Source organism: Martinezella sp. CNPSo 3732, assembly GCF_057784515.1.
Map to the genome: position 1 here is coordinate 1 of NZ_JBXSOO010000025.1, position 56922 is coordinate 56922.

Sequence of the window (56922 nt, forward strand, 5' to 3'; positions counted from 1 at the left end):
AAAGACCGGGCTTCTTTGTTAGAAGGCGAATGCCTTTGATGTCAGTGGCGCCGAAGTGGCATCCGGGCCAAAATCGGCCTCACCGGAAATATCCAGCAATTCCTGCAGCCGCTGGCGCGCGCGGTTGACGCGGCTCTTGATGGTGCCGACTGCGCAGCCGCAAATCTCGGCTGCCTCCTCATAGGAAAATCCGGATGCGCCCACCAGAATGATGGCTTCGCGCTGATCGGGCGGCAGCTGGTCCAATGCCTTGCGGAAGTCCTGCAGGTCGACGGCGCCATATTGCGAGGGATGCGTCGCCATCGATTCGGTGAACACGCCGTCGCTGTCCTGCACTTCACGGCCGCTCTTGCGCATCTGGCTATAGAGCTCGTTGCGCAGGATGGTGAAAAGCCAAGCCTTCATATTGGTGCCCATCTCGAAATGGTCCTGCTTCGCCCAGGCCTTCATGATCGTATCCTGGACAAGATCGTCCGCCCGGTCATGACGACCGGTCAGCGAAATGGCAAAAGCTCGGAGGCTCGGCAGTGCGGCGAGAAGTTCGCGCTTGAAGCTCGTTTGCGTTTCCATGGCGCGCACCTCCTATTCGGAGACCTTTGCCGAGGCCAGACTCTCAGCCCGATCGAGCTTCTCTAAAAGGTCGAGAAAGCGATCGGGAATGGCCTCGTCCTGCACGGCGGCATAGAACGAGCGCAATCGGTTGCCGATCTGATTGTTGGGGTCGAGGATATCCATCGCGCGCAGATCAGAAGTCTTCTTGTCTGCATCCTCGTGATTCTGGATAGTCATTTGGCCTGCTCGCTTCTCAATTGTCTCGCGTTCATGGATAAGGGGCGCCCTTGCCTCCCGTCCGGGAGAGCGGTTGACCTCATTCAAAACAATTGCCTAACGAATCGTAAAGGTTGAAGTCGACCTATTGTAAGCATTGTAATGCGACTGCCTAAAAAAAGTTCCGACAAAGAGGAACTTTTTTACTCAACTGACGTTTGTTAGTCATTGCGGCCTCTGGGCTGTATTTAATTAGAATTTGATAAAGGCGGGAGCCATTGATGACACTTTCCACACGCATTGCGCCGCATCTTCCTTATTTGCGGCGTTATTCACGTGCTTTGACCGGAACGCAGACGTCGGGGGACGCCTATGTTGCTGCGGTTTTGGAAGCCATCATCGCCGACATATCCATCTTTCCGGACACGGACAGCGACCGCGTCGCCCTCTATAAACTGTTCACGAAGCTGTTCGGTTCCGTGACACTTCAGATTCCTGAACCGGCCTCTCCTTTCGCCTGGGAACAGCGCGCATCCGTAAACCTTTCCAAGGTCTCGCCGCTTGCACGACAGGCTTTCCTGCTCGCATCTGTCGAAAGTTTCCGCCTCGGCGAGATCGCCGATATCCTCGATGTCTCCGAAAGCGATGCCATGCACCTGCTCGATACCGCCTCCCAGGAAATCTCGCGCCAGGTGGCAACGGATATCATGATCATCGAGGACGAGCCGCTGATCGCCATGGATATCGAGCAGATGGTGGAAAGCCTCGGCCATCGCGTCACCGGCATCGCGCGCACGCATTCCGAGGCGGTCGCGCTTTACAATGCGACAAAGCCGAGCATGGTGCTTGCCGACATTCAGCTTGCCGACGGCAGCTCGGGCATCGACGCCGTCAACGACATCCTCAAGACCGCCAGCATCCCGGTGATCTTCATCACCGCCTTCCCCGAGCGGCTTCTGACCGGTGAGCGGCCGGAGCCGACCTTCCTCGTGACCAAGCCTTTCAATCCAGACATGGTGAAGGCTCTCATCAGCCAGGCACTTTTCTTTAACGAAACCACAAAGGTGGCCGCCTGATTCAAGTGAAAACCCCGTGGCGGAACAAAGACTTTAACCGGGCGTTTGGGTTCGAAACGGCCGGTTTACCGACTGTTATCCGGGGCGATTCTATAGGTCGGTTCAAGTTGTTACGAGTGAGAATGCCCTATCGGCGGGGTTCTCGAAATGCGTGTGAAAGGCAAGCCGGTGAATACGTCTGAACCATTACCCGGCGCGCCTTTGAGTTTGGAAGGCAAAGCCGCTCTGATGGAGCGGGCGCTTGCGAGCGCCAGTGTGTCCATCCTGTTCCAGGATGTAAATCTTTCGATCCGCTATGCTGACAATCTGCCGGACCACCTGCAGTCGTCTGTCGTCATAGGCGGCAATGACTCGCATCTCTTTGGAGAAAAGGATGGCGAGCATCTTTTGCGTTTGAAGCGGGGCGTGCTCGAAAGCGGCAAGCCGGCAACCGCCGAGGTTGAGATCGCCAGTGGCGACGGCGCACGCGTCTACGAGCTGAAAATGGAGCGCATCGGCGGGCGCAAGCCGCAGGGCGTGTTGTCCGTTATCTCCGAAATCACCGAGAGCCGCCACCGCGAAAAAGTGCTGAAGTCGCTGCTGCGCGAGCTGTCGCATCGCTCCAAGAACTTGCTCGCCATCATTCAGGGCATCGCCACGCAGACTGCCCGCCACACGCTTTCCGTCGATAATTTCCTCATCAAATTCCGCGGCCGCCTGCAATCCCTGTCGAATTCGCAGGATCTCATCACTGATTCCAGCTGGCGCGGTGCATATTTGTTCGAACTGGCGGAAAAGCAGTTCGCCCCCTATTGGCCCGATGCAGGCGTGCCCATGCCGATCTATGGCATCAATGCGCATCTGACACCCAATGCTGCCGTGCATTTGGGGCTTGCTCTGCATGAGCTCATCGTCAACTCCGCCTCGCATGGCGCCATCTCGACCGGCGCCACCAGCATCACGCTGAACTGCAAGGAAGCGGAGCTCGACGGCAAGAAGGCGATTGAAGTCGCCTGGTCTGAACGTTTCTACGCGCCTGCTGACCATGAATTCGAGGACAATAGTTTCAGCCGCACGGTGCTCGAACGCGTCGTGCCGACGTCCATGAATGGCCGCGCAGACTTTGCCATTGACGACGGCAGCATCGGCTATCGGCTCACCATTCCCGAAACTGAATATGAAATCCTGAGACGCCGCTGAAGCGGGCGGCGAGAACAAAATAAAACAGCCAGTGCGAGGGCGGCGCACTGGCTGCTTTGCACTCATCGGGAGGGGACCGTGAGTAGAGTCCTGAGACGTATTGGGCGTGCATCAGGAGATGCGATCATCATCATCAGGACATCGACATAACGATGCTGCAAAGCCTTGGTTCCACCCAGATCCAAAAAAATTCATCGGCTTTTTACATTTCAGCGCAACCTCTGACATGGCGGCCCTCCGATCGCAGCCGGGCGCTCGCAGTCATTGTGAGGTTTTAAGCCCTTGCGAGCCTTCTACAGAGAAGAAGAAAAACTATTTAAATCATAGCTTTAAAACAAAAACTCCAGCGACGAAAATGTTCTCGTTCCCCAACAGGAGGGCGTATCGAAGCACGCTTTGCGATAAAAATTTTACCGTTTGATAAATTTTTTAAGCTGAGTTACCGTTCCAGCACTAGCCGTTTACTATAAGAGGGAACTTCAATGGGACGACTGGAAACTGGGATTCATAAAGGCAGGCTCACGCCCGCCGAATATGATGCAAACTTTTCCGATCTTCACCCGCGCCTCAACAAACACGAGGCGCTGGTCGCATCCGACCGATGCTATTTCTGCTACGACGCGCCGTGCATGACGGCCTGTCCCACCTCCATCGACATTCCGATGTTCATCCGCCAGATCTCGACGGGCAATCCGATCGGCTCGGCCAAGACGATCTTCGATCAGAACATCCTCGGCGGCATGTGCGCCCGCGTCTGTCCCACCGAACAGCTCTGCGAGCAGGCTTGTGTGCGCAACACTGCCGAAGAGCGTCCGGTCGAGATCGGTCGGCTTCAGCGCTACGCAACCGACACGGCGATGGCTGAAAACAAGCAGTTCTATACGCGCGCCGCTTCCACGGGCAAGAAGATCGCCGTCATCGGCGCCGGTCCGGCCGGGCTTGCCTGTGCGCATCGTCTCGCCGTCAACGGTCATGACGTCACCATCTTCGATGCCCGCGAGAAGGCCGGTGGCCTGAACGAATACGGTATCGCCACCTATAAGGCAGTCGACGATTTCGCGCAGAAGGAAGTCGACTACGTGCTCGCCATCGGCGGCATCGAGGTGAGGAACGGCCACGCGCTCGGCCGCGACTTCAGCCTTTCCGATCTTTCTCAGCAATATGACGCCGTCTTCCTAGGCCTCGGGCTTGCCAGCGTCAACGCGCTGCGTGCCGAAGGTGAGGATCTCGATGGCGTCGCCGATGCTGTCGCCTACATCGCCGATCTGCGTCAGGCTGGCAGCAAGGCCGATATCGCCATCGGCCGCCGCGTCGTCGTTCTCGGCGGCGGCATGACCGCGATCGACGCAGCCGTGCAGGCAAAACTGCTTGGCGCCGAAGAGGTGACGATCTGCTACCGCCGCGGCAAGGAACACATGAACGCCTCGGAATTCGAGCAGGATTTGGCCGCCTCCAAGGGCGTCATCATCCGTCATTGGCTCGCCCCGAAGCGCATCCTCGACAAGGACGGCAAGGTCGCGGGTATCGAGGTCGAGTATACCGAGCTGCGTAACGGCAAGCTCGTTGGCACCGGCGATGTCGGCGTCATCGTCGCCGACCAGATCTTCAAGGCGATCGGCCAGACGTTCGAAGCATCGGGCCTCGGCGCGCTGCGTATGGAATCCGGCCGTATCGCCATCGATGGCGAAGGCCGAACCTCGATCGACGGCGTATGGGCCGGCGGCGACTGCGTGCTTGGTGGCGACGACCTGACGGTCTCGGCCGTGGCACAGGGCCGCGACGCGGCCGAATCCATCAACCGTGCGCTCGCTGCCGCCACGCCGGCCGTTGCAGTCGCCTGAAAGGAGAACCGACATGGCTGATCTCCGCAATAATTTCGTTGGCATCAAATCCCCGAACCCGTTCTGGCTGGCTTCCGCGCCGCCGACCGATAAGGCCTACAACGTCGAGCGCGCTTTCAAGGCAGGCTGGGGCGGCGTCGTCTGGAAGACACTCGGTGAAGAAGGCCCTCCTGTCGTCAACGTCAACGGCCCGCGTTACGGCGCGATCTGGGGCGCCGACCGCCGTTTGCTCGGCCTCAACAACATCGAGCTGATTACCGACCGCGACCTCTATACCAACCTGCGGGAAATGAAGCAGGTGAAGATGAACTGGCCGGATCGCGCCTTGATCGCCTCAATCATGGTGCCTTGTGAGGAACAGGCCTGGAAGGCAATCCTGCCGCTGGTCGAAGAGACAGGCGCCGACGGCATCGAACTCAACTTCGGCTGTCCGCATGGCATGTCCGAACGCGGCATGGGCTCCGCGGTCGGACAGGTGCCGGAATATATCGAAATGGTTGTGCGCTGGTGCAAGCAGTACACCCGCATGCCCGTCATCACTAAGTTGACGCCTAATATCACCGATATCCGCAAGCCCGCCCGTGCCGCCAAGGCCGGCGGCACGGATGCAGTGTCGCTGATCAACACGATCAACTCGATTGTCTCGGTCGATCTCGACAATTTCGCCCCGAACCCGACCGTCGGCGGCAAGGGCAGTCACGGCGGCTACTGCGGCCCGGCCGTCAAGCCGATCGCGCTGAACATGGTGGCCGAGATCGCCCGCGATGCGGAAACCTATGGCCTGCCGATATCAGGCATCGGCGGCGTCACGACCTGGCGCGATGCGGCGGAATTCCTGGTGCTAGGCGCCGGCAACGTGCAGGTCTGCACGGCGGCCATGACCTACGGCTTCAAGATCGTTGAGGAGATGATATCAGGCCTTTCTGATTGGATGGACGAAAAGGGCCACCGCAGCCTGGACGACATCACCGGCCGCGCCGTACCGAATGTCTCCGACTGGCAGTACCTTAACCTCAACTACATCGCTAAGGCCAAGATCGACCAGGACGCCTGCATCAAGTGCGGCCGTTGCTATATTGCCTGCGAGGATACCTCGCATCAGGCAATCACCAACATGGTCGACGGTGCAAGACATTTTGAGGTGATGGACGAGGAATGCGTCGGCTGCAATCTCTGCGTCAGCGTCTGTCCCGTCGAGAACTGCATCACCATGGAAGAATTGCCGGCAGGCAGCCTCGACAAGCGCACCGGCAAGATCGTCGACCCCAACTATGCCAACTGGACGACCCATCCGAACAATCCGATGGCACGTCAGGCGGCGGAATAACTGCGGCAATATCGGCAAGCATTCAAAAGGCGGTCGCAGCTTGCGGCCGCCTTCTTCGTAACCGAGATCCGTACGATCGAATTAGAGAACTTTAACTCGTTCACCTGCGATATGCAGCGCTATGCTTCCGAGATCGCGCCACCGCTCAGCTATGACGAATCCGAAGCCCGTCGACGAAAAGCTGCTCCAGGTAGCGGGCGGCGTCCTCGAAGCGTCCCTCGCCCGAATGCTCGTCGCCAAGCACGGCGCGCACCTGCACATCAAAGTCGGCGTAATGTTGCGTGGTAGACCAGATCGAAAAGATCAGGTGATAGGGATCGCATTTGGCGATCTTGCCGGCTTTTGCCCACGCGCGGATAACTTCCACCTTCTCATCGACGAGGGCCTTTAGAGGTCCGCGCAGCTCGTCCTCCACATGCGGCGCCCCCTGCAGCATTTCATTGGCAAAAAGCCGGCTTTCGCGGGGAAAATCCCGTGCCATTTCGAGCTTGCGGCGGATATAGGAACGGATCTCGCTTTCGGGGTTGCCGTTGGCATCGAAAGCGCGCAACGGCTCCAGCCAGGTAAACAGCACCCGGTCGATCAAAGCCCGATGCATCGCCTCTTTTGTGCGGAAATAGTAGAGCAGATTGGGCTTCGACATGCCAGCGACTTCGGCGATCTGATCGATAGTCGAGCCGCGGAAACCGCTGACGGAAAATACATCCAGCGCGGCTTCCAGTATGATTTCCTCTTTCTCTTCCTGGATTCGGGTGCGGCGCTGTGTCCTGGCGGCTCTGGGGATGGCCATGTCTGCTCTGTTTCTCCTTGAAATCCAAGCCTTTCGGCCGTTCCCTCATTCACCCTGTCGATGCATCCGATTTGGGCAATCGCCTGAAATTTTATCGGAATTTTTCGTGCTTTTCGTCTTGAGCCGCGCCACGGAAGTTGTAATGTTTACCAATCGGTCAAATTATCCGTCAGATGTCCGCTAAAGGCAACTGGCGATTTCCGGGCAAGAAAAACAAGACGACGCTCCGGAATTTGAAATAAGGCCAACGGGAACAATTTCGGGCATGCACCTTGCATGCTCTGGGACAAACAGGTGAGGATTGCATCATGGTGGCAGCGCCAGGAGAAAACATGCGTATCAATGGCGATCGCCTTTGGGATACGCTGATGGACATGGCGAAAATCGGCCCCGGCATTGCCGGCGGCAACAATCGCCAAACGCTGACCGATGCCGATGCCGAAGGGCGCAGCCTTTTCAAGAGTTGGTGTGACAAGGCCGGCCTGACCGTCGGCGTCGACAAGATGGGCACGATGTTCGCGACCCGCCCCGGCACCGACCCGGATGCGCTGCCCGTCTATGTCGGTTCGCATCTCGACACCCAGCCGACCGGCGGCAAATATGACGGCGTTCTCGGCGTGCTCGCGGCGCTCGAAGTCGTCCGCACGATGAACGATCTCGGCATCAAGACCAAGCACCCGATCGTCGTCACCAACTGGGCCAACGAAGAGGGTGCGCGCTTCGCACCCGCCATGCTCGCCTCCGGCGTCTTTGCCGGCGTGCACACACTGGACTACGCCTATGGCCGCAAGGATCCGGACGGCAAGACCTACGGTGACGAGTTGAAGCGCATCGGCTGGCTTGGCGACGAAGAGGTCGGCGCGCGCAGGATGCATGCCTATTTCGAATACCACATCGAGCAGGGCCCGATCCTCGAGGCCGAGAACAAGACTATTGGCGTCGTCACGCACTGTCAGGGCCTTTGGTGGCTGGAATTCACGCTGACCGGCAAGGAAGCGCATACCGGTTCGACGCCGATGGCCATGCGTGTCAATGCCGGCCTCGCCATGTCACGGATCATCGAGATGGTGCAGAGCGTCGCGATGGAAAACCAGCCGGGCGCCGTCGGCGGCGTCGGCCAGGTCTTCTTCTCGCCAAATTCGCGCAACGTGCTTCCCGGCAAGGTGGTTTTCACCGTCGACATCCGCACGCCCGACAAAGAAAAGCTCGATCGCATGCGTACCAAGATCGAAACCGAAGGCAAGAAGATCGCCGATGCCCTCGGCGTCGGCTGCTCGGTCGAAGCCATCGGCCATTTCGAACCGGTAACCTTCGATCCGAAGCTCGTCACCTCCGTGCGCAGCGCGGCCGAGAAACTCGGCTACAGCCACATGAACATCATCTCCGGCGCCGGTCACGATGCCTGCTGGGCCGCCAAGGTCGCCCCCGCCACCATGGTCATGTGCCCCTGCGTCGGCGGCCTCTCCCACAACGAGGCGGAAGAAATCTCCAAGGAATGGGCGACCGCCGGCGCGGATGTCCTGTTCCACGCAGTCGTCGAGACAGCGGAGATCGTGGCTTGATCACGGCTCGCGCCCAATCATCCCCCTCATCCGCCCTTCGGGCACCTTCTCCCCGAGGAGAGAAGGGGGAATTTGCTGCGATTGCCGACACGACATACGCGATCCTGGCTGAAAAGCTATCGTTTCACATGGAAGGTGCGGCAGGAATCCCCTTCTCCCCTCGGGGAAAAGGTGGCCCGAAGGGTCGGATGAGGGGGGCGGCACGGATGCCGGACAACGACGACATCACCAAACGCCGCCCCGGCAAAACCCAGCAAGCTCGCCGCCTTCGAAAAACCAACACTGAGGAAGAATATCGCCTCTGGAGCGATCTGCGTGACCACAGGCTGAATGGACACAAATTTGCAAGGCAGATCCCGCTCGGACCCTACGTGGTTGATTTCCTCTGTCGCGATAAATCGCTGATCGTCGAGATCGACGGCTTCCAGCATGCCAGATCCCCTTCTGACGCCATTCGTACGCGTTGGCTCAACATGCATGGCTATTCGGTGCTGAGATTTTGGAATCATGAGATCACCAGCGAGCGGCGAGCGGTTCTTGAGACGATTTTGGCTGCACTTGACGGGCGGATATTCGAAAGAGACGACATTCTGCGCTTCTATCCTGCGATCAGCCGACGGGGGAAATAAGCGAGTGACATATTCGAACCATGCCCCCTCATCCGCCCTTCGGGCACCTTCTCCCCAAGGGGAGAAGGCGGGAACAACGGTCTTCGCTGATCGGCTCTTGTTTGACATCGAAGGTACGACAGAAATCTCCTTCTCCCCTCGGGGAGAAGGTGGCCCGAAGGGTCGGATGAGGGGGCGCCGAGGATGTCAGAATCTAAAAAACAGGGAACAAACACCATGAGCACAGTCATCAAGGGTGGAACCATCGTCACGGCCGACCTGACCTATAAGGCGGATGTGAAGATTGAAGGCGGCAAGATCGTCGAAATCGGGCAGAATCTCTCGGGCAAAGAAGTGCTGGATGCTTCCGGCTGCTATGTCATGCCCGGCGGCATCGATCCGCATACGCATCTCGAAATGCCATTCATGGGTACCTACTCCTCCGACGATTTCGAGAGCGGCACCCGCGCGGCCCTTGCCGGCGGCACGACGATGGTTGTCGACTTCGCGCTCCCCTCGCCCGGCCAGTCGCTGCTCGAAGCCCTGACCATGTGGGACAACAAATCCACCCGCGCGACCTGCGACTACTCCTTCCACATGGCGATCACCTGGTGGGGCGAACAGGTCTTCAACGAGATGGAAGCCGTCGTCCGCGACAAGGGCATCAACACCTTCAAGCACTTCATGGCCTATAAAGGCGCGCTGATGGTCGATGACGACGAGATGTTCTCCTCCTTCCAGCGCTGCGCCGAGCTTGGTGCCCTGCCGCTCGTCCACGCCGAAAACGGCGATGTGGTCGCGCAGATGCAGGCAAAGCTGCTGGCCGAAGGCAACAACGGTCCGGAGGCGCATGCCTATTCCCGACCGGCCGAGGTCGAAGGCGAGGCGACGAACCGCGCCATCATGATCGCCGACATGGCCGGTTCGCCCGTCTATATCGTCCACACCTCCTGCGAACAGGCGCACGAAGCCATCCGCCGCGCCCGTCAGAAGGGCATGCGTGTCTATGGCGAGCCGCTAATCCAGCACCTGACGCTGGACGAAACCGAATATGCCAATGCGGATTGGGACCATGCCGCCCGCCGTGTCATGTCGCCGCCCTTCCGCAACAAGCAGCATCAGGACAGCCTCTGGGCCGGCCTGGCCTCCGGCTCGCTGCAGGTGGTCGCGACCGACCACTGCGCCTTTACGACCGAGCAGAAGCGCTTCGGCCTCAACGACTTCACCAAGATCCCGAACGGCACCGGCGGCCTTGAGGATCGCCTGCCGATGCTCTGGACCTATGGCGTCAACACCGGCCGCCTGACGATGAACGAATTCGTCGCCGTCACCTCGACCAACATCGCCAAAATCCTCAACGTCTATCCGAAGAAGGGCGCGATCCTCGTCGGCGCCGATGCCGATATCGTCGTCTGGGATCCGAAGCGTTCTAAGACCATCGCCGCCAAGACGCAGCAGTCGGCGATCGACTACAATGTCTTCGAGGGCAAGGAAGTCACCGGCCTGCCGCGCTATACGCTGACGCGTGGCGTCGTTGCCATCGAGGAAGGCACGGTCAAGACCAGGGAGGGCCACGGCGAGTTCGTCAAGCGCGAACCTTTCACCGCCGTCAACCGGGCGCTTTCCACCTGGAAAGAAGTCACCGCACCACGCAAGGTGCAGCGCAGCGGCATCCCCGCCAGCGGGGTATGACGCTTGGGCACGGCGCTTCGGCTCATCGGCCGCCTAGAGCAATTCCAGGAAAAGTGCGTAGCGGTTTTCCGTCCGGAATTGTATAAAAACAAAGAGATAGAGCATTTTTGCGATTCGAAGAAAAGCGAAACAGCTCTAGCGCGGCACATACCGCTCCAGATCGGGCAGCAGCACGACGCTTTCCTGCTCGTTCGGGTCGGTGCGGGCGATGACCGCCGTCGCCGGCCGGTCGCTGAGATTGGCGGGAAGATGCGGAACGCCGGCCGGAATATAGAACATCTCGCCCTCGTGCACGATGACATGCTCTTCCAGCTCGTCGCCGTACCAGCAATGCGTCTCGCCGGAAATGGCGTAGATCGCCGTCTCATGCGAGGCGTGAAGATGCGCCTTGGCGCGGGCGCCCGGCGGGATGGTCAAAAGATGCATGCAAATCCCCGTCGAGCCCACTGTCTCGGCGGCAATCCCTTCGAAATAGCTGAAGCCCTGTTTTCCGGCATAGGTGCCGCCGGGCCGCACGATACGGCAGGTGGGCTTCGATGAGACACTCATGGCATTGCTCCCCTCGGTCCAGCAGCCACAAGGCGCCCTCGCCTTTCCGGACTGCGGCAATGCCAAACAGGATAACACGCAATCCGCCCCAACCATGCGGCGAAAACAGGACTGGTAGGTGTTAATGACGTCATCCGCTTCCTCCGTCGTCTCCGCGCGGAATCTCTGTCTCACCTACAATACGAACGACGGGCCGGTGCATGCGCTGAGCAATGTCGATCTCGATGTTCGCAAGGGCGATTTCGTCTCCTTCATCGGCCCTTCCGGCTGCGGCAAGACCACGTTCCTGCGCGTCATCGCCGATCTCGAGCGCAAGACATCGGGCGATATCAGCGTCAATGGCATGTCGCCGGAAGATGCCCGCAAGGCTCGTGCCTACGGCTACGTCTTTCAGGCCGCAGCCCTCTATCCCTGGCGCACGATCGAGAAGAACATCGCCCTGCCGCTCGAGATCATGGGTTATGACAAGCAAGAGCAGGCCAAGCGCATCGCCCGGACGCTGGAACTCGTCAATCTTAACGGCTTCGAACATAAATTTCCCTGGCAGCTTTCCGGCGGCATGCAGCAGCGTGCCTCGATCGCCCGTGCGCTTGCCTTCGATGCCGATCTGCTGCTGATGGACGAGCCCTTCGGCGCGCTTGACGAAATCGTCCGCGACCACCTGAACGAACAGCTTCTGAAGCTGTGGAAACAGACGAACAAGACCATCTGTTTCGTCACCCACTCCATACCGGAAGCGGTCTACCTCTCCACCAAGATCGTGGTGATGTCGCCGCGACCGGGCCGCGTCACCGATGTCATCGAATCGACGCTTCCGGCGGAGCGACCGCTCGGCATTCGCGAAACACCGGAATTTCTCGAAATCGCCCACCGCGTCCGGGAAGGCTTGCGGGCCGGACACAGCTACGAGGAATAGGATTAAGCCATGAACCCGCAATTCCTCCTCTGGCTTTTCGGCGCGATGGCGATCTTCATCAGCGGTGCAACCGCCTCGCGCGCCTATATCGCCAACAACAACATGTTGGTGCTGGTCCTGTCGCTCGCGCTCTATTGCGTCGGCAATCTGATGATGGTGCGGCTGATGCGCGAAGGTGGGCTTGGCCTGGCGATCTCTGCCTCTTCGATCGCGCAGCTCGTCGTCGTCAATGTCATCGCCTTCATTGTGTTTGGCGAACGGCTGAGCCTGCAGCAGCTTGCCGGCGTGGGTCTCGGCATCATCGCCATGATCCTCATGCTGCTTCCCGCGCAAGGAAGGGCATGAGCATGGAAAAGGAACAGTTCTTCAGGCACAAATTCCTGCCGGTCACGGCGATCGTCCTGGCGATCATCGTGCTCTGGTACCTCTTCGCTATTATCCTCAACGCACCATTCCAGCGCGATCTCGACCGGCGCGGCAATGTCAACCCGACGACGTTGGAATTCATCGGCAAGACGCTGACGCAGCCGAAGCCGACCCTGCCGGCTCCGCATCAGGTTGCGCAGAATGTCTTCGAAAACACCTTCCTGCGAGTACCCACCAGCAATCGCAGCCTCGTCTATAATGCGTGGGTGACGCTGGCGCCGACGGCGGTCGGTTTTGCCTTCGGAACGATTCTCGGCGTCCTCTTTGCAGTCGGCATCGTTCATCTCGTGGCGCTCGACCGCAGTCTGATGCCCTGGATCATCGCGTCGCAGACGATTCCGATCCTCGCCATCGCGCCGACGATCATCGTCGTCTTCAGTGCGCTTGGCATAGACGGGCTGATCCCCAAGGCGCTGATTTCCACCTATCTGTCGTTCTTCCCCGTCACCGTCGGCATGACGAAGGGCCTGCGCTCGCCGGAGATCATGCATCTCGACCTGATGCGCACCTATAACGCCAGCAGCTGGCAGACCTTCTGGAAGCTGCGCGTGCCGGCTTCGATCCCTTTCCTCTTCACCTCCATGAAGGTCGCGATCGCCGCAAGTCTCGTCGGAACGATCGTCGGCGAGCTGCCGACGGGCGCGGTCGCCGGCATCGGCGCAAAGCTGCTCGCCGGCTCCTATTACAGCCAGACGATCGATATATGGGCCGCTCTCGTCGCAGGCTCTGTGCTCGCGGCCGTTCTCGTCGGTATCGTCGGCATTGCTGCCCGCATCGTCGAGCGCTCGATGGGAGGCAGAACGGCATGAGATCCTTTCATTTCTCCTGGCAGGGCGTGCTTGCCATTCTTCTCTGTCTGTTGGCGGTCCCCGCCTTGCCGCTGCTTGCGGCGGATGCCGCGGCACCCGTCAGCAGCGGAACGACCTTCGTCATCTTCATTCTGATTGCCGCAGCGGCCGCCCTCTCCTTCATGCGCCTATCTGCGGACCTGAGCGCGGCGACCCTCTTCTTCGGCGCGCATGCGGCGGCATGGCTGCTGCTTGCCGGCATTTCCGGCAATGAAGGCAAGGCGCAAGTGTCCTTCTTCATTCTGATTGCCGCTTCATGGTTGCTGGCTTGGCGCTGCGTTTCCGTCCTGTCGTCGATGCGTTCGCATTCGACCGCCGGCAACTATACGCTGCGGCTGCTGATCCCGGCGATCTTCGGCATATGGATATTGATCATCTGGGAAGCCGTCACTCGCGGCGCCGGCGTTTCTCTGGTTCTGCTGCCGCCGCCGAGTGCCATCGGCTCCAGGATCGCCAATTCGATTCCGACATTGTGGATCGATGTCCGCCAGACGATCCTCACCGCTGTCCTGATCGGCTACATCATCGGCTGCGCCAGCGGCTTCATCGTCGCCATTCTCGCGGACCGCTTCGCGTTCCTGCGCCGCGGTCTGCTGCCCATCGGCAATTTCGTTTCGGCCTTGCCGATCATTGGCGTCGCTCCGATCATGGTCATGTGGTTCGGCTTCGACTGGCAATCGAAAGCAGCCGTCGTCGTCATCATGACCTTCTTCCCGATGCTGGTGAACACGGTGACGGGCCTTGCCGCTGCCGGCAACATGGAGCGCGACCTGATGCGCACCTATGCATCGAGCTACTGGCAGACGCTGTTCAAGCTGCGGCTTCCGGCCGCCGCCCCGTTTATTTTCAACGCGCTGAAGATCAACTCGACCCTGGCGATGATTGGTGCCATCGTGGCGGAGTTCTTCGGTACGCCCATGTCGGGCATGGGTTTTCGTATTTCAACCGAAAATGGCCGGTTGAACCTCGATATGGTCTGGGCCGAGATCGCGGTTGCCGCGATCGCCGGCTCCGTCTTTTACGGTATCGTCGCCATCATCGAACGAATGGTGACGTTCTGGCATCCGTCTATCCGTGGTGGGCAGACGTAATCCAGGATCTCTTTCAAGGGATCAAGGCATAACTTCAGAGGGAAAGGGTGAAGACATGAAAAAAATAATGTTTGCATTGATGGCAAGTGCCATGACGCTTGCCGCTACCCAGGGCGCGATGGCGGCGGATAAGTTGACGCTGCAGCTGAAATGGGTGGCCCAGGCTCAGTTCGGCGGCTATTTCGTCGCCAAGGACAAGGGCTTCTACAAGGAAGAAGGCCTCGATGTCGATATCAAGGCGGGCGGGCCTGATATCGCTCCGGAGCAGGTGATCGCCGGCGGCGGCGCCGACGTGATCGTCGATTGGATGGGTGGAGCGCTGGTCGCCCGCGAAAAGGGCGTGCCGCTCATCAACATCGCGCAGCCCTTCGAAAAATCCGGTCTGGAGCTGATCTGCCCGAAGGACGGCCCGGTCAAGACGGAGAAGGATTTCAAGGGGCACACCCTCGGCGTCTGGTTCTACGGCAACGAATATCCCTTCTTCGCCTGGATGCACAAACTCGGCCTGAAGACCGACGGCGGCAAGGATGGCGTCAACGTGCTGAAACAGAGCTTCGACGTGCAGCCCCTCGTCCAGAAGCAGGCCGATTGCATCTCCGTAATGACCTATAACGAATACTGGCAGGCGATCGATGCCGGCTTCAAGGCCGAAGACCTGACCGTCTTCAACTACACCAAGCTCGGCAACGACCTTCTGGAAGACGGCCTTTACGTCAAGGAAGACAAGCTGAAGGATGCGAAGTTCAAGGCCGATATGGTGAAGTTCGTCCGCGCTTCGCTGAAGGGCTGGAAATATGCCGTCGAGCATCCAGATGAGGCCGCGGAAATCGTCATGGACAATGGCGGCCAGGATGAAAACCACCAGAAGCGCATGGCGGGCGAAGTCGCCAAGCTGATCGGCAACGGCAAGCTCGACATGAAGACCTATGACCGCACCGTCGAAGCCCTGCTCGATCAGAAGATCATCAACAAGAAGCCGTCCGGCGCCTATACGCATGAGATCACGGACGCTGCTCTGAAATAAGCTCGGAGCACTCACAGAGACGAAAACGCGCGAGGTTTCCGGCCTCGCGCGTTTTTTTCATTTTGTAACAGCGGCAACAAAAGGCTGGCTTTCTCGCAGCAATTGCCTGAAAAGCCCTCGGCTATCAATTATTCGAATGCTGACATCACAATGCCGTGATTGCTTCGCATGGTTGTAAACGATAGAAGTGCCCGCGAAATCATTTTCTCGTGATCTTGCGAGAATTGAAAACCGCTCCCATCTACTAGGGCAATTTTAGGATGAGGATCTGCAAGGCATGACAGACGGATATTGATCCGCCGGGGGAAGCCGGCTCGCATGCAGTGATTCCCCGTGTTCGCGACGGAAAACAGCGAAATCCCTTTGACAATACCGAACTGGAACTGGACGCATGGCCCTCACGCCGTTTAGACTTCTGAGCACGACTGCCATCCTGCTTTCCCTGCTGGCCGCACCGGCCGCCCTGGCAGAAGAGCCACCGGTTACCACGCCGAAGCAGAACCTGCCCGCAATCGTCATCACCACCGCCACGATGCGCCACCTGACCGACAAGGTCGTCGCAACCGGCACGGTGAAGGCCGTCGAGGAGGTCTACATCCAGCCGCAGGTGGACGGCCTCTCGATCCGCTCGCTCAATGCAGATGTCGGTGACAAGGTGACGGCGAACAGCACTCTTGCCACGCTGAACGATGATGCTCTGGTTCTGCAGAAGAGCCAGATGCAGGCGACGCGGGCCAAGGGCGAGGCAAGCCTTGCGCAATTGCACGCACAGCTCACGGAAGCCCGCGCCAATGCCGAAGAGGCCGAATTGCAGCGTGTTCGCGCCGTCACGATGGGCGCCAAGGGCACGATGTCGACCTCCTCGGTGGAACAGGCGAATGCCGCCGCCGCTGCCAACAAAGCGCGCGTCGTTTCCGCCGAGCAGGCGATCGCCGTTGCAGAAGCCGATCTGAAGGTTACCGACAGTCAGATCGCCGATACCGACCTGAAGCTTGCCAGAACTGGCATCAAGACCCCCGTCGCCGGCACTGTCGCCTCGCGCAATGCCCGCGTCGGCGCCATCGCCAACGGCAATGGCGATCCGCTCTTCACCATCATCCGCGACAGCCAGCTCGAACTGGTGGTCGATGTGTCCGAGAGCGATATCACCAAGATCACGAACGGACAGAAAGCCTTGATCGCGCTTTCCGGCCGCCGCGAGAAACTCGCCGGAACTGTCCGTCTCGTCGCCCCGATCGTCGATGCCGTCACCCGCCTCGGCGCGGTGCATATCACGATCGACGATGGCGAGAAGGCTCGTGCCGGCATGTATGGAAGCGCCGAGATCATCATTCGCCAGGAGGATGGCGTCGCGCTGCCGCTGACGGCAGTCAACAGCGAGGAAAACGGTTCTTCCGCCCGCAAGGTCGAAAACGGCGTGGTCAAGTTCGTGAGCGTTGAAACCGGTATCCAGGATGCAGGCTATGTCGAGATCCTCAAGGGCCTGAAAGCCGGTGATGATGTCGTCGCCAAGGCCGGCGCCTATGTTCGCGACGGCGACCACATCACGCCGGTTCGCGATACGTCGCAAGCCTCCAACTGAGCGAGAACGACAAGATGAACTTCTCCGCCTGGTCCATCCGAAATCCGGTCGCCCCGCTCCTCGGCTTCTTCCTGCTGATGGTGGTGGGCGCGCACGCCTTCTTCAATCTGCCCATCACCCGCTTCCCGAATATTGACGTGCCGATCGTCAATGTCACCGTGACGCAGAGCGGCGCCTCGCCGGCCGAGCTCGAAATGCAGGTGACGAAGGAGATCGAAGACGCCGTTGCCAGCATCAACGGCATCGACGAGATACAATCGACGATCACCGACGGCCAATCGCAGACTGTCGTCGTCTTCCGATTGGAGGTGCCGACTGAGCAGGCCGTTCAGGACACCAAGGACGCCATCGACCGCATCCGCGGCAACCTGCCATCGACCATCGATGAGCCGATCGTCTCCAAGGTCGATGTCGTCGGCCAGGCGATCCAGAGCTTCGCCGTGTCTTCGCCGAACATGACGCTCGAAGAACTGTCCTGGTATGTGGACGATACGGTCAAGCGCGCGCTGCAGGGCAAGGCGGGCATCGGCCGCGTCGACCGCTACGGCGGCGCTGACCGTGAAGTGCGCATCGAGCTCGATCCCAACAAGCTGAACGCCTATGGCATAACAGCGCTTTCGGTGAGCCAGCAGCTTCGCAGCACCAATATTGACCTCGGCTCCGGCCGCGGCCAGGTTGCAGGCAGCGAGCAGGCGATCCGCGTGCTCGGTGATGCCCGCAATGTCGCCCAGCTCGCCGATACAACGATCGCGCTCACCAACGGCCGTTTCGTCAAGCTCTCGGACCTTGGCGCCATCAAGGATACCTATCAAGAACCGAAGTCCTTTTCGCGGTTCAACAGTGCTCCCGTGGTCACCTTCGGCGTATTCCGCGCCAAGGGTGCCAGCGAGGTGAGCGTCGCCCAGACTGTTACCGACACGCTCGACAAGGTGCGTGCCGAAAACCCGAACGTGTCGATCGAGATGATCGACGACTCCGTCTACTACACCTATGGCAACTACGAATCGGCGATGCACACGCTGATCGAAGGCGCCATACTGGCCGTCATCGTCGTCTTCCTGTTCCTGCGGAACTGGCGCGCAACGCTGATATCGGCGGTTGCTCTGCCGCTCTCCGCGATCCCGACATTCTGGATCATGAACCAGATCGGCTTCTCGCTGAACCTCGTCAGCTTCCTGGCGCTGACGCTGGCGACCGGTATTCTCGTCGATGATGCCATCGTCGAAATCGAGAACATCGCCCGCCACATCAAGATGGGCAAGACGCCTTATCGCGCCGCCATCGACGCCGCGGACGAAATCGGTCTGGCCGTTATCGCGACGACTTTCACCATTATCGCGGTCTTCGTGCCCGTCTCCTTCATGCCGGGCATTCCGGGCCAGTATTTCATTCAGTTCGGCCTGACGGTCGCCTTCTCGGTGTTCTTCTCGCTGCTGGTAGCGCGTCTGATAACCCCGATGATGGCCGCCTATCTGATGCGCGCCGAAGATGGCGTCGATGACCATCATGACAATGACGGCCGTTTCATGCGCGGCTATAGCTGGCTGGTGCGGCTGACGACGAAGAAGTGGTACACGCGTTATCCGACGCTGCTTGCCGCCTTCGCCTTCTCGATCGCCTCGGTCTTCGCTCTCATCATGTTCGTCCCCGGCAGCTTCATCCCGCCGGAAGACTCTTCGCGCATCGTTCTGTCGGCGGAACTGCCGCCGAACGCCCGGCTCGATGATACGGAACAGGCGACCAACGAGATCTATCGGCGCGTGAAGGGTATCGATGGCGTTGAAAGCGTCTTCGTGCTCGGCGGTGCCTCGCCGAAGGGCGATCTGGAACTGCGCCGCGCCACCGTGACGCTGACACTCGGCAAGCTCGACCAGTCGCTGACAAAGAAGCTCGTGAACGACGTTCTCGGCTCGATCCCGGTCATCGGCCCCCATCTGCCGAAGGTTGCCGTCCATGGCCGCGTGCGCCCACAATGGGATATCGAAAAGGAAGTCTTTGCCAAGCTGCGCTCGATACCCGACGTCCGCATCACCAAGCTGAACGATCGTGGTGACCGCGACCTGACCTATAACTTCCTCTCGCGCAACGAAAAGGATCTCAATCAGGCAGTCGGCATTCTGGAAGCCAAGCTGCGCGCCGATCCGGCGCTTGCCAACGTCAGCGCCGACGGCGCGCTGCCGCGGCCCGAGCTGCAGATCTTCCCGCGCAAGGACGAGGCGGCACGCCTTGGCATCACGCCACAGATGATTTCGGATACAATTCGCGTGGCGACCATTGGCGATATCGACGCTTCACTTGCGAAGATCTCGCTCGATGATCGCCAGATCCCGATCCGCGTTCAGGCCTCGCTCGGCATGCGCCGAGATCTGGCAGCAATCCGCGCGTTGCGCATCAAAACGTCCATGGGCACCACCGGACAGGCATCCGCCGGCACCACCGTGCCGCTGTCGAGTGTGGCAGACATCGACTATTCGGAGGGCCTCTCCTCCATCAAGCGCAACAACCGTTTCCGCGTCGTCGCGATCGGTGCCGACCTGCCGCAGGGCGTGGCGCTGGATACGGCATCCGAACACTTCCTCAATATCGTCAACAACGCCAAGATCCCGGCAACCGTGCATCTAGCCGAAAGCGGCGATACCAAGGTTCAGAAGGAGATGCAGCAGAGCTTCGGCAATGCCATGCTGCTCGGCCTCATGCTTGTTCTGACCGTGCTCATCCTGCTGTTCAAGGATGTAATCCAGCCCTTCACAATCCTGCTCTCGCTCCCATTGGCGATCGGCGGCGTGGCGCTGGCCTTGATCATGACCGGCAATGCGCTGTCCATGCCCGTCATGATCGGCATTCTAATGCTGATGGGTATCGTGACGAAGAACGCCATCCTGCTCGTCGATTTCGCCATCGAAATGATGCACCAGGGCATGCCGCGGCTGGAAGCGGTCGTCGAGGCCGGCCGCAAGCGTGCCCGTCCGATCATCATGACCTCGATCGCCATGTCGGCCGGCATGTTGCCATCCGCCCTCGGCGTCGGCGAAGGCGGCTCCTTCCGTGCACCGATGGCAATTGCCGTGATCGGCGGCATCATCGTCTCCACGGTGCTCAGCCTTGTGGTCGTGCCGTCCTTCTTCCTGATCATGGACGACCTGTCGCGCCTGCTTGGCTACCTCTTCGGCAGGCTGGTCGGCAGTAAGGATGCGGATGACGAGGTGGTGACCAAGGAAGGCCTGGCGGCGGCCGTCAATGAAAACCGTCAGTCGCTGACCACCCTGGAAGAGCGGCTTGAAGCCATCGAGAACAAGGATGGAAGAAGCAGGTCCGTGGGCACGAATGTGCTAAAGCTGCCGCCCTTCGCGGCAGAATAAAACAGTCTCAGCGGATATGGGAAATAAGGACGGGGCGGCTCAGAGGCCGCCTTGTTCCTTCAGGAAATCGACGATCTTGCTGACGCCCTCGCCCCGCTTCATGTCCGAAAAGACGAAGGGGCGAGCCTGGCGCATCCGGGCGGCATCGCGATCCATCACCTCGAGATCGACCTCGACGAAAGGCGCCAGATCCTTCTTGTTGATGACGAGCAGATCCGATTTTGTGATGCCAGGGCCGCCCTTGCGCGGGATTTCCTCGCCCTGGCATACCGAGATCACGTAGATGGTGATATCGGCAAGATCGGGTGAAAAGGTTGCCGCCAGATTGTCGCCACCGGATTCGATGAAAACCACGTCGAGATCAGGAAGCCGCTCGTTCAGGCCGGCAATGGCCTGCAGATTGATCGTTGCATCCTCGCGGATGGCCGTGTGCGGGCAGCCACCGGTTTCGACGCCGACGATGCGATCCGACGGCAGCGCTTGCATTCGCACCAGCGCTTCCGCATCCTCGGTCGTATAGATGTCGTTGGTGACGACGGCGACGGAATAGTCCTCACGCATCGCCTTGCACAACTTCTCCGTCAACGCCGTCTTGCCCGAACCGACGGGGCCGCCGATGCCGACGCGCAAGGGTCCATGTCTCGATTTCATGCTCGCAACTCCGATAAAGTGATAGCATAGCTAAGCGTCGGGCGGCCGCACAGCGGCGAATGACGTAGGCCATGCTTCGATTGCAGTATTTTTCCGATGGCGCCCATCATGACCTGAAGAGGCGCGTGCCTTGGGTCTCATGGCGCAGGCTCGCAATATCCGCCTGCACGGTCGCCGCCCCAAGATCGTCGAGGCTGGATGGAGCTGCCCGCCGCGCGACATCTGCAAAGACACCTTCCAGCCGCGCCAGAATGGCGACACCATCTTTCTGCCCGCTGACGCCGAGCCGAATGCCGGCAGATACCATCTGCGATGCCAGCGCATGCAAGAAGGCGGCAGCCGCCTTCTCGGCGGCGATGCCATGCGCACCTGCGACAGCGCCGACCGCAACCGGATAGGCTGTCCTCGCCGGGAGCACGGACAAGATCACATGCGGCCAGGCGGCTGCGGCCGAAAGAAAGGCATCTCCAAGCAGCATGGTCTCGTTGTGGCGCTCCTTCGAGCCGGCTAGCGCCTCGGCAAGCTCTGCAACGGCCGCAAGCCGCGGCCCATCCGCGTCAGCCCGATGCGCTTCGACCAGCAGCACTGCATCATTCCACGTAGAGCCATGCTCGATGAGCGCAGCAATCCAATCGCTAAGGCCGGTGCTGTCGCGCACCAGCCCGTCATGCACCGCACGCTCCAGACCGCCGGAATAGGCGAACGATCCCACCGGAAACGCCGGCGACAGCCAGGCCATCAGCCGCAGGAGCGCCTGCAGATCGCTGTCATCCGAAACCGCATTGCCGGTCATCACGGTTCAATCATGCGAATGGTTGTGATGATCGTGTCCGTGGTCATGACCATGATGATGGTCGTGGCCATGCGAATGGCTGCCATGGGAGTGATAGGCGCCGCGCGCCGGCTGGAAAGGCTCGCTGACTTCGGCCACGACGGCCCCCAGCCCTTCGAGCATGGACCGGATCACATGGTCGCGCAGGATCAGGATACGCTCCTCCTCGATCTGCGCGGAAAGATGGCGGTTGCCGAGATGCCAGGCAAGCTCGATCAGATGCCTGCGATCGCGCGGGCGGATCTCGAAAAGCTTTTCGTCGGCGGCGACGATCTCGATCAACTCGCCATCTTCGCGCACCAGCAGATCGCCATTAGCAAACAAAACCGGCTCCTTGAGGTCGAGCATGACCATCTCGCCATTTTCAAGATGCAGCAGTTTGCGGCGCAGATGCCTGAGATCATGCGGCAGGACGACACGATCGATTGGATTGGAGGAAGGGGTGCCGGCCGGCAGATAGGAAGTGACGCGTAGCATGACTGTTCCAGTTTAATACTTTCTCAGAGCATGCAAAATAGTCGCCTCCCGCGCAAGCATCAATGGCGCGTGAACGCTTCACATCCGCTGCACATAGCGCTGCAATTCCCTGACATCCGTCGTTGCCTCCTGTTCCTGCTCCGTAGCGCAGCGATGCCAGACCTGCGACAGACGCTCGCGCTCGTGCATGACACGGTTGCGGCCAAGCGTCTTGGCAAGATAAAGCGCCTTGTCGGCGGCAGCGTAAACGGTCTCCGTCTTGCGATCCCCGCCGATGTCGGCAATCCCGGCGGAAATGGTGATCTTCACCGATCCGCCTTCAATGGCGATCGAATGTTCGGCGATCTGTTCCTTGATCTCCTCAACGCGCGCGATACGCTCGGCCGTATCACCGCCATGAATGATGACGCCGAATTCCTCACCACCAAGCCGTGCAATCACGTCTTCTCCGGTGAAGGCAGCGGAAAATAGCCGCGACACCGCAACAATCACCGCATCACCGGATGCATGTCCGAAACGATCGTTGATGGCCTTGAACCGATCCAGATCGAAAATCGCCAGAGAAGCGCCATCTCCGGCCATATTCAACGCCTCGGTGAAAGCACGGCGATTGAGCAGGCCGGACAGCATATCGGTGCGGCTCAACCGCTCGAATTCGGCACGGGAGACCGCGAGCCTGTGGATGGAAAAACCTGCCAGCACCGCGAGCGCGCCGGACACGGTGCCGCCGATGATCCATGCCAGCAAAACACCAAAGCGCATCGCCTCGAAAATCGGCAGCGGCAGAAGATCAAACCATTGCATCACCAAAAGCAGCACCAGGATGATGGCAAGCGACATGATGACCGCGACGAAACTCATCTTAAGCGCGAAAATAAAAATCGCACGTCGCTGCTGAAAGTTACCGAGTTCGGCCTGCAGCGAAATCCATTGCTTCATGCGATTCACCTTCCTCAGCCCACTATTTCAATCATGTGAGATAGGGGTGAAGACGCTTCCAGGTCTTTAATGGAATGATTAAAATGCGGTGCATTTCCCAAGTTGTGAACAGCCGGGAAGGTACATCCACAAAATCCGGATTGCCGGCAGAAATGCGCGATGGCGGCGCCACCCTCTCATGTCATTGATATTGCTGCGCCTAGTACGCAGCATGAGAAAACCCCGGAAAAACCGGGGCTTTCATATCTGCTGATGATCGGCGTCCGAAATATCCTCAGAAAAGGAAATAGCGCTGCGCCATCGGCAGCACGGTTGCCGGCTCGCAGGTCAGAAGCTCGCCATCGGCACGCACTTCATAGGTTTCCGGGTCCACCTCGATGTGCGGCGTCAGGCTATTGTGGATCATCGATGCCTTGGAAATGCCGCCGCGCGTGTTCCTGACGGGCAGCAGCGCCTTGGCGATGCCGAGCTTGCCGGCAAGCCCGGCATCGAATGCCGCCTGCGAAACGAAGGTCACGGAGGAATTCGTCCGGTTCTTGCCATAGGCGCCGAACATCGGCCGGTAGTGCATCGGCTGCGGCGTCGGGATCGAGGCATTCGGATCGCCCATGGGAGCAGCCGCGATCGAGCCGCCGATCAATACCATCTCCGGCTTCACGCCGAAGAAGGCTGGATTCCAGAGCACCAGATCGGCACGCTTGCCGACCTCGATCGAACCGACCTCATGGCTGACGCCGTGCGCGATTGCCGGGTTGATCGTATATTTGGCGATGTAGCGCTTCGCACGGAAATTGTCGTTGTCGCCGGTCTCCTGCGCCAGACGGCCGCGCTGGCGCTTCATCTTGTCGGCGGTCTGCCAAGTGCGGATCGCCACTTCGCCGACACGGCCCATGGCCTGGCTATCGGATGAAATGATCGAAAAGGCACCGATATCGTGGAGAATATCCTCCGCGGCGATCGTCTCCTTACGGATGCGGCTTTCCGCGAAGGCAATATCCTCAGGAATCGACGGCGACAGGTGATGGCAGACCATCAGCATATCCAGATGCTCTGCGATCGTATTAACCGTATAGGGCCGCGTCGGATTGGTCGAAGACGGGATGACGTTCGACTGGCCGCAGATCTTGATGATATCAGGCGCATGGCCGCCGCCCGCGCCTTCCGTGTGGAAGGCGTGAATGGTGCGACCCTTGATGGCACCGATTGTATCCTCCACGAAGCCGCTTTCATTCAACGTATCCGTGTGGATCATCACCTGCACATCATATTCGTCGGCAACGCTGAGGCAGCAGTCGATCGCCGCCGGCGTCGTGCCCCAATCCTCATGCAGCTTAAGCGCGCAGGCTCCGCCGAGCACCATTTCCTCTAGGGCGGCAGGCACCGACGCATTGCCCTTGGCGGACAGGCCAATATTCATCGGAAAAGCATCGAAGGATTCGATCATGCGTGCCAGATGCCAAGGCCCCGGCGTGCAGGTCGTTGCCAGCGTTCCATGCGCCGGCCCGGTGCCGCCGCCAAGCATGGTGGTGATGCCCGACATCAGGGCTTCCTCGATCTGCTGCGGGCAGATGAAATGGATGTGGCTGTCCATGCCGCCGGCGGTGACGATCTTGCCCTCGCCGGCGATTGCTTCCGTGCCGGGTCCGACGATGATGTTGACACCGGGCTGCATGTCCGGATTGCCGGCCTTGCCGATTGCGACGATGCGGCCGTCCTTCAAGCCGATATCCGCCTTGACGATCCCCCAATGGTCGAGGATCAGCGCATTGGTGATGACGGTATCGACCGCGCCATTTGCTCGCGTCACCTGGCTCTGCCCCATGCCGTCGCGAATGACCTTGCCGCCGCCAAACTTCACCTCCTCGCCATAGGTGGTGAAATCCTTCTCCACCTCGATGAACAATTCGGTATCGGCCAGGCGCACCTTATCGCCGACGGTCGGTCCGAACATGCTGGCATAGGCGGCGCGGGAAATCCTGTAGGGCATCAATCAATCTCCTTGGGAGGCAGAGAGGAGTTTCGTGTCGGCAAGTCGCCTCAGGCGGCCGAGGGATATGTAGGCGTCCACCAGCCGCTTCTCGGCGGCGAAGGGATGCTCTTCCCAGCCCGTGTGGCTGAAACCGGTAATGGCGATATCGTCGTCGGGATGGCTCGCCATCACATGGGCAATCACGATCAGGCCGCTGCTCGGCACCACGTAGGAGCTGGGATCATGCTCAGCGAGTGCCGCATCGACACCTTCGTGAATGGATCGGCCGATCACGATATGCCGCTTGCCGGTTGCCTGACAGAAGGCCGTGAACTGGTCGGTATAGTCGTCGCAGAAATCGTCGAGTTCCGGATGCGAGATCGCCAGCGGCGCACGCAGCGCCGCGAATTTGACCGGATCGCGCACGCTCCAGATCTCGGATGCGGAAGCAACGGCAGGGCTCTTGCGCCATTCTGCCGAGCCGAGCATGGCGCGCGCCGGCCGGCCGGTGTTGCACACCGCAACGACGTCGGTCCGACTGCCGCCGGCCCCCATCGAGCGGCAATCGTTGAAACGGATCACAAGGTCGGCGGCATCGATGACAGCTGCGGCACCTGCCGCAATCTCACCATTACCGACGATCATTACGCTACGCCTGGGACTCACTGATTGCCCTCCGGTCCATCGGCGAGGTTCTTCAATTCCTTGGTCCGCTTCTTCGTTAGGTCCGCCTTGCAGCCGGATACGAGCATGGGCTCCATCGAGCCGCCCCGCGCCTGGAACCCTTGGGCCTCGCATTCGCCGTCGCGATAATCCACCCAGGCGCGCTGCGCCTTGATGAGCGCCTTTTCGGCGCCCTTCATGTCGTTGTCGAGATCCGCGTCGATGGCAACCATCGCTGCCCGGGTCTTCTTGTATTGCGCGTTCAGCGCCTTGTCGGCCTCACCGAATTCGAGCACAGCGCAGACGTTCATGTCCGTCTGCGTCTGTGCATTGGCGCAATCGCCCCCGGATCTGCTCACGGTTTTCTGCGCAAAAACTGGGCCGCAAACGAGAACGGCGACAAGAGCGGCAGCGGACGCAAGCAATTTCATCGACATCCCCCAGAACTAAAGCTTGCCCATGACCTGCTGACGGAAGCCGTAGACCTCGCGCTTGCCCGACAGCGGGATCAGGGTGACGGAGCGCGTCTGCCCTGGCTCGAAGCGCACGGCTGTTCCGGCGGGAATATCGAGCCGCATGCCCCTTGCCTGGTCGCGGTCGAAAGAAAGCCCGGCATTGGTCTCGGCAAAATGATAATGGCTCCCGACCTGCACCGGCCGATCGCCGGTATTGGAAACCTCAAGCGTCACGGTCGGCGCTCCGGCATTGAGTTCAATGTCGCCACCTGCGGCGATGATTTCACCTGGGATCATGGTTCTCTCCTCATGCGGCCCGGACGGGCGCGCATCCCTCAGCTTTCAGAACACGCTTGGTCGAAGCGGGATATTTGACGAGCAAGGCTGCCGGGCGGATTGGACGCCGCGCGAAGTCACCGCCACAGTTCGGGCAGACACCGTCCAGCACCGTATTGGCACAATTGGCGCAGAAGGTGCACTCGAAGGTGCAGATCATCGCCTCTTCGCTTTCCGGCGGCAAACTCCTGTCGCAACATTCGCAATTGGGTCTCAGTTCCAGCATTTCAGCCTCACCGGATGGGCTCGTGGACGGTCACGAGTTTGGTGCCGTCGGGAAATGTCGCTTCGACCTGAACATCATGGATCATCTCGGCGACGCCTTCCATCACTTGATCGCGGGCGATGACATGGGCGCCAGCCTCCATCAGCTCGGCGACAGGAAGGCCGTCGCGCGCACCTTCGACCACGAAATCCGTGATCAGCGCGATGGCTTCGGGATGGTTGAGCTTGACGCCACGCTCCAGCCGCCGCCGCGCCACCATCGCCGCCATGGAAATCAGCAGCTTATCTTTTTCTCTCGGAGTGAGGTTCATCGCCTACCTATGTGATTGCTGTTTGCTCAATTTACAGGTTCCAGACTTTCGGCACAGGCGCTCCATTGCGCAAGGCGGAAATGATCGGGATGAGGATTTTTCTGAGTGCGAAACCGTCGGCAGCGACCAGGCGCACGACGAGCTTCTCACCCCAGTGGCTGGCGCCCCCCATATGGTTTTCGAGGAGCGGCCTGATCCGGCCGAGATATGTCTCAGCCAGCGGGCCGACATAGAGCAATGTCGCGAAAGCAACCTGGCCGCTCAGAGCAGCCGCCTTGCCCGTCAATGCGGCCACATCGCCGTCCAAACGCAGCTCCTCGGCGTGAACCAGCCGTCCGCCGCGACGGATGCGCCAGCGATCGCGAAACAGCCCCTGCTCCATCGCTTCGCCCATGGCTTTCCGCCCGAGCAGGATCGCCTCTACGGCAAGGAACTCGGCCGTTTCGTCAAGCTCGACATTCAATGCACGTGAAAGCGAGGCGCGATCGAAGAGGATGGTCTCCTGCGGCAGCCAGTCGACCCGAGCGCCGGCACCAACCCTTATGGATGTCTCCACCGCGGCCGTACCCATCGAAGCCTTGTAGATTTTCTCGCAAGCCTGTGTCGTTACATCGATGCGCGTGCCGGGTCCGGCAACGACACTCCAATCCATCCGATCGCCGCCGGTGAGGCCGCCGGCGGTGTTGATGATGACCGCCTCCATCGAATAATCGAAGGTTTCCGGCAGCCTGATCTTGGCCGCCCCTTCCTGGAAGAGCTCGGCAAGACGCGTGCGGCCGCCAAGCGACTTCGCCGCAAGACGGCCGCGACCCCGCGCCCGCTGCGGTCTCGTGCCTGCCGCCATCATTGCCATCAGCCTCTCCACGCATTGCACTTTGCCAAGCCCAGGCCATTGAAGCCCGGCAAGGAATAAATGCAAGCAATTCCTGTGCCTTATTCGACGCGGCGCGATATCGACCCTACACCAGCCATATGAGCTGGATTTTTCATCAAATGCCGAAAAGAAAGGCGGTAAATTTCAGTGGGTCGAACAGGTATCGGAAGCCGTCTACAGAAAGCTCTACCTGCGAAGCGCATCTACCCCTTCACTGCCGAAAAGAAGAGGAAGCGCGGCTTGGTCGTCAGGCTCTGGTATGCCTCCGGGAAAAGGCTGCTGACCCTGGGATCCGGCTGCGGCTCGCTCACGAGATCGATCCGAAATCCAGCTGATTTCAGCGCATCAAACATGGCATGGAGCGGCCGGTGCCAAAATCGCATGGTGATGTCCTTGCCGCCTCGGTGCCACGTCTCGCTGAAGTTATAGGTCTCGAAATAGTTTTCTCCGCTGGCCGGATCATGATCCATGAACGGATGATGCGTCGAAAAAATCAGGCGGCCGCCATCGGACAATACACGCCTGAATTCCGAAAGAGGGCGTGACCAATCGTGCAGATAATGCATGACCAAGGATGCCATGACCAAATCGAAAGTGCCGTCTTCGAAAGGCAATCGCTCGTTCAAATCGGCCAGCAACAAACGAGCCCGCCCTTCCAGGCGGCGCCGGGCGATTTCGAGCAAGCCCGCGCTCGCATCGACGCCGGTCAGGACCGCTCCCCGATCGACGAGGGCGGCGGCATGAGCCCCGCCTCCGCAACCCGCATCGAGAACCCGAAGTCCGGCAACATCACCGGCGAGCGAGAGAATTGCAGGCCGCTCATAATAGGCATTCCAGGCATTGTTCTCGTTGTCGGCCTGATAGGCGGCTGCGAACGCATCATAGTCATTCTCAGACACTGTTCCCCCTCGCCGGAAAACGGCACACATGACAGCACTTCAAGCGGTTGACGCCGTCACCTTATGGACGCGCCACCTGTCCGGCAACGACGTATCGCAGTCTGGGTTTCTGTATTTCTGCCTAGACCACGCGGTCCGGCAGCTCTCTCCCGGCAAAGAAGGCAGTGACATTATCGACGACTTTCATGCCCATGGCCGTGCGCGTCTCTTCCGTGGCGCTGCCGAGATGCGGCAGAAGCACGACATTCTCCATGTCCCGCAGCCGTTCGGGAACATGCGGCTCCGCTTCATAGACATCGAGACCGGCACCGCGGATCGTTCCCTGCTCCAATGCCGATATCAGCGCCGCCTCGTCGACCACATCACCCCTTGCCGTGTTGATCAGGAAAGAGCCGGGCTTCATGGCGGCAAGGCGAGCCGCATTCATCAGATGGCGGTTCTCGGCGCCGCCCGGGCAGTGCAGCGAGACGAAGTCGGAGACTTCCAGAACATCCTCGACGGTCTGCAATTGCATGGCGCCATAGCGCGAAGCTTCCATCGGATCTATCGCCGAGCGATTATAGAAGACGACATCCATGCCGAAGCCGAAATGACAGCGCTGCGCGAAGGCACGACCGATACGGCCGAAGCCTATGATGCCGACAGTCTTGCCCGTCACCTTGGTGCCGACGAGATGCGTCGGCCGCCAGCCGCTCCAGGCGCCGGCCCTGACCTCCCGCTCGCCTTCGCCGCCGCGTCGGGCAACGGAAAGGAGCAGCAGCATGGCGATATCAGCCGTGCAATCCGTCAGCACGCCCGGCGTGTTGGTGACGGCTATGCCTTTTTCCTTGGCCGCGGCGATATCGATGTGGTTGAAGCCGACACCGAAATTACCGAGGATCTTTGAGCGGATCGCTCCCTCGAAAAGCGCGGCCGGAAGCTTGTCGGAAACGGTCGGCAGGACGGCGTCATAGGTGAGCAGCGCCTCGCGCAGCTGCCCCGCATCGAGTGCTGCGTCATCCCTGTTCAAAGTGGTGTCGAAACGCTCCGAAAGTACCGCCTCAACCGCCGATGGCCAGCGCCGCGTCACGAGAATGCGGGGTTTGCTCATGCTGTGATCCTCCTGCCGATATCAGGCAGATTTAAAGCAGCCTCGGCATGAAGGAAATGGCGAACCGACACCCCGAATATGAAAAAGCCCGGCCAATGGCCGGGCTTCCCAGATCTTGGCGATGCCGGAAAACCGGCGTCACAAGCTTACTTCGAAATTTCGTCGTAGTTGTACTTGCCGTCGGAACCCTTGGACCATTTGTACATGACGTAGTCCGGACGGGTGATGTCGCCCTTGGCATTGAAGCCGAGGTCGCCGATAGCGGTCTTGAACGGACCCTTTGCCTTCAGCGCATCGGCAACTGCCATCGGATCGTTGGAACCGGCAGCCTTGGCGGCGGCGGCGATAACCTGCAGAGCTGAGTAGGAGTAGAGCGTGTAGCCTTCCGGCTCGTAGCCTGCGGCGCGGAACTTGGCAACCAGATCCTTGGAAGCCGGGTTCTTGCGCGGATCCGGTGCGAAGGTCATCAGCGTGCCGTCGACGGCGTCGCCGGCGATCGATGCCAGCTCGTTCGAGACGATACCGTCACCCGACATGAAGTGAGCCTTCACGCCCTGGTCGGCCATCTGGCGCATGATGAGGCCAGCTTCCGTGTGCAGACCGCCGTAATAGACGAAGTCGACACCAGCCTGCTTCATCTTGGCGATGAGGGCCGAATAGTCCTTGTCGCCGGGGGTGATGCCTTCATAAAGAACTTCCGTCACGCCAGCGGCATTGAGGTTCTTCTTGGTCTCGTCAGCCAGGCCCTGACCATAAGGGGTCTTGTCATGAACGACGGCAACCTTGGCGCCCTTGAAATTATCGGCGATGTACTTGCCGGCAACTTCGCCCTGCTGGTCGTCACGGCCGCAAGTACGGAACGTGTTCCACAGGCCGCGTTCGGTGAACTTCGGGTTCGTCGAAGCGGGAGTGATCTGCAGAATGCCGTTTTCAGCGTAGACTTCCGAAGCCGGAATGGAAACGCCCGAGTTGAAGTGACCGACGACGAACTTCACGCCGTCAGCAACGAACTTGTTGGCAACCGAAACGCCCTGCTTGGCATCGGAGACGTCGTCGCCGAGTTCGATCTTGATCTTTTCGCCATTGATACCGCCGGCCGCATTGATGTCTGCAGCTGCTTGCTCTGCACCCTTCTGAAGCTGCGCGCCAAACGCAGCATTCGGGCCCGTCAACGGACCACCGACGCCAACGATAATGTCGGCCTTCGCAACGCCGCCGAAAGCGATCATCGCCGACAAAGCCACCGCCGACAGAAGATACTTCTTCATATTATTACTCCCAATTTTTAAGCGGGTTCCGTTTGATCTGCCCTGCGCGATACCCACCAATCATCACGCCGGTAACGCTTGCATTCCGAACTCTGGAAGCATGACCCCTGCCCGTTCCCGTCTGTTTTTATGGGCTGGGTGACGCTCTTGGTTGTACGCAGACTGTGCCTAGTTTAGGCGCACTGTCAATTCTTCTTCTTCCAGGAAAAGGCCGAGGTCTTTTCATAAAGCCAGTAATAATTATTCACCATCTGATCGGTACGTCGATACCGGTATCCCGCCGTCGCAAAAACAAGCAGAAGCGCGACATCGATGATGTAGATGGTGACGTCGAAAACCGGGCCATTGAACAGCGCATGGTGCAGAAACTGCAGGCCAAGGCCGATCAGAAAGCTGTAGATAACGACGAGCGGATAGGTTTCCCAGCTGGATGCAACGGCACGGCCGGCGCGCCATGCGGTCCAGAAACCGAGAATGACGATAACAGCGCGGATGACCATGCGGCCGCCGGTATCGGTGTCGAAGAGAAGTCCCTGCATCTCAAATTCCCCGCGAAACGAAACTCAATGGTGACCGCCTTCGAGATAGGCGGCGCGCACCTCCGGATTGGCGAGCAGTTCCTTGCCGGAACCGCTCATCGTCACCCGGCCGTTGACCATCACATAGGCGCGGTCGGAAAGCTTGAGCGCGGCAAAGGCGTTCTGCTCGACGAGGAACACGGTCAGCCCTTGGGTCTGGTTCAGAACCTTGATGGCCTCGAAGATACCCTTGACGATCAGCGGCGCCAGGCCAAGCGACGGCTCGTCGAGGAGCAGCAGCTTGGGACGCGCCATCAGCGCGCGGCCGATCGACAGCATCTGCTGCTCGCCGCCCGAAAGCGTTCCGCCGCGCTGCGACTGGCGCTCCTTCAGGCGCGGGAAGAGCGTGAAGATCTTCTCGACGTCCTCGTTGAAATATTTGAGCTTGTCGAGACTCGCGCCCATCTGGAGGTTTTCATAGACGGTCATGCGCGGAAAGATGCGCCGACCCTCGGGCGACTGCGCAATGCGAAGCCGGGCAATCTCATGCGTCGGCATGCGTGTGATATCGCGGCCGTCGAAGGTGACCGAACCGGTGCGCGCCTGCGGGCTGCCGCAGATCGTCATCATCAGCGTCGATTTGCCGGCGCCGTTGGCGCCGATCAGGCTGACGATCTCGCCGCTATTGACTTCGATATCGACGCCGGCAAGAGCGCGGATATTGCCGTAATAGGTTTCGACACCCGCAACTTTGAGAAGTGGTTGCCCCGCCATCAATGTTCACCCTCTTGGAGGTGCTCGACTTCGGCAATCACCTCTTCCACTTCCTCATCCTCGACGCCCAGATAGGCGGCGATCACGCGAGGATCATTCTTGACCTCATCCGGCGTGCCATCGGCGATCTTCTGCCCATATTCGAGCACGATGACATGGTCGGAAATTTCCATGACCACGGACATGTCGTGTTCGATCAGCAGGATCGATGTGCCGGTGTCCTTGCGGATGCTGCGAAGGAATTCGTTGAGGACCAGAGACTCGCGAGGATTGAGACCGGCAGCCGGCTCGTCCAGGCAAAGCAGTTCCGGCCCCGTGCACATGGCGCGCGCGATTTCCAAGCGGCGTTGCGCGCCGTAAGGAAGATCGCCTGCAGGATCGTCGGCGCGATCGATGAGATCGGCCTTTTCGAGCCAGAAGCGCGCCAATTCGATCGCATTCTTGGCCTCGGAACGATAGCGACCGATGCCGAGCAGGCCGAGGATCGTGTAGCCGGAGGCACGCATTAGCTTGTTGTGCTGCGCCACCAGCAGGTTTTCGAGCACCGTAAGGCCCGAAAACAGGCGGATATTCTGGAAGGTACGCGCCACCTTGGCTTCGCGCGTGATCCGAAAATCCGGCAGCCGTTCCAGGAGATACTCCTTGCCGCTCTTCTGCTGTAGCGTAAGCATGCCCATCGTCGGCTTGTAGAAGCCGGTGATGCAGTTGAACACGGTGGTCTTGCCGGCACCGTTCGGCCCGATCAGCGCGGTGATATCGCCACGCTTGGCCTCGAACGAGAAGTCGTTGATGGCCATCAGGCCGCCGAACTTCATCGACAGGTGATCGACCTTCAAGAGGACGTCGCTGGGGTTTGCGGTCACAGCGTTCATCAGCCGTGGCCCTCCTTGGTAAAGCTGCCTGAAACCGCTTTTCGCTCCTTGAGGAAAGCGGTCGGCTCGCGCGTGCCGACAAAGCCGCGCGGCTTGAAGATCATCACCACTACCATGGCAAGACCGAAGATCAGCATGCGGTAGAGTTCCGGTGTGAAGTCCGGTCCGAAACCGGGAATGATCGTCGTATCGCCGAAGACCAGCCCGGTCTTGAGGAAGCTCATGTTGCGCAGCAATTCGGTGCCGCCAATCATGGCGATCGCGGCAATCGCGATGCCCTTCAGCGACCCCATGCCGCCGAGGACGACGATCGCGAGGATCACAGCGGATTCGAGGAACACGAAGGATTCCGGCGAGACGAAGCCCTGACGCGCCGCAAAGAAGGAGCCGGCAAAGCCGCCGAACATGGCTCCGGTGGCAAAAGCCGTCAGCTTCGTGGTCACCGTATTGATGCCGAGCGAACGGCAGGCGATTTCATCCTCACGCAACGCTTCCCATGCACGTCCGATCGGCATCCGGCGCAGCCTGATGGTGACATAGGCGGTCAGCATGCAGAGCAGCAGGATCACGTAGAACAGGAAAACCTTGTACCAGGCCGACGAGATCGGCAGACCGAAACTGCGGACGAAGTTGTGCGGGTCCTTCATATCGAAGGTGTACAGGCCGAAAAGCGATGCCTTGGTGATGTTGGAGATGCCGAAGCTTCCCTGCGTCACGTCGGTCCAGTTGGTCAGCACGATGCGGATGATTTCACCGAAGGCGAGCGTAACGATGGCCAGATAGTCGCCCCGCAGACGCAGCACCGGAAAACCCAGAATCATGCCCCAAAGCGCGGCAAGAATGCCCGACAACGGCAGAAGCAGCCAGAAGGACAGGCCGAAATGCGTCGACAGCAGAGCATAGGAATAGGCGCCGACCGCATAGAAGGCGACATATCCTAAGTCGAGCAGACCGGCGAGGCCAACGACGATATTCAGACCCCAGGCAAGCATCACATAGATGAGGATCTGAATGCCGAAATTGTCGACATAGGTCAGCGCGCCTTGCGGCCCAAGGATTGCCACCGCCGCCAGCGGATAGATCAGCAGAAGCACAAGGGCAATCGCGTTGAAATGCTTGGAGACGAAGCTTGGCTCGCCCTCCACCTGCACGACCTTGGCCCTGGCTGCCTTTCGCGCCGCCAGATACGGCTGGACGAAGACCGTCATGATGAAGCGGCCGACAGCGGCGATCGCGACAATGGTCGCCAGAAGGCCCCAGCGCTGCACGATGATCAGCTTGTTGTCCATATTCTGATCGGTCTTGAGACCGATATAGAGGACGAACATGCCGAAGGCGATGATCGCAGTCCAGAAGGCGTCCGTAATCCCTTTCTGGACAAGGCCGGGCGCGGTCTTGCCTGCAACGAAGTTTGAATTTGCCATGGCGTTATACCTTTTCGACTTCCGGCCGACCGAGAATACCAGTCGGCTTGAAGATCAGCACGTAGGCAAGGATGCCGTATGTAGCGACATCCTTATACGCGATGGGAAAATTGCCAGACCAGAACGACTCGATGAAGCCGATCATCAGGCCGCCGAGAACAGCGCCTGGAAGCGAGCCGATGCCGCCCAGAACCGCCGCCGTGAAAGCCTTGACACCAGGCACGAAACCGTCCGTGAAGTTGGCGACACCATAATACATCAGATACATCGTGCCGGCGACAGCAGCGAGAGCGGCACCCATGATGAAGGTGATGGAGATGGTGCGGTCGACATTGATGCCGAGCAGTGCCGCCATCTTGCGATCCTGTTCGGTCGCCCGCTGAGCACGCCCAAGCGCCGTCTTGTTGACGATATACCAGAAGGCGACGAGCAGCACCACGGTGACGATGAAGACGATGATCTGCTTCAGCGACAGCGAGACGCCGCCGAAGTTGTAGACATCACCCACCAGCGTCGGGATCGGCTTGTTGCGCGGCCCCTGTGCGACCTGGATGAAGTTCGACAGAACGATCGACATGCCGATCGCCGTGATCAGCGGCGCGAGGCGGAACGAACCGCGCAGCGGCCGATAAGCCACCCGCTCGATCACCCAGTTCCACAGGCTCGTCATCAGCATGGCGACGATCAGCATGACGAGCAGCATGATCGCGACCGGCAGGCCGGCGAAGAGCGAAACGAGAACCAGATAGGTGATGAGAGCGGCAAAGCCGCCAAGCATGAAAACATCACCGTGGGCAAAATTGATCATGCCGATGATGCCGTAAACCATGGTGTAACCAATGGCGATCAGGCCGTAGATCGACCCGAGAGTCAGCCCGTTTAAGAGCTGCTGGATAAAATAATCCATATATCATTTCCCCTGGATGCGGCGTCATACGACCACATCTCTTATTACTTTTTTAGGTTCCTTCTAGAGGCCTATGGCCGCGATTCCATACTGGTTTCGAAGGAAATGTGAAGCCAAAAAGGCGAGAAATTGACAAATTCTTTTCAAATCGCCGTGCGCTGATGCGAATCCGACCAAAAATGGCACGAAAGCGGCAGGCCATGGCTCAAAATTAGCCAAAACCGTCAAACGACGCCTGCACTCTGAAGAGCTCTTGTCAAAGGCGGGCCTCGCCAGGGCCCGCCATAATGGTCATCTGAACCGCGACGTTACGCCCGCATCCTCGCACCATCCGCATCGAACAGCGGCTCGGCCTGCAGCCTTGCCGGCAAGAGCTCCCCAAGCAGCTCGATCGACCAGCCCTGCGCCTCGTCGGCGATTTCCTTCGGCACGTAGCCCACAGCGACGGAAAGACCGGAAACGGGAGCATAGCCGCCTGAGGTCACCCAGCCGCAGACCGCACCGTTGTGATAGATCGGCTCATCGCCGATGACATCGGCATCCCTGGCCGAGAGGATGAAGGTTCGCAGGCGCAGCGTGCCGCCCTCCGCCTTTTCCTTGGCGGCCGCCGCTTTGCCGATGAAATCGGCCTCCTTGGACAGCGCCACGAATCGGTTGAGGCCGGCCTCGAACGGCCCGTAGAGGGGCCGGTATTCGCGCGCCCAGCTGCCATAGGATTTGTCGAGGCGCAGCGCGTTCAGCGCCCTCAGGCCGAAGAGACGAATGCCGAATTCGGCGCCCTCCTCCATCAACCGATCAAAAATGTAACGCTGATATTCCGGCTTCATCCAGATTTCATAGCCGAGATCACCCGTATAGGAGACGCGGCCGACGATCGCAGGCGCCATGCCGATATCCATGCGGCGGATCGACATGAAGGGGAAGGCGGCGGTCGAGAGATCCTGATGGGTCAGCTTCTGCAGCAACTTGCGGGCATTCGGGCCAGCGATCGAAAGGCCGAGAAGCGAAAGGCCGAGTGCTTCGAGCCGGACTGAGCCGTCCTTCGGCAGCAGGCTTTCGAACCAGCGCATATGGTAGGCTTCGGCGATGCCGGAGCCGATGAGAAGGAAATCCCCCTCGCCCAGCTTCGCCAGCGTGAAATCGCCGATCAGCTTGCCGTCATGCTTCAGCATCGGCGCCAGCGTCATGCGGCCAATGGCGGGAATGCGGCAGGTCAACAGCGTGTCGAGGAAAGCTTCCGCACCCGGCCCCTTGACCGAATATTTGGCAAAACCCGAGGTCTCCATCAGGCCGACGCTCTCGCGCACCGCCTTGGCTTCCGCGCCGACGACATTGAAATCGTTGGAGCGGCGCCAGGAGAATTGGTCGACCTCCCCCTTCGGCGCGAACCACAGGGCTTGCTCGAGACCATAATAGGCGCCGAATACGCCGCCAGCTTCCTTCAGTCTGTCGTAGATCGGCGTCGTCAGCAGCGGACGAGCAGCCGGCAGCTCCTCATTCGGATAGCGGATCGAGAAGCGGCGGGCATAGTTTTCGCGCACCTTGGCATTGGTATAGGCGAGCGTGGCGTAGTCGCCATAGCGGGAAACATCCATGGCAAAGACATCGAAGCCCGGATCGCCGTAGATCATCCAGTTGGCGAGCGCCAAACCAACACCGCCGCCTTGGCTGAAGCCAGCCATGACAGCGCAGGCCGACCAGTAGTTCCTCAAGCCACGGACCGGGCCGACAAGCGGATTACCATCCGGCGAGAAGGTGAAGGGACCGTTGATGATCCTTTTGATGCCGGCATTGTTGAAAGCCGGGAAATGGCGGAAACCGACTTCAAGCTCCGGCGTGATGCGCTCGATATCCTCGGCCAGCAGCTCGTGGCCGAAATCCCAGGGCGTCGTCAGCGGCGACCATGGACGGCAGGCCTTTTCATAGGTGCCCATCAGCATGCCCTGCCGCTCCTGGCGCAGATAGATCTCGCCGTCGAAATCCACGCAATGCATCAGCTCCTTGCCTGTCGTCTTGTTGAAGTCGATGACCTCGGGCATGTCCTCGGTGATGAGATACATGTGCTCCATCGCAAGCACCGGCAGCTCCAGCCCAACCATGCGGCCGACTTCGCGCGCCCAGAGGCCGGCGGCGTTGACGACATGCTCGGCGATGATCTCACCCTGATTGGTGATGACGCGCCAGGAACCATCCTCGCGCTGCACCAGCTCTTCGACCTTGGTGTGCAGATAGATTTCCGCTCCGTTCTTCTTGGCGGAGCGGGCATAGGCATGCGTGGTACCATAGGGATCGAGATGACCTTCGACGGGATCGTAAAGAGCGCCGACGAACTGATCGGGATCGAGGAGCGGCATCATCTCATGCGCTTCCTTCGGCGTCAGCAGCGTCGCTTCAAGGCCATTGTAGCGGCCCTTGGCGAGAATGGATTTCAGCCAGTCGAAGCGCTGCGGGGTGGCCGCCAGCATCAGCCCGGAAGTCAGGTGCAGCCCGATATCCTGGCCCGAATACTCTTCGATCTCCTTGTAGAGCTCGACCGTATATTTCTGCAGCTTGGCAACGTTCGGATCGCCGTTGATCGTATGCATGCCGCCTGCCGCATGCCAGGTCGAGCCGGATGTAAGCTCGGAGCGTTCGAGCAACACCACATCCGTCCAGCCGAATTTCGTCAGGTGATAGAGCACCGAACATCCGACGACACCGCCCCCGATGACGACGACCTTGGCATGGCTTTTCATTGGGAATCCCCTGTTTTCGGCGCGAAGCCGCGGGGTGTCTTCCCGCGCGACCGGCCTTATTTGAGAGGAAACCTAGAGACTATCCGATAGGCCAAATAGCCCGAACTGCGAAACCGATATGTCTGTTTGCGCCATCGCAATTGTTCGGATCGCGCCATCGGCTATTGGCAGCGCAAGCCGGCTGGCAAGTCATACGACATTCGGCGACATAGGGATTCTCAATCGGCGAAACCGGCCGTGAGCGCGAACTCCCGTCCCATTTCCATGATCTCTTCGAACACGCTGCCCGCATAGGAGCGCGGCACGATGATTTCGAAACGATCCGGACCGGTGCGGGCAACATTGGCGCTGACATGGCAGCACAGCATGTTGGCTGACTGCCCTTCGGCAAAGACCTGCGGATGCAGATCGACAGCCACGCATTTGGCGAGAATGCGGCGGACGCTAGGGCCGGAAATGCGCAGCAGCACGCGGCCGTCGCTTTGCTCGAAGAAAGAGGCACGGGCGGGATCGAGCGTGAAGAGATCCCGCGCAACGCTATCGGCACCGAGCGCGTCCGACACAACGAACCATTCCCTCGGCCCGACATCGCGAACCGATACATCCTTCAGCGCCTTGAGGCTCGCCAAAACGCTATCCTGCTCCCCGGCCTTCGCGAGCACGGAGAAGATCGCCGGCCGGCGCACGACGGCGAGATGATTCGGATTTGCGGCAGCCTCGAAACCGGAAATATGATCTTCCAGCACATGCCTGTTCTGAAACGCAACGCTCATCGATCTCTTACCCCAGAAGCTTCTTGTTGTCGGGATCGATGAAGACGGGGCTGCAGACCTCTGCCGCCACTTCCTCACCCCGCAATCCATCCCAGACGACCACGCGCTCGCCGATGCGCTCCCGGCCCGACTTCAGGAAAGCGAGCGCAATGGAATGACCGAGCATCGGCGAGAAGCACGCCGAGGAGACATGCCCTTGATCGTTCACGGTCGAAGGCCTCGCGCCCTCCTTCAAAATATGCGCTCCGGCGAGAATTTCCTTGGCCGTATCGATCGGCTTCAGACCCACAAGCTGGCCGCGGTCGGCGGCGGTCAGACCAAAGCGGGTGGACAGCCGCTTGCCGATGAAATCCGGCTTCTGCGTCGACATCATGCGGCCAAGCCCGACATCGTCAGGCGTGGTGCGGCCATCGAGTTCGTTATGGGTGACGTGCCCCTTCTCGATACGCAGCACGTTGAGCGCTTCGACGCCATAGGGGCAGATACCATGCGCCTTGCCGGCTTCCATAACGGCATCGGCGACCGCCTCGCCGTAGCCGGCCGGGACCGCGAGTTCATAGGCGAGTTCGCCCGAGAAGGAGATGCGGAACAGACGCGCCCTGAGGCCGCCCTTCAGCATCACTTCAGCAGCGGCAAGGAACGGGAAGAACGCGTCGGAAATATCGTCCTCGACAATCTGCTCCAGCACCAGCCGCGCCTTCGGACCGGCAATCGCCATCTGCGCCCACTGATCGGACGAGGACACGAAACGAACGTCTAGCTTCGGCCAAAGCGTCTGCGCTGCGAATTCCATATGCGCCATCACCTCGCCGGCCATCGCCGTCGTGGTCGTCATGAAAAAGTGGTCGGGCGTCAGCCGGCTGGTCGTGCCGTCATCGAAGACCATGCCGTCCTCGCGCAACATGAGGCCGTAGCGGGCTTTGCCGATCGGCAGCTTCAGGAAGGCGTTGGAATAGAGCCGGTTGAGAAACTCCGCCGCATCCTTGCCGAAAATCTCGATCTTGCCGAGCGTCGACACGTCGCAGATCCCGACATTGTTGCGCACGTTCAAAACCTCGCGGTCCACGCTGTCGCGCCAACCCTTCTCGCCCGGCCGGGCAAACCAGGACGAACGATACCAGAGGCCGGCCTCGACAAAGCTGGCGCCGTTCTTCTTCGCCCATCCATGCAGCGGCGATTCCCGAACCGGCTGCGCATGCTTGTCGCGCGCGGTTCCCGCCAGTGCACCAAAGGATACTGGCGTATAGAACGGCCGGAATGTCGTCGTGCCGACGGCCGCCGGGCTGACGCCGCGCATGCCGGCGATGATGCCGGCGGCGTTGACATTGCCGAGCTTGCCCTGATCCGTGGCCATGCCGCTCGTCGTGTAGCGCTTGGCATGTTCCACATGGCCGAAGCCTTCGCGCAAAGCGAGGCCAAGATCCTTGGTGTGGACATCGTTCTGGAAATCGATGAATGCCTTGTCTTTCGCGCCCGGCACATGCCAGATCGCCGCGAAGGACGGATCATATTCGCCCTCCACTTCGGGCAGTTCAACCTCATGAGCCTTGTGGCCGAAACCTTCAACGATTTTTCGCGATTTTTCCGCCCCGTCGGTAAGACAACCGGAAACGCTCTCGATGCCCGCAGCCGAGCCGGCAATCTCCAACTCGCCAGAGACAATCGGCACCATGAAGGCCTGCTTCTCATCCGACCAGACCGGCTTGGCGCCCCTCTGGCAGGCAAGGTGGATGATCGGCGACCATCCGCCCGATATGGCCAGCGCATCGCAGGCGATCAGCTCATCCAGGCCGCCGCGATCGGCGATGACGCCGCTGATGCGATATTTGCCTTTGGTCGCGTGGACGCTTGCCGCACGAACCACGCGCACGCCCTGGGGGGCAGCATCGGCCGAAGCGGCGCGCGTATCGAGGATTGCCGAAATCTCGACGCCCGCAGCGGCGAGGTCAGCCGCGGTGCGGTAGCCCGAGCCGCCATTGGTGAAGACCGCCACCTTCTGCCCGGCAACGACGCCATAGCGATTGAGATAGCTGCGCACGGCGCCGGCCATCATCACGCCTGGGCGATCATTGCCGCCGAACACCAGCGGCCGCTCTTCGGCGCCCGAGGCGAGAATGGCGCGCTTGGCGGCGATGCGCCAGAGGCGTTCGACCGGCAAGTCGGGCGACGGCATCGCCACATGTTTCTGCACCTTCTCGACGGCACCGAAAACGTTGCCGTCATACCAGCCGAACACGGTGGTGCGCGGCATCAAGGTGACGTTCTCGAAGCTCTGCAGCTCCTGAAGGATCGCCTGCACGAAAACGTCGGCAGAAGCGCCGCCTATCGTCAGTTTTTCCGACAATAGCGAGCCGCCAAGTCGAAAACCTTCGTCGGCCAATACGACACGCAGGCCTGCGCGGGCAGCGGTCAGAGCCGCCATGAGCCCCGCCGGACCGGAACCGATCACAAGCAGATCGCAATGCGCCCAGGCCTTTTCGTAACGGTCCGGATCCGCCTGCATGACCGCCTTGCCGAGGCCCGCAGCGCGCCGGATGATCGGCTCATAGACCTTCTCCCAGAAGGCAGCCGGCCACATGAAGGTCTTGTAGTAGAAGCCGGCACCCAGGAAGGGCGAGAGCAAACTGTTGACCGAGCCGAAATCGTGCTTCAGCGATGGCCAGCGATTCTGGCTCACAGCCGCCATGCCCTGATAAAGCTCGGCGACAGTGGCGCGCGTATTCGGTTCTGTGCGCCCGTCCTTGCCGATGGTGACGAGCGCGTTCGGCTCGGCCGAGCCCGCCGTCAGAATGCCGCGCGGCCGGTGATATTTGAAACTGCGTCCGACCAGCATCTGGTCGTTGGCAAGGAGAGCCGCGGCGAGTGTATCGCCCTCCAGCCCCTTCATTTCCTTGCCGTCAAACTGGAAGGAAAGCGGGCGGCTGCGATTGACGAGACCGCCGGTCGACAGACGATAGGCCGTCATCGTGCCGCCTCCTTCGCCTTGTCCTCGGCGTCGGTAACGGAAAAGACCTCATGGGTGACATTGCTGCGGTCGACGACCAGCCAGCGGCGACACCCGGCGCTATGGTGCCAATATTCCTCAATCCGGCCACGCTCATTGTCGCGGATGAAGATGTAACGGTTCCAGTCCTCGTCCGGCGCGGTCGCTGCCGGGCGGGCGACGGATGCGCCGCGAATGGAGAATTCTTCCTTGGGTCGCACGCCGCAATGCGGGCAGTTGATCAAGCTTGCCATTGGTATTGTGCCCTCAATGCAGGTTCGGCTGCGGACCCTTGCCGCCTTCGTCGATCGCAAAGCCGCGCTCGAAGCGGTCAAGACGCAGAAGGCGGCTGACATCGTGGCTCTCGTTCTTGGCGATCAGATGCGCGAAGCAGAAGCCCGAGGCCGGCGTCGCTTTGAAGCCGCCATAATTCCAACCGCAGTTCAGATAAAGATTTTCGATGGGCGTCCGATCGATGATCGGCGAACCGTCCATGCTCATATCCATGACGCCGCCCCAGGTGCGCAGCACGCGGACGCGCGACAGGCCGGGAATGAGTGACACCCCCTCCTCCATCGTATGCTCGACGGTCGCAAGATTGCCGCGTTGCGCATAGGAGCTGTAGTAATCGATATCGGCGCCGAAGACCAAGCCGCCCTTGTCCGACTGGGATATATAGAAGTGTCCCGCGCCATAGGTGATGACATTGTCGATAACAGGCTTCAGCCCTTCGGAAACAAAAGCCTGCAGCACATGCGTTTCGATTGGGAGCTCCAGACCGGCCATATTGCCGAGAATCGACGTATGACCTGCGGCCGCAAGCGCCAGCTTGTTGCAGCCGATGAAGCCGCGGTTCGTTTCGACCCCCGTCACAGCACCGCCCTCGTCGCGGCGGATGCCGAGCACTTCGCATTGCTGGATCAGATCGACGCCGCGGCTGTCGGCGCCACGCGCATAACCCCAGGCGACCGCATCATGCCGCGCCGTGCCGCCGCGCCGCTGCAGGAGGCCGCCGAGGATCGGAAAGCGGGCATGATCGAAGTTCAGATAGGGCATCATCCGGCGGACCTGCTCGCGATTGAGCAGTTCTGCATCGACGCCGTGCATGCGCATTGCATTACCGCGCCGGGCATAGGCATCGCGCTGGCCATCGGAATGGAACAGATTGACGATACCGCGCTGGGACACCATGGCATTGTAGTTGAAATCCTGTTCCAGCCCTTCCCAGAGCTTCATCGAGAACTCGTAGAAAGGCTCGTTGCCGGGCAGCAGATAATTGGAACGGATGATCGTCGTGTTGCGGCCGACATTGCCCGAGCCGATATAGCTCTTTTCCAGCACGGCGACATTGGTAATGCCGAATTCCTTGGCGAGATAATAGGCCGTTGCCAGGCCATGCCCGCCGCCGCCGACGATGATCACGTCATAATGTGGTTTCGGCTCCGGCGTACGCCACACCGGCTGCCAATGGCGATTGCCTGAAAACGCCTGTTTTAGAAGCTGATAAGCCGAATAACGCATGCATTCATCCTGATCATTACCCGGCCGCACATTCGCATATGCAATAAAAACGACAAGTCCCGAAAGAGCGAAAAAGCTTCGCAAACAGAACACGATCTTTTCCGAATGCGCAGTGACGGACAGTGTTTGCTCTCGGAAGAATACCTCGCCGACCTGCCGAAAAGCCCACCCGTTCGGAAGCCATGCCGAGCGCTGTTGCTAAACCTTTGCTCAGGCGTTAAGGCGAAGGAAGCCGGGCATCGGAAATCTAAACTTCGCAATCGCAACTTCCTATATATAATGTCCGGAGAGTTCAGGCGCGGACGGCGCGCGGAAGACGAAGAAGCAGATGCTTGCAACATTCGAAAAGGCGGCGCTCGAAGCAGGAAAGGCCATCCTGGAGGTCTATCGTGCCGGCTATTCGGTTGCCTTGAAACAGGACATGAGCCCCGTCACGCTAGCCGACGAACGCGCTGAACACATCATTCTCAGGTACCTCGAGCGCGACTTTCCCCATATCCCGGCCATTGCCGAAGAGCAGGTTTCAGCCGGCAAGATTCCGGATGTGCACGGCCGCGCCTTCTTTCTGGTCGACCCGCTCGACGGCACCCGAGAATTCATCGAGCATCGGGATGAGTTCACCGTCAACATCGCCTATATCGAGGACGGCATCCCCGTGATCGGTATCGTCTACGCACCGGCGCTCGGCGTCGCCTTTACCGGCGAGCCCGGTAGGGCACGCAAGCTGATGGTGGACAAGTATTTTGCCATTACCAGTCGCGTCAACATTGCAGTGCGTGAACCTCCGGCCAAGCTGACGGCGCTTGCCAGCCGCTGTAACAGCAATGCGAAAACCGAAGGCTTTCTTACGGACAATGCGGTTTCCGGCTGCACGTCGATCGGTTCGTCGCTGAAATTCTGCCTGCTCGCCGAGGGCAAAGCAGATGTTTATCCGCGTTTCGGCCGTACCATGGAATGGGATACGGCGGCCGGCGATGCGGTCCTGCGGGCGGCGGGCGGCAAGACGGTTACCATCGAGGGTAGCCTTCTGACCTATGGCAAGACCGACCAGAGCGCGGATGCCGACTTTGCCAATCCGCACTTCATCTGCTGGGGCGGACAGAAGCACGGCGTGTCGGCGTAAGTTTATTTTTGCAAGTAAAAAACAATTCTTGAGCCTGCTCCCGAGCCTGAGAGCAGCATACGAGCTTCTGCGATTTCGGCCCGAAAGCGTAAGTTTTTACTGACGAAAAATCATAGAATGAATGCGATTTACCCTGAAATAACAGGGGCTTTCGGCTGATTTGCTCAGGCACGATATACGCAAATCAGCACTTCGCCACATTGATTAAAATTATTAGCAAAGTCTTACCATGTGCTTAGGCAATTTTTAAATGTGGCAAGCTAGAGTGCCACACGTGGTCTTGAGTGTGTGTAGAGAGTCCAATGACCGAAATGATACGTCCCCGAGTGAAGTATGTCATCGGCCCCGATGGCAGCCCGCTGACGATAGCAGACCTTCCGCCGCCGAATACGCGTCGCTGGGTCATTCGTCGTAAGGCAGAGGTTGTCGCCGCCGTGCGTGGTGGTCTGCTCAGCTTGGAAGAAGCCTGCGAACGTTATACGTTGACCGTCGAAGAGTTCCTCTCCTGGCAGTCGTCCATCAATACCCATGGCCTGGCTGGCCTTCGGACGACCCGCATACAGCAGTATCGCCACTGACAGCAGCGACAGCACCACCTTTTCTATTTTGTGTTCGGGCCTCTTTTCTTGTGAAAGAGGCCCGAATTATTTGCTGAAGCGCCCTCGTAGCGTCCAGCTTGCCTAGAGTTAAAGGGCTTGGCCGGTCCGCATTTTTGACATCGACTTAAACGGAAACGATCCGTTAACAATCTCGAAGGTTGGCAGGTGTCGGAGCACATGCAATCCTAGTTGCATCAGACGCGACAAGGGAGAAAATCATGGATATCCGCAACGAAAACAATACATCCGGCGGCCGTTATGTCGCAACGGTCGAAGGCCACGAGGCGGAGATGACCTTCTCCCGCACGTCCCCCAAGCTGATCATCGTCGATCATACCGGCGTGCCGGATGCCCTGCGTGGCAAGGGAGTCGGCCAGGCGCTGGCGCTTCACGCCGTCGAAGAGGCGCGGCGCGGCGGCTGGAAGATCATCCCGCTCTGCCCCTTCTTCAAGGCTCAAGCGCAACGTCATGACGACTGGCATGACGTCGTCAATCTCTGAAGGAATTGCTTCAAGCGAGGAGGTACGCGTTCACGCGCAAAGAACGGGTGGATGTGCAGGCAATAATCCGTCCACCCAGTCGGATTATTTCTAAAAACGCAAAAGCTGCGCATGGCCGGCCCCGTCACGGCCAGTCATGCGCAGCTTTCATATGCTGCTGCCGTCATACCCTTCGCATTCCGAAGATGGACCCCCGCATCGGAACGCAAGATGCTTGATCCGAAGGAGAAGACGGAATTGCGATCTCAGGCGCGTGCCCGCGCCGGACCCGAACCATCCCGCTCTTCGAGAGCTGCGGCCTTGGCATATTCGGCCTGCATTTCCTCGAGCGAATTTTCCAGCGCCTCTTCCTGAACCTGCAGCTCGCGGATCGACACCTGCAGATTGTCCGCACGCTGGCGGGCAGCCTTGGCAAAGGTCGGGTAAGCAAAGTGGCTCGGATCGGAAATGCCGGACTTCTTCTCCTCGACGACGATCTGGCTTTCCAGCTCCTTCGTCATGCGGTCAAATTCCGCCATCATCATCTGCAACTGCTGCAGCTGACGGCGTTTTTCGTTCACCTGAAACTCTTTCAGGCGAACAAGGCTCTCACGTGACTTCATACGCATTACTCCCGTGATGCGAGACCCCGGCTCTCGATATTCCCGTCCGCCGAACCGCTTTGAGACGGCTTGGTTAAAAAAATTTCCAGCGATCTTAATAAAAGCCTACCGCTGGTAACCTTTCGTTTACGGGCATCGTTAATGATAGGCGCAATGATTTAAGGCTCGGTAAATGTTGTGGTCGGAATTCGACATGTCGGCATTGGTGAGTCGGATGAATCACTTGGCGTTGGTTGTTAATGCAATACTTTAGGAGTCAATTTTACTGATTGTCGTTGGAAAACAGTGGAATGGAAAAATTATTTAATAAATTCGATACGACTTGCCAGAGTGAATCAGAATTTGTTAACCATTACATGGCAGCTTCCAAATCAAGCAGTGATTTGATCGGTATCGCGTTAAGGGGCTGACGACCTTTCGGCGGCGGTAAAGGGGACAATTATGCGGGTACTACTCATTGAAGACGATAGCGCAACAGCGCAGAGCATCGAGCTGATGCTCAAATCCGAAAGTTTCAACGTCTATACCACCGATCTCGGTGAGGAAGGCGTGGATCTCGGAAAGCTCTACGACTACGACATCATCCTTCTCGATCTCAATCTCCCCGATATGTCTGGCTACGAAGTGCTGCGCACGCTGCGCCTCTCGAAGGTCAAGACGCCGATCCTCATCCTCTCCGGCATGGCCGGCATCGAGGACAAGGTTCGCGGCCTCGGCTTCGGCGCCGACGACTATATGACCAAGCCTTTCCACAAGGATGAGCTGGTCGCCCGCATTCACGCCATCGTCCGCCGTTCCAAGGGCCACGCCCAGTCAGTGATCATGACGGGCGAACTGATCGTCAATCTCGACGCCAAGACCGTCGAAGTCGGCGGCCAGCGCGTGCATCTGACCGGCAAGGAATATCAGATGCTGGAACTGCTCTCCCTGCGCAAGGGCACGACGCTCACCAAGGAAATGTTCCTCAACCACCTCTATGGCGGCATGGACGAGCCGGAACTGAAGATCATCGACGTCTTCATCTGCAAGCTCCGCAAGAAGCTGGCAAACGCCGCCGGTGGCGCCAACTATATCGAAACCGTCTGGGGCCGCGGCTATGTGCTGCGCGAGCCCGACAGCAGCGATTTCGCCGAAAGCGCCTGAGCCGCATCCCCGCCTTTACCGCCGAATATGCAAAAATCCCGCCCTTCGAGGCGGGATTTTTGTGCCCACCCCCGATGAAAATTAAAAAAAGCCGCCTAAAAAGGGCGGCTATGGGTCGTTGCAGTGATATCCCATTGAGATCAGGCGGCGGCGGCGCGATTGCCGAATATGGCCGTCAGGATCTTGCGATCGAAGGGCTTCAGCAGAAAATCCGTCGCGCCCGCGCGCTTTCCGGCCATCAGCTTGCGAAGATCCGCCTCGATTACGCAGTAATAGATCTTCACGTCCTTGCCATCGGGCATGGCGCGGATGCTGGCGATGAGCTCGAGCGCCCCTTCCATGCCGGCATCGACGAGCAGATAGTCAGGCATTTCGGCCTGGCAGCGCATCAGCGCTTCGCGCGCGTCTCCAGCTTCGCTCACGAGAAAATCCAGCTCGGACAGGATTCGTTTGCCGACCTTCCGTACGACATCCGATGTATCCGTTATCATGAACCGCTGCATGTGTGAGCTCCCTGGCATCAGCCGCCATCATCCGATGTCGGCTTCAAATTGAAACGATAGGAGCAGCAAGCTAAGGATTCGTTACCGCTACATTATCAATTGAGCGGACAACCCCGAGATTGCACGGAATTTTCGATACACGAAAAAATAAACCCGCAGCCGGAGATCGACTGCGGGCGAAAACGCGGACGGAATGAACCGTTATTGAGCGGTAGCCATGGTCGCCACGAAGGTCAATTCCTCCGGCGTCGCATTGTAGGAAAGCTCCATGCCGCTCTCGTCGGCAAGAAGAACCGTGTAGTAGGGCTGGATCGAATGTGCGTCGATCGCCTCCTCCAGCGTGCCTGAGCAGATTTCGGCGAATTTCGGCGGCACGCGCATCAGCCGCCCCTTGACGGCGATCGTGAACTTGGCGTCGAACTCCGGATTTTCGAGTGTCACCTCGATATTGCCGCCGCGCGGAATGGCGCCATAGGCAACGAGGAAGAGATTGAGCAGCAGCTTCACGCGGTTCTTCGCGATGATCGCGCGCGGACCGACCCAGCTGACCTCGGTCTTCTTCTCGGCGGCGGCGAAATCCTTGGCGGCCCGCTCCGCTTCACCGGTGTCGATCGACGCGCCGACCGAGCCAGAGGCGCCAAAGGCAAGACGTGCGAATTTCAGCCGAACGGAAGCGTTGAGTGCGCTGGTACGGATCAGATCCATCGCATCGGCGTCGGCACCACCCTCGTCGAGCAGCTCCAGGCCATTGTTGATCGCCCCGACCGGCGAGATCACATCATGGCAGACGCGGCTGCACAGCAGCGCGGCCAGATCCGGTCCGGTCAGAGTGAGATTGGGATTTTTCGACATTCATTGTCTCCTGAATGCTGACAGGGCAAAGCGAGTAGTTCCACCTTGCCACGGTAAGGTTGCCCGAGGGTTTCGCAGCCAGTGTACCGCGCGCCATAATGACACCATATTTGGTAAACCGATTGTTAAGACCATCGACGCAAAATGCATTCATCACCATCAGACTTTTTCGCACGCGATTCGTCCTGCGATAGATGGGCGGAATGGTCTGAAATGGGGGCGTGCCATGCGTGGCGCATTCAGGCGAATGCGTTGCCTATTCGTCCCTGTTGCACCGACATGATGAACGGAAGACTTCCATGCGCTATGAATTCCTGAAGAGAATGCCAAGCCCCGGCACCAGAACGCTCGGCCTCGGCCTGATTCTGGCCATTGTCGCATTCGTGAGTTTCGCGTTGCCGGTCCGTCAGGCCGCTGCCGCGCCCACCAATCAATATTCGGCACAGGAAATTGTTGATGCCGGCCACTCCTTCTTCGGCTCCACCAGCGGCGGCCTCGCCAAAGTGGTCGAACGTGCCTTCCAGCAATATGGCCTGCCGAATGGCTACATCCTCGGCCAGGAAGGCTCCGGCGCATTCCTAGCAGGCCTGACCTATGGCGAAGGCCAGCTCAACACCAAGAATGCCGGCGAGCATCCGCTCTACTGGCAGGGGCCGTCCCTCGGCCTCGACTACGGCGGCCAAGGCACCCGCGTCATGATGCTGGTCTACGATCTGCCGAGCATCAACAGCGTCTATACCCGCTTCGGCGGCGTCAGTGGTCAGGCTTTCGTGGTTGCCGGCTTCGGCATGACGGTTCTGAAGAACAACAACATCGTACTCGTTCCGATCCGCACTGGCCTTGGCGCACGCCTCGGCATCAACATGGGTTATCTGAAGGTCACGCCGAACCCGACCTGGAATCCTTTCTGAACGGATCCTCTGATACGATCTCCCAAGCAGCACACGCCTTGGCCCGCTTCAGTTGCGGGCCTTTTCTTTCCGTAAATCCGGCTCCCTGCCGATAAACCATATCCGCGTTAAACGCTTGCCCGCATGGCTAACCCATGATTAATCATTTTATCGATATCGAACATAACTCCAGGATACTGGCTGCGTCGTGATTCAATTTGCTCTCTTGTTTGGATTGGGCTTTCTGACGGCCGCTCTACTGGTCTTTCTCATCGCGCCGGCAATCCATCGCCGCATCGTCTGGTTCACCGAGAAACGTCTCAAGGCGACCATGCCCTTGAGCCCGCAGGAAGTGCGGGCGCAGAAGGATATGGCGCGCGCCCTCTTCGCAGCAGAAAACGCCCGAACCGAACATGCCCTGACGCAGGAGCGCGACAAGACCGTCGCGCTGCAGATCCAGAATGGCAAACTTCAGCAGGAAGCGAGCCGGCTCTCCGCCGGAAGCGCAGAATTGCAGACGCGCATCGACGATCTGGAGGTGGAAGCAGGCGAATTGCGCTCGCGCCTGCGCCACGAAGAGAGCTATATCAGCCAGCTGAAATCGAGCATACACACCGCCGAGCAGGCCAGCGCCGAGAAGGAAGCCGATATCGACAGCTTGCGCAAACGGATGACGAAAATGGGCGCCGATGCCGACAATCTTAGGATCGACCTTGCAACGCGCGAAACCGAGATCGAGAGTCTGAAGCTGCGCATCAACACATTGCGGGACGAGCGCGATACGCTGCGCCAGGAGCTGAACGCGGCAAGCCTGCGCGCCGCGGATGCCGAACAATCGCTGCGTCAGGAAAACGATAAGAACAAGCGGCTTGAGGAACGCCTCAATCGCGAGATCGCCGGCAGCGCCGACAAAGAAACCGCGATCGAACGCCACGCCCAGGATGTCGTCCGCCTGAGGGAGCGGCTGGAGGCAGCCATCAAGGAATCGAAGGAAGCCGGCAAGGCGCTGCGTGCCGCCGGCCTGACGCCGCCGAAAAAACCGGCACGAATGCCGAAGCTCGCCGCGGCATCGATAATCGCCGGAAGCGTCGATGAGCAAGGCACAATAACCGAGCCGCCGCAGGCGGTGGAACCGGAACGAACAGTGGAAGACGAAATCGCTCAGATGACGGAAGAAGTTCGCAACCGGGCGGCGGCCCTATCGGACCGCCTGCTGAAGGCCCGCACGCCGGCCCATGACGATGCCATGCGCGAGGAGATTGCCAAGATTGCCGCCAACATGGTGGCGCTGACGGCACTCAAGGAAGGCGATAACTCACCGATCTTTGATCTCCTGCCGAAGGATCGCGAGCCCGCCGGCGCGCGCATCAGCCTCGCCGACCGCGTTGCGGCGATACTGCCGAAACACCCTTAAGCTCTAGGGAGCAACCTGCTCAGATGCGCCCGTTCTTCGCGGCCATCTCGAAAAGGGCGATGCCGCTCGCCGTTGCGACATTGAGGCTATCCAATCCCGGCGCCTGCGGAATCCGTACGCTGCCGAAGGCGGAGAGAATGCTTTCGGGCAAGCCATCCCCTTCCGTGCCGACCACGAGCGCCATGCGCTCCGAAGCCGGAACATCGCGAATATCGACCGCGCCTCGCGGCGACAGGCTCCAGATCGCAAACCCGCGCTCGGCAAGCCCCGCAAGCAGCTGAACGCTGCCTGATTGCCGCCGATAGGGCACGGTCAGGATCGAGCCGACCGAAACCCGCAAAGCCTTGCGATAGAGCGGATCGCAACAGCTTTCGTCCAGCAGCACGGCAGCCGCGCCAAAGGCTGCGGCATTGCGGAACATCGAGCCCATATTGTCATGATTGGAAATGCCGCAGCCGACGAGCACGAGCGCCTGCTTTGGGAGGCGGTCGAGAAGGCCGCTCATCCGGTCTTCAGCTGTTCTGCGCCCCAGTGCCAGAACACCGCGATGGAGATGGAAGCCGACAATGCCGTCTAGCACCTCGGCTTCGGCGACATAGATCGGGACGTCCGATGGGAAGGTCTCGATGATATCGCTCAAGCCAGCTACACGGTTTTTGAGCAGCAGCACTTTCTCAGCCAGGAAATCACCCGCCGCTGCATGCGCGCCGGAGAGAAGCCGCAGCACGACGGTTCCTTCCGCTATGAAGCGGTTCTCTCGACCCGTCAGATCGCGTTCGCGGATATTGCGGAATTCGGCGATACGCGGATCGTCGGGATGCGTAATCTCGATGAGTCGCGCGCCCGTCATCGCGACGCCGTTAGTTCGATAGCGATATGGTCGCCACGATGCGGCCGATACCGTAGTCGAAGACGATGGCCTGGCGCTGGCCACCGGCAAGCGTGCCGTAGAACAGCACCTGATTGCCCGACAGCGCCGTGGACTGCACCGTAAAGCCCGCCGGCAGCAGAGCCGTCACGGCAACCGGGGCATCGGACGGGATGCCGGACGCCGCCTGGCCCGCAGGCTTGGCTGCCGGTTTCATCGTCTTGTAGACAACGGCGCCGAAGACGGCCATAAGGCTCACCACCATGACGGCCGCAGAGACGATCTGCAGGCGGATCATCTTGCGTCGGACTTTTTCCAGGGCCGGATCGAGGGGCTTTTCCTCTTGATCGTCTGGCTCGAGATTCGTCATCGATGCGTCCTTGCTTTCCAGTAGAGCGCTTTGTGCGCCGGAGAATATGTTTGAGCGACCCCTTTAAAGAAGCCGCGGACAATAGAAAAGTCCTAACCGCCGATGAAAATGCCGAAGGACGGCTGGATTCATGGCTAACGGCGGAGATTGGCGAGGAATTTTCCCGCAGCCGCGTGCAGGGACTCATCAAGGACGGCGCCGTTACGCTCAAGGGCGCTGCGGTGACAGACGCTAAACGCAAGGTGCGCCCCGGCGACGTCTATGAGATCACCCTACCCGAGCCGGAAGATCCGACACCGCAGGGCGAAGATATCCCGCTCGACGTACTCTACGAGGACGACGATGTCATCGTCATCTCCAAGCCCGCCGGGCTGGTTGTTCATCCCGGCGCAGGCAATTGGACCGGGACATTGGTCAACGCGCTGATCCATCATTGCGGCAACAGCCTTTCCGGCATTGGCGGCGTCCGCCGCCCGGGCATCGTTCATAGGCTGGACAAGGATACGACCGGCGTCATGGTCGTCGCCAAGAATGACGTGGCTCATCGGCATCTCTCTTTACAATTTGCAGATCACGGCCGCACGACTTCGCTCGAGCGTGCCTATCAGGCAATCGTTTGGGGACGTCCCCGCCAGCTTGTCGGCACCATTGATGCCCCTCTCGGCCGGTCGAGCAGCGACCGCACGCGCCGCGCCGTCAAGCGCGCGGATTCGCAGGATGCCGATGAGGCGATCACGCATTACGAGGTGCTGGAGCGCTTTCACGAGACACCGGACGCGACCGCGCTTGCCTCACTGATCGAGTGCCATCTGGAAACGGGCCGCACGCACCAGATCCGCGTGCATATGGCGCATATCGGCCACCCGCTGCTCGGCGACGCCGTTTACGGCGGTGGCTTCAAGACCAAGGCCAATCTCCTGCCGGAAGCCGCAAAACAGGCTGTCCATCGCTTCACGCGCCAGGCACTGCATGCCTATATGCTGCAATTCGAGCATCCCCGTACCGGCGAAGTCATGCATTTCGAGGCACCTTTGCCTGAGGATATGGAAGAACTGGCGGCGGCGCTCAGAGGATAGGCGCCGAACATCACAATGACTGGACGGCCGTCCCCTTCCGCCCTATAATATCGTGTATGAAGGACCGATGTCCGAGCGCCTGTGCTGACCGAAAACGCGACTGCGTTTGGGAGGTCGACGTGGTTATGCCGCATGGCGCTGGATTGTTCGGGAGGATAATCCCAAGGGCGATGTTCCGGCGAGACCTGCGGTCACGCCGAGATAACACTTGCGTGACCGCATCCTTGAATCACCGTTTCGCCGTACTTATCTTTACATTGGTTAAGTGCGGGGTCCCAGGACCCGTACGCCTTGGTCCGCTTCGCAGAAGGCGCTCAAAATACGCCCCCAGAAGGAACCAAATCTCGAATAGGAGGGTGCAAGATCATGGCCCGTAATACCTTACCGTCCATTGCTGCCGGAGAAGCCGGCCTCAATCGTTATCTCGACGAGATCCGCAAGTTCCCCATGCTGGAGCCGCAGGAAGAGTACATGCTCGCCAAGCGCTATGCGGAACATGCCGACCGTCAGGCTGCGCATAAGCTCGTTACCAGCCATCTGCGCCTCGTGGCGAAGATTGCTATGGGCTATCGCGGCTATGGCCTGCCGATCGGCGAAGTCGTATCGGAAGGCAATGTCGGCCTGATGCAGGCCGTCAAGAAGTTCGATCCGGAACGCGGGTTCCGTTTAGCAACATACGCCATGTGGTGGATCAAGGCCTCGATCCAGGAATATATCCTGCGCTCGTGGTCGCTGGTGAAGATGGGCACGACGGCCAACCAGAAGCGCCTGTTCTTCAACCTGCGCCGTCTGAAGGGCCGCATCCAGGCCATAGACGATGGCGATCTGAAGCCGGAACACGTTACCGAGATCGCCACCAAGCTGAACGTCTCGGAGGAAGAGGTCGTTTCGATGAACCGCCGCCTCTCCGGCGACGCTTCGCTGAACGCGCCGATCAAGGCTTCCGAAGGCGATTCAGGCCAGTGGCAAGACTGGCTCGTCGATGACCACGACAGCCAGGAAGACGTGTTGATCGAACAGGACGAGCTCGACACCCGCCGCCGTATGCTGGCGCGCGCCATGGGCGTGCTGAACGATCGTGAACGCCGGATCTTCGAGGCACGCCGCCTCGCCGAGGAACCGGTAACGCTGGAGGACCTGTCGTCCGAGTTCGACATCAGCCGCGAACGCGTCCGCCAGATCGAGGTCCGCGCCTTCGAAAAGGTACAGGAAGCCGTCCAGAAGGACGCGCTGGAACGCGCCAAGGCGCTGCGCGTCGTCGAAGCGACGGCGTAACGATCTCTGTTCTGCACATTTGAAGTCTAAAAAGAAAGGCGGGCCAAAAGCCCGCCTTTTCCATATGATCGATTTAAGACGACCTACTGGCCGCTCGAAGCAACCCCGCCAAGCGCCTGCCACTCCGAAATCGCCTTGTTGAAGGCATCCGTTCCAGTCGGGCCTTTTTCCATGGTCAACAGCGCCCGGCGACCGTTGCGATAGACCACCGGGATATCAATCCAGTTGCGGCTCTTCAAAAGATCGAGATTGGTCTTGCGCGCATCCGGGAAATCGTTAAGCGCGACCATATAGACATCGTCGGTAACCTTAGCCGGAACCGCGATCAACGCATCGCCGCGATCCTGCTCGGTCGCCTTCAGCGCGACGCGCTGGACGTTATCGATCGCGCCTCCCTCGAAATTCGGCGGCACCTGGAAGGCGAGCTCGATCAGATGGCTGGCCGGCAGCGAGGAATCCGAATTCCGCGAAACGGTGATCGTTGCGGTCAGGCCGCGATCTGGAACCGTGATGAGGCCCTGCACCGAAGGCTCCGGCCGGCCGTCAGGCCCCTTGCCTTCCTGCAGCGACCAGCTGACCGTGCCCTGGAAAGCCGTGGGCGATGTCTGACCGAGGCGCTCCTCATAGAGGAAAACCTTCTGTCCGTCGGTTGCCGGAGCCGTCTGCTGCGTCACGGGCGGCGGCTGGTTGGCGGCCTGTTGCTGCTGATTGGCGGCAGGCGCCTGCTGGTTCGTCGAGGCAGATGGCGTATTCGGTGCGGCGGTTGCGGGCGCCTGGGTTTGCGGAGCAGCCGTACCGGCATTGCTGCCGGCAGGCGGCGTTGCCGTGGCGGCGGGTGCAGCAGAGGCAACATTCTGCTCGGCTACGGACTTGCCTTCCACAATGCCGGGCTGCCCGTTCGGAGCCGGCCCTTCGTCCTCTTCCGTACCGTTGGCCAGAAGACGCTGGGTGAACTTCGTATTGACAGTATTCGGGTCGCTACCCAAAGCCGCAACATCCGTGTTGCCGGCGCCTGCCGGCTGCTGAGCGGCCGTGTTGGTCTGCTGCGGCGCAGCCGCCTGCTGGCCAGGAGCTGCAGCATTGCTGTTGCTCGGTGCCTTGCTGCTTGCCGTATCCGACGTCGAGGGCGCCGTCGCATTCTTAGGTGCGGAGCTGACGAGCTTCGTCACCATGTTATTAAGCGCATCGCGGTTCAGCCAGGCTGCGTAGCCACCGCCTCCAACGACCGCAAGACCGACGAGCGTGACGATAATACCGGTGACATTGATCCGGCGACGCTTCGGCTCCATGCGGAAGCTGCGGCCCTGCAGCTTCGCCGCCATCGCCTGATCGAGATCGGGCGGAACAGCAGAGCCGCCGCCACGTTCGTCGTCAGCGCGCTTATCGAAACCCGCAAGCTCCTTGAGCTCACGCCAGCCGTCGTTGTCGGCATCGGCTTCGGGTGCCGTCTTCTTGGACGGATGCACATCCGCAAAGAGATCGACATCGTCAAAGGCGTTCTCGGGCATTTGCCGAGCTGGCTGCTGCGCGGGCTTGGAAGCTGCCGATGCGGGCTGCATTTCCTCGAAGACAT

The 56922-nt window shown here is 59.8% G+C and carries 55 protein-coding genes and 1 pseudogene (1 of these 56 only partly in view); 22 read left to right on the forward strand and 34 right to left on the reverse strand.

The window, feature by feature from the left end; all coding sequences use genetic code 11:
- Positions 1 to 18: 18 nt before the first annotated feature.
- Both AC13RM_RS28190 and AC13RM_RS28195 read right to left on the reverse strand, forming a co-directional pair.
- A complete protein-coding gene (locus tag AC13RM_RS28190; protein ID WP_004107036.1) occupies positions 19 to 570 on the reverse strand; it encodes an RNA polymerase sigma factor in 552 nt (183 codons plus the stop codon).
- Positions 571 to 582: 12 nt separating this feature from the next.
- The gene (locus AC13RM_RS28195) at positions 583 to 789 is read right to left on the reverse strand and encodes a NepR family anti-sigma factor (protein ID WP_113229993.1); all 207 of its coding nucleotides are present in this window, start codon (positions 787 to 789) and stop codon (positions 583 to 585) included.
- 260 nt (positions 790 to 1049) lie between these two features.
- On the opposite strand from AC13RM_RS28195, the gene AC13RM_RS28200 reads away from it, so the two are divergent.
- From AC13RM_RS28200 to preA, 4 genes are all read left to right on the forward strand, one after another.
- Entirely contained in the window at positions 1050 to 1844 is a 795-nt protein-coding gene (locus tag AC13RM_RS28200; protein ID WP_174172144.1) for a response regulator, read from the forward strand.
- A gap of 147 nt (positions 1845 to 1991) precedes the next feature.
- The gene (locus tag AC13RM_RS28205; protein WP_113229991.1) at positions 1992 to 3023 is read left to right on the forward strand and encodes a sensor histidine kinase; all 1032 of its coding nucleotides are present in this window, start codon (positions 1992 to 1994) and stop codon (positions 3021 to 3023) included.
- Positions 3024 to 3505: 482 nt separating this feature from the next.
- On the forward strand, positions 3506 to 4864 hold the full coding sequence (locus tag AC13RM_RS28210) for an NAD(P)-dependent oxidoreductase (RefSeq protein WP_488555932.1): 1359 nt from the start codon (positions 3506 to 3508) through the stop codon (positions 4862 to 4864).
- Between the two features lie 13 nt (positions 4865 to 4877).
- The gene (gene preA / locus AC13RM_RS28215) at positions 4878 to 6191 is read left to right on the forward strand and encodes an NAD-dependent dihydropyrimidine dehydrogenase subunit PreA (RefSeq protein WP_285173159.1); all 1314 of its coding nucleotides are present in this window, start codon (positions 4878 to 4880) and stop codon (positions 6189 to 6191) included.
- A 145-nt stretch (positions 6192 to 6336) separates the two neighbouring features.
- Here the strand turns inward: preA and AC13RM_RS28220 are convergent, their stop codons facing one another.
- A complete protein-coding gene (locus tag AC13RM_RS28220) occupies positions 6337 to 6981 on the reverse strand; it encodes a TetR family transcriptional regulator C-terminal domain-containing protein (protein ID WP_015340820.1) in 645 nt (214 codons plus the stop codon).
- 308 nt (positions 6982 to 7289) lie between these two features.
- Here AC13RM_RS28220 and AC13RM_RS28225 point away from each other — a divergent pair, with 308 nt between their 5' ends.
- The 3 genes and pseudogenes from AC13RM_RS28225 to hydA all read left to right on the forward strand — a co-directional run bounded on the left by AC13RM_RS28225 (position 7290) and on the right by hydA (position 10843).
- Positions 7290 to 8543, forward strand: a complete 1254-nt coding sequence (locus AC13RM_RS28225; protein WP_374815511.1) for a Zn-dependent hydrolase — start codon at positions 7290 to 7292, stop codon at positions 8541 to 8543.
- A 6-nt stretch (positions 8544 to 8549) separates the two neighbouring features.
- A pseudogene (locus AC13RM_RS28230) lies at positions 8550 to 9172 on the forward strand (endonuclease domain-containing protein); the annotation flags it as partial.
- Positions 9173 to 9388: 216 nt separating this feature from the next.
- Positions 9389 to 10843, forward strand: a complete 1455-nt coding sequence (gene hydA / locus AC13RM_RS28235) for a dihydropyrimidinase (RefSeq protein ID WP_113229986.1) — start codon at positions 9389 to 9391, stop codon at positions 10841 to 10843.
- Between the two features lie 135 nt (positions 10844 to 10978).
- Here the strand turns inward: hydA and AC13RM_RS28240 are convergent, their stop codons facing one another.
- Complete coding sequence (locus AC13RM_RS28240; protein ID WP_285173153.1) at positions 10979 to 11392, reverse strand: cupin domain-containing protein; 414 nt, start codon at positions 11390 to 11392, stop codon at positions 10979 to 10981.
- A gap of 124 nt (positions 11393 to 11516) precedes the next feature.
- On the opposite strand from AC13RM_RS28240, the gene AC13RM_RS28245 reads away from it, so the two are divergent.
- The 7 genes from AC13RM_RS28245 (at position 11517) to AC13RM_RS28275 (ending at position 20638) form a co-directional block, all read left to right on the forward strand.
- A complete protein-coding gene (locus AC13RM_RS28245) occupies positions 11517 to 12308 on the forward strand; it encodes an ABC transporter ATP-binding protein (RefSeq protein ID WP_113229984.1) in 792 nt (263 codons plus the stop codon).
- A gap of 9 nt (positions 12309 to 12317) precedes the next feature.
- A complete protein-coding gene (locus tag AC13RM_RS28250; protein ID WP_113229983.1) occupies positions 12318 to 12653 on the forward strand; it encodes a hypothetical protein in 336 nt (111 codons plus the stop codon).
- A gap of 2 nt (positions 12654 to 12655) precedes the next feature.
- Positions 12656 to 13543, forward strand: coding sequence for an ABC transporter permease (locus tag AC13RM_RS28255; RefSeq protein WP_285173148.1), 888 nt, complete (start codon positions 12656 to 12658; stop codon positions 13541 to 13543).
- Positions 13540 to 14673, forward strand: coding sequence for an ABC transporter permease (locus tag AC13RM_RS28260; protein ID WP_285173147.1), 1134 nt, complete (start codon positions 13540 to 13542; stop codon positions 14671 to 14673). Before AC13RM_RS28255 ends, AC13RM_RS28260 begins: the two co-directional genes overlap by 4 nt.
- Before the next feature lie 55 nt (positions 14674 to 14728).
- Positions 14729 to 15697 (forward strand): ABC transporter substrate-binding protein, encoded by a 969-nt coding sequence (locus AC13RM_RS28265; protein ID WP_285173145.1) that lies wholly within the window; start codon positions 14729 to 14731, stop codon positions 15695 to 15697.
- A gap of 391 nt (positions 15698 to 16088) precedes the next feature.
- Positions 16089 to 17279: an efflux RND transporter periplasmic adaptor subunit gene (locus tag AC13RM_RS28270; protein ID WP_285173142.1), complete on the forward strand. Its 1191-nt coding sequence runs from the start codon at positions 16089 to 16091 to the stop codon at positions 17277 to 17279.
- Between the two features lie 14 nt (positions 17280 to 17293).
- Positions 17294 to 20638: an efflux RND transporter permease subunit gene (locus AC13RM_RS28275; RefSeq protein WP_488555933.1), complete on the forward strand. Its 3345-nt coding sequence runs from the start codon at positions 17294 to 17296 to the stop codon at positions 20636 to 20638.
- 39 nt (positions 20639 to 20677) lie between these two features.
- On the opposite strand, the gene ureG is transcribed toward AC13RM_RS28275, so the two are convergent.
- From ureG to AC13RM_RS28395, 24 genes are all read right to left on the reverse strand, one after another.
- The gene (gene ureG, locus AC13RM_RS28280; RefSeq protein WP_488555934.1) at positions 20678 to 21289 is read right to left on the reverse strand and encodes an urease accessory protein UreG; all 612 of its coding nucleotides are present in this window, start codon (positions 21287 to 21289) and stop codon (positions 20678 to 20680) included.
- A gap of 106 nt (positions 21290 to 21395) precedes the next feature.
- Positions 21396 to 22082 (reverse strand): urease accessory protein UreF, encoded by a 687-nt coding sequence (locus tag AC13RM_RS28285; RefSeq protein ID WP_488555935.1) that lies wholly within the window; start codon positions 22080 to 22082, stop codon positions 21396 to 21398.
- 6 nt (positions 22083 to 22088) lie between these two features.
- A complete protein-coding gene (ureE, locus tag AC13RM_RS28290; RefSeq protein ID WP_488555936.1) occupies positions 22089 to 22598 on the reverse strand; it encodes an urease accessory protein UreE in 510 nt (169 codons plus the stop codon).
- Between the two features lie 78 nt (positions 22599 to 22676).
- A complete protein-coding gene (locus AC13RM_RS28295; protein ID WP_095435595.1) occupies positions 22677 to 23537 on the reverse strand; it encodes a GGDEF domain-containing protein in 861 nt (286 codons plus the stop codon).
- Between the two features lie 274 nt (positions 23538 to 23811).
- On the reverse strand, positions 23812 to 25524 hold the full coding sequence (ureC, locus tag AC13RM_RS28300; RefSeq protein ID WP_488555937.1) for an urease subunit alpha: 1713 nt from the start codon (positions 25522 to 25524) through the stop codon (positions 23812 to 23814).
- Positions 25525 to 25527: 3 nt separating this feature from the next.
- Positions 25528 to 26151, reverse strand: a complete 624-nt coding sequence (locus AC13RM_RS28305) for a Urease operon accessory protein (protein ID WP_488555938.1) — start codon at positions 26149 to 26151, stop codon at positions 25528 to 25530.
- Between the two features lie 17 nt (positions 26152 to 26168).
- Positions 26169 to 26600, reverse strand: a complete 432-nt coding sequence (locus AC13RM_RS28310; protein WP_440478207.1) for a lysozyme inhibitor LprI family protein — start codon at positions 26598 to 26600, stop codon at positions 26169 to 26171.
- 15 nt (positions 26601 to 26615) lie between these two features.
- Positions 26616 to 26921, reverse strand: a complete 306-nt coding sequence (locus AC13RM_RS28315; RefSeq protein ID WP_440478208.1) for an urease subunit beta — start codon at positions 26919 to 26921, stop codon at positions 26616 to 26618.
- 10 nt (positions 26922 to 26931) lie between these two features.
- Positions 26932 to 27186 carry a DUF1272 domain-containing protein gene (locus AC13RM_RS28320; RefSeq protein ID WP_488555939.1) on the reverse strand — a complete coding sequence of 85 codons (255 nt, stop codon included), beginning with the start codon at positions 27184 to 27186 and terminating at the stop codon, positions 26932 to 26934.
- Between the two features lie 7 nt (positions 27187 to 27193).
- Entirely contained in the window at positions 27194 to 27496 is a 303-nt protein-coding gene (locus AC13RM_RS28325; protein WP_113229970.1) for an urease subunit gamma, read from the reverse strand.
- A 31-nt stretch (positions 27497 to 27527) separates the two neighbouring features.
- Entirely contained in the window at positions 27528 to 28349 is an 822-nt protein-coding gene (locus AC13RM_RS28330; protein ID WP_488555940.1) for an urease accessory protein UreD, read from the reverse strand.
- Between the two features lie 224 nt (positions 28350 to 28573).
- On the reverse strand, positions 28574 to 29269 hold the full coding sequence (locus tag AC13RM_RS28335; RefSeq protein WP_488555941.1) for a class I SAM-dependent methyltransferase: 696 nt from the start codon (positions 29267 to 29269) through the stop codon (positions 28574 to 28576).
- A gap of 121 nt (positions 29270 to 29390) precedes the next feature.
- Positions 29391 to 30359 carry a 2-hydroxyacid dehydrogenase gene (locus AC13RM_RS28340; RefSeq protein ID WP_488555942.1) on the reverse strand — a complete coding sequence of 323 codons (969 nt, stop codon included), beginning with the start codon at positions 30357 to 30359 and terminating at the stop codon, positions 29391 to 29393.
- 146 nt (positions 30360 to 30505) lie between these two features.
- On the reverse strand, positions 30506 to 31627 hold the full coding sequence (locus AC13RM_RS28345) for a branched-chain amino acid ABC transporter substrate-binding protein (protein ID WP_459455197.1): 1122 nt from the start codon (positions 31625 to 31627) through the stop codon (positions 30506 to 30508).
- Between the two features lie 185 nt (positions 31628 to 31812).
- Entirely contained in the window at positions 31813 to 32166 is a 354-nt protein-coding gene (locus AC13RM_RS28350; protein WP_113229966.1) for a DUF6867 family protein, read from the reverse strand.
- Positions 32167 to 32190: 24 nt separating this feature from the next.
- A complete protein-coding gene (locus tag AC13RM_RS28355) occupies positions 32191 to 32919 on the reverse strand; it encodes an ABC transporter ATP-binding protein (RefSeq protein ID WP_069611708.1) in 729 nt (242 codons plus the stop codon).
- Entirely contained in the window at positions 32919 to 33791 is an 873-nt protein-coding gene (locus AC13RM_RS28360; protein WP_285173097.1) for an ABC transporter ATP-binding protein, read from the reverse strand. Before AC13RM_RS28360 ends, AC13RM_RS28355 begins: the two co-directional genes overlap by 1 nt.
- Entirely contained in the window at positions 33791 to 35215 is a 1425-nt protein-coding gene (livM, locus tag AC13RM_RS28365; RefSeq protein ID WP_374815532.1) for a high-affinity branched-chain amino acid ABC transporter permease LivM, read from the reverse strand. Before livM ends, AC13RM_RS28360 begins: the two co-directional genes overlap by 1 nt.
- A gap of 4 nt (positions 35216 to 35219) precedes the next feature.
- Positions 35220 to 36122 (reverse strand): branched-chain amino acid ABC transporter permease, encoded by a 903-nt coding sequence (locus tag AC13RM_RS28370; protein ID WP_095435606.1) that lies wholly within the window; start codon positions 36120 to 36122, stop codon positions 35220 to 35222.
- Positions 36123 to 36430: 308 nt separating this feature from the next.
- The gene (locus AC13RM_RS28375; RefSeq protein WP_488555943.1) at positions 36431 to 38857 is read right to left on the reverse strand and encodes a GcvT family protein; all 2427 of its coding nucleotides are present in this window, start codon (positions 38855 to 38857) and stop codon (positions 36431 to 36433) included.
- Positions 38858 to 39075: 218 nt separating this feature from the next.
- Positions 39076 to 39630 carry a sarcosine oxidase subunit gamma gene (locus AC13RM_RS28380; protein ID WP_488555944.1) on the reverse strand — a complete coding sequence of 185 codons (555 nt, stop codon included), beginning with the start codon at positions 39628 to 39630 and terminating at the stop codon, positions 39076 to 39078.
- Between the two features lie 7 nt (positions 39631 to 39637).
- On the reverse strand, positions 39638 to 42595 hold the full coding sequence (locus AC13RM_RS28385) for a sarcosine oxidase subunit alpha family protein (protein WP_488555945.1): 2958 nt from the start codon (positions 42593 to 42595) through the stop codon (positions 39638 to 39640).
- Positions 42592 to 42867 (reverse strand): sarcosine oxidase subunit delta, encoded by a 276-nt coding sequence (locus AC13RM_RS28390; protein ID WP_113229961.1) that lies wholly within the window; start codon positions 42865 to 42867, stop codon positions 42592 to 42594. Before AC13RM_RS28390 ends, AC13RM_RS28385 begins: the two co-directional genes overlap by 4 nt.
- 13 nt (positions 42868 to 42880) lie before the next feature.
- A complete protein-coding gene (locus AC13RM_RS28395) occupies positions 42881 to 44134 on the reverse strand; it encodes a sarcosine oxidase subunit beta family protein (RefSeq protein WP_113230133.1) in 1254 nt (417 codons plus the stop codon).
- A 328-nt stretch (positions 44135 to 44462) separates the two neighbouring features.
- On the opposite strand from AC13RM_RS28395, the gene cysQ reads away from it, so the two are divergent.
- The 3 genes from cysQ (at position 44463) to AC13RM_RS28410 (ending at position 46356) form a co-directional block, all read left to right on the forward strand.
- Complete coding sequence (gene cysQ / locus AC13RM_RS28400) at positions 44463 to 45257, forward strand: 3'(2'),5'-bisphosphate nucleotidase CysQ (protein ID WP_113229960.1); 795 nt, start codon at positions 44463 to 44465, stop codon at positions 45255 to 45257.
- 302 nt (positions 45258 to 45559) lie between these two features.
- Positions 45560 to 45835: a CtrA inhibitor SciP gene (sciP, locus tag AC13RM_RS28405; protein ID WP_004107124.1), complete on the forward strand. Its 276-nt coding sequence runs from the start codon at positions 45560 to 45562 to the stop codon at positions 45833 to 45835.
- Positions 45836 to 46074: 239 nt separating this feature from the next.
- Complete coding sequence (locus AC13RM_RS28410) at positions 46075 to 46356, forward strand: GNAT family N-acetyltransferase (protein WP_113229959.1); 282 nt, start codon at positions 46075 to 46077, stop codon at positions 46354 to 46356.
- Positions 46357 to 46601: 245 nt separating this feature from the next.
- Here the strand turns inward: AC13RM_RS28410 and AC13RM_RS28415 are convergent, their stop codons facing one another.
- Positions 46602 to 46958 carry a flagellar export protein FliJ gene (locus AC13RM_RS28415; protein WP_075851407.1) on the reverse strand — a complete coding sequence of 119 codons (357 nt, stop codon included), beginning with the start codon at positions 46956 to 46958 and terminating at the stop codon, positions 46602 to 46604.
- A gap of 441 nt (positions 46959 to 47399) precedes the next feature.
- Between AC13RM_RS28415 and ctrA the strand changes: the two genes are divergently transcribed.
- On the forward strand, positions 47400 to 48101 hold the full coding sequence (gene ctrA, locus AC13RM_RS28420; RefSeq protein WP_069611718.1) for a response regulator transcription factor CtrA: 702 nt from the start codon (positions 47400 to 47402) through the stop codon (positions 48099 to 48101).
- Between the two features lie 140 nt (positions 48102 to 48241).
- Here ctrA and AC13RM_RS28425 read toward each other — a convergent pair whose 3' ends face one another.
- Together AC13RM_RS28425 and chpT are read right to left on the reverse strand one after the other, a co-directional pair.
- On the reverse strand, positions 48242 to 48604 hold the full coding sequence (locus AC13RM_RS28425) for a response regulator (protein WP_113229958.1): 363 nt from the start codon (positions 48602 to 48604) through the stop codon (positions 48242 to 48244).
- A 201-nt stretch (positions 48605 to 48805) separates the two neighbouring features.
- Positions 48806 to 49456, reverse strand: coding sequence for a histidine phosphotransferase ChpT (chpT, locus tag AC13RM_RS28430; protein ID WP_488555946.1), 651 nt, complete (start codon positions 49454 to 49456; stop codon positions 48806 to 48808).
- A 299-nt stretch (positions 49457 to 49755) separates the two neighbouring features.
- Between chpT and AC13RM_RS28435 the strand changes: the two genes are divergently transcribed.
- Complete coding sequence (locus AC13RM_RS28435; protein WP_095435615.1) at positions 49756 to 50367, forward strand: DUF1134 domain-containing protein; 612 nt, start codon at positions 49756 to 49758, stop codon at positions 50365 to 50367.
- A gap of 187 nt (positions 50368 to 50554) precedes the next feature.
- Entirely contained in the window at positions 50555 to 51760 is a 1206-nt protein-coding gene (locus tag AC13RM_RS28440; RefSeq protein WP_488555947.1) for a hypothetical protein, read from the forward strand.
- A gap of 19 nt (positions 51761 to 51779) precedes the next feature.
- Here the strand turns inward: AC13RM_RS28440 and AC13RM_RS28445 are convergent, their stop codons facing one another.
- Positions 51780 to 52610: a TrmH family RNA methyltransferase gene (locus AC13RM_RS28445; protein WP_488555948.1), complete on the reverse strand. Its 831-nt coding sequence runs from the start codon at positions 52608 to 52610 to the stop codon at positions 51780 to 51782.
- A gap of 10 nt (positions 52611 to 52620) precedes the next feature.
- The gene (locus AC13RM_RS28450) at positions 52621 to 52998 is read right to left on the reverse strand and encodes a hypothetical protein (RefSeq protein WP_106998644.1); all 378 of its coding nucleotides are present in this window, start codon (positions 52996 to 52998) and stop codon (positions 52621 to 52623) included.
- Positions 52999 to 53048: 50 nt separating this feature from the next.
- On the opposite strand from AC13RM_RS28450, the gene AC13RM_RS28455 reads away from it, so the two are divergent.
- Positions 53049 to 54074: an RluA family pseudouridine synthase gene (locus tag AC13RM_RS28455; protein ID WP_488555949.1), complete on the forward strand. Its 1026-nt coding sequence runs from the start codon at positions 53049 to 53051 to the stop codon at positions 54072 to 54074.
- A gap of 366 nt (positions 54075 to 54440) precedes the next feature.
- Complete coding sequence (rpoH, locus tag AC13RM_RS28460; RefSeq protein ID WP_015340865.1) at positions 54441 to 55349, forward strand: RNA polymerase sigma factor RpoH; 909 nt, start codon at positions 54441 to 54443, stop codon at positions 55347 to 55349.
- Between the two features lie 83 nt (positions 55350 to 55432).
- Here rpoH and AC13RM_RS28465 read toward each other — a convergent pair whose 3' ends face one another.
- On the reverse strand, positions 55433 to 56922 hold the 3' portion of the coding sequence (locus AC13RM_RS28465; protein WP_488555950.1) for a hypothetical protein. It continues 880 nt past the right edge of the window; 1490 of the gene's 2370 nt are visible here — the last part of the coding sequence; the start codon falls outside the window, past its right edge; it ends in the stop codon at positions 55433 to 55435.

Excerpts from the sequence above, each read along its gene's own strand:
- AC13RM_RS28370 (WP_095435606.1), bottom strand. The coding sequence starts at position 36,122 with ATGGATTATTTTATCCAGCAGCTCTTAAACGGGCTGACTCTCGGGTCG.
- AC13RM_RS28330 (WP_488555940.1), bottom strand. The coding sequence starts at position 28,349 with ATGGCAATGATGGCGGCAGGCACGAGACCGCAGCGGGCGCGGGGTCGC.
- AC13RM_RS28190 (WP_004107036.1), bottom strand. The coding sequence starts at position 570 with ATGGAAACGCAAACGAGCTTCAAGCGCGAACTTCTCGCCGCACTGCCG.
- AC13RM_RS28410 (WP_113229959.1), top strand. The coding sequence starts at position 46,075 with ATGGATATCCGCAACGAAAACAATACATCCGGCGGCCGTTATGTCGCA.
- AC13RM_RS28445 (WP_488555948.1), bottom strand. The coding sequence starts at position 52,610 with ATGACGGGCGCGCGACTCATCGAGATTACGCATCCCGACGATCCGCGT.
- cysQ (WP_113229960.1), top strand. The coding sequence starts at position 44,463 with ATGCTTGCAACATTCGAAAAGGCGGCGCTCGAAGCAGGAAAGGCCATC.
- AC13RM_RS28415 (WP_075851407.1), bottom strand. The coding sequence starts at position 46,958 with ATGAAGTCACGTGAGAGCCTTGTTCGCCTGAAAGAGTTTCAGGTGAAC.
- AC13RM_RS28385 (WP_488555945.1), bottom strand. The coding sequence starts at position 42,595 with ATGACGGCCTATCGTCTGTCGACCGGCGGTCTCGTCAATCGCAGCCGC.
- chpT (WP_488555946.1), bottom strand. The coding sequence starts at position 49,456 with ATGTCGAAAAATCCCAATCTCACTCTGACCGGACCGGATCTGGCCGCG.
- AC13RM_RS28295 (WP_095435595.1), bottom strand. The coding sequence starts at position 23,537 with ATGAAGCAATGGATTTCGCTGCAGGCCGAACTCGGTAACTTTCAGCAG.
- preA (WP_285173159.1), top strand. The coding sequence starts at position 4,878 with ATGGCTGATCTCCGCAATAATTTCGTTGGCATCAAATCCCCGAACCCG.
- AC13RM_RS28265 (WP_285173145.1), top strand. The coding sequence starts at position 14,729 with ATGAAAAAAATAATGTTTGCATTGATGGCAAGTGCCATGACGCTTGCC.
- AC13RM_RS28240 (WP_285173153.1), bottom strand. The coding sequence starts at position 11,392 with ATGAGTGTCTCATCGAAGCCCACCTGCCGTATCGTGCGGCCCGGCGGC.
- AC13RM_RS28355 (WP_069611708.1), bottom strand. The coding sequence starts at position 32,919 with ATGGCGGGGCAACCACTTCTCAAAGTTGCGGGTGTCGAAACCTATTAC.
- rpoH (WP_015340865.1), top strand. The coding sequence starts at position 54,441 with ATGGCCCGTAATACCTTACCGTCCATTGCTGCCGGAGAAGCCGGCCTC.
- AC13RM_RS28435 (WP_095435615.1), top strand. The coding sequence starts at position 49,756 with ATGCGCTATGAATTCCTGAAGAGAATGCCAAGCCCCGGCACCAGAACG.
- AC13RM_RS28310 (WP_440478207.1), bottom strand. The coding sequence starts at position 26,600 with ATGAAATTGCTTGCGTCCGCTGCCGCTCTTGTCGCCGTTCTCGTTTGC.
- hydA (WP_113229986.1), top strand. The coding sequence starts at position 9,389 with ATGAGCACAGTCATCAAGGGTGGAACCATCGTCACGGCCGACCTGACC.
- AC13RM_RS28250 (WP_113229983.1), top strand. The coding sequence starts at position 12,318 with ATGAACCCGCAATTCCTCCTCTGGCTTTTCGGCGCGATGGCGATCTTC.
- AC13RM_RS28255 (WP_285173148.1), top strand. The coding sequence starts at position 12,656 with ATGGAAAAGGAACAGTTCTTCAGGCACAAATTCCTGCCGGTCACGGCG.
- ureG (WP_488555934.1), bottom strand. The coding sequence starts at position 21,289 with ATGAAATCGAGACATGGACCCTTGCGCGTCGGCATCGGCGGCCCCGTC.
- AC13RM_RS28285 (WP_488555935.1), bottom strand. The coding sequence starts at position 22,082 with ATGACCGGCAATGCGGTTTCGGATGACAGCGATCTGCAGGCGCTCCTG.
- AC13RM_RS28345 (WP_459455197.1), bottom strand. The coding sequence starts at position 31,627 with ATGAAGAAGTATCTTCTGTCGGCGGTGGCTTTGTCGGCGATGATCGCT.
- AC13RM_RS28395 (WP_113230133.1), bottom strand. The coding sequence starts at position 44,134 with ATGCGTTATTCGGCTTATCAGCTTCTAAAACAGGCGTTTTCAGGCAAT.
- AC13RM_RS28200 (WP_174172144.1), top strand. The coding sequence starts at position 1,050 with ATGACACTTTCCACACGCATTGCGCCGCATCTTCCTTATTTGCGGCGT.
- ureC (WP_488555937.1), bottom strand. The coding sequence starts at position 25,524 with ATGCCCTACAGGATTTCCCGCGCCGCCTATGCCAGCATGTTCGGACCG.
- AC13RM_RS28205 (WP_113229991.1), top strand. The coding sequence starts at position 1,992 with ATGCGTGTGAAAGGCAAGCCGGTGAATACGTCTGAACCATTACCCGGC.
- AC13RM_RS28320 (WP_488555939.1), bottom strand. The coding sequence starts at position 27,186 with ATGCTGGAACTGAGACCCAATTGCGAATGTTGCGACAGGAGTTTGCCG.
- AC13RM_RS28325 (WP_113229970.1), bottom strand. The coding sequence starts at position 27,496 with ATGAACCTCACTCCGAGAGAAAAAGATAAGCTGCTGATTTCCATGGCG.
- AC13RM_RS28375 (WP_488555943.1), bottom strand. The coding sequence starts at position 38,857 with ATGAAAAGCCATGCCAAGGTCGTCGTCATCGGGGGCGGTGTCGTCGGA.
- AC13RM_RS28315 (WP_440478208.1), bottom strand. The coding sequence starts at position 26,921 with ATGATCCCAGGTGAAATCATCGCCGCAGGTGGCGACATTGAACTCAAT.
- AC13RM_RS28270 (WP_285173142.1), top strand. The coding sequence starts at position 16,089 with ATGGCCCTCACGCCGTTTAGACTTCTGAGCACGACTGCCATCCTGCTT.
- sciP (WP_004107124.1), top strand. The coding sequence starts at position 45,560 with ATGACCGAAATGATACGTCCCCGAGTGAAGTATGTCATCGGCCCCGAT.
- AC13RM_RS28260 (WP_285173147.1), top strand. The coding sequence starts at position 13,540 with ATGAGATCCTTTCATTTCTCCTGGCAGGGCGTGCTTGCCATTCTTCTC.
- AC13RM_RS28390 (WP_113229961.1), bottom strand. The coding sequence starts at position 42,867 with ATGGCAAGCTTGATCAACTGCCCGCATTGCGGCGTGCGACCCAAGGAA.
- AC13RM_RS28275 (WP_488555933.1), top strand. The coding sequence starts at position 17,294 with ATGAACTTCTCCGCCTGGTCCATCCGAAATCCGGTCGCCCCGCTCCTC.
- livM (WP_374815532.1), bottom strand. The coding sequence starts at position 35,215 with ATGGCAAATTCAAACTTCGTTGCAGGCAAGACCGCGCCCGGCCTTGTC.
- ureE (WP_488555936.1), bottom strand. The coding sequence starts at position 22,598 with ATGCTACGCGTCACTTCCTATCTGCCGGCCGGCACCCCTTCCTCCAAT.
- AC13RM_RS28425 (WP_113229958.1), bottom strand. The coding sequence starts at position 48,604 with ATGCAGCGGTTCATGATAACGGATACATCGGATGTCGTACGGAAGGTC.
- ctrA (WP_069611718.1), top strand. The coding sequence starts at position 47,400 with ATGCGGGTACTACTCATTGAAGACGATAGCGCAACAGCGCAGAGCATC.
- AC13RM_RS28450 (WP_106998644.1), bottom strand. The coding sequence starts at position 52,998 with ATGACGAATCTCGAGCCAGACGATCAAGAGGAAAAGCCCCTCGATCCG.
- AC13RM_RS28350 (WP_113229966.1), bottom strand. The coding sequence starts at position 32,166 with ATGCAGGGACTTCTCTTCGACACCGATACCGGCGGCCGCATGGTCATC.
- AC13RM_RS28220 (WP_015340820.1), bottom strand. The coding sequence starts at position 6,981 with ATGGCCATCCCCAGAGCCGCCAGGACACAGCGCCGCACCCGAATCCAG.
- AC13RM_RS28380 (WP_488555944.1), bottom strand. The coding sequence starts at position 39,630 with ATGAGCGTTGCGTTTCAGAACAGGCATGTGCTGGAAGATCATATTTCC.
- AC13RM_RS28340 (WP_488555942.1), bottom strand. The coding sequence starts at position 30,359 with ATGAGCAAACCCCGCATTCTCGTGACGCGGCGCTGGCCATCGGCGGTT.
- AC13RM_RS28195 (WP_113229993.1), bottom strand. The coding sequence starts at position 789 with ATGACTATCCAGAATCACGAGGATGCAGACAAGAAGACTTCTGATCTG.
- AC13RM_RS28305 (WP_488555938.1), bottom strand. The coding sequence starts at position 26,151 with ATGATCGTCGGTAATGGTGAGATTGCGGCAGGTGCCGCAGCTGTCATC.
- AC13RM_RS28360 (WP_285173097.1), bottom strand. The coding sequence starts at position 33,791 with ATGAACGCTGTGACCGCAAACCCCAGCGACGTCCTCTTGAAGGTCGAT.
- AC13RM_RS28225 (WP_374815511.1), top strand. The coding sequence starts at position 7,290 with ATGGTGGCAGCGCCAGGAGAAAACATGCGTATCAATGGCGATCGCCTT.
- AC13RM_RS28245 (WP_113229984.1), top strand. The coding sequence starts at position 11,517 with ATGACGTCATCCGCTTCCTCCGTCGTCTCCGCGCGGAATCTCTGTCTC.
- AC13RM_RS28210 (WP_488555932.1), top strand. The coding sequence starts at position 3,506 with ATGGGACGACTGGAAACTGGGATTCATAAAGGCAGGCTCACGCCCGCC.